Here is a 57,671-nt window from a genome sequence, read left to right on the forward strand (position 1 = left end):
TTAGCGGAATTGATAGTTCACCTCTGTTTTCCTTTGAATAAATTTAGTGTTTTTTATCTAATACAAAGTAAAGGCGGATGTGAACTAAATTTTCTAATCAACGGATAGCGTAGAATTGCTTTCTGTGCCCACAAAGTTGAGCAAGCAATACTAGATCCCCGCTCTAACTGGCTCTCGTTTGAAACGAGTGCCTAATTACCTTGTAAAAACAAGTCGAAGCGTTTGCAACGCGCCTAGCTATAAAAAGTGTAATAAAAAAAGAACTTGCTCAAGCTAAAATGGACTAGCAATAGAACGCCGTCATTTTGATGCTCGTCAGGGAACTTATTTATGGCCATTGGTTTGTCTTATGCGTTTTTAATTTATTATTTCAATTATTGGTATTTTAGAAAAGATGGTTTATATCTTAAGATTGAAAAAAGGTTTATAAATGAAAGTGAAAAGCAGAGAGTATTAGGAAATATATTTGTTTTTGTTTTTGGCTCGATTATTATTTTTATGCTTACAGGTTTTTTAGTTAATAAGTATTACGGTGGATTCAAGTAGCTAAATTTTAAATACCATCTGACTTATGCAGAAATTATTTCAAATGTTAGCATGATGTTTACCCTAGTGTAGAGAGCAGATATAATCAAATCGGTTAATATGATCATCCATATCAAAAATATCTTAAACTAAATAATTTTTTATATTGGGATTTTTCCAAAAGTCTTTCATAAAATTATTTGTGTAAAATTCAAAAGTAATGTTACATTTTAGTCGTTTTCCTAACACGACTTTCTAACGTGTTAAATTTTTTCAATTTTTCTAACACGTTTACATAACGTGGTAAGTTTTTAGCATTTTTCTAACACGTTGTTTTTATGCGGTAAATTTTCAATGGTTTTTTACCATATTTAACTATAGCAATCGATTCTGTAAAGTCTTTAGGCGGTAAGGATTGCAAAGTAAAATTTTCTGTCATTGTATGTGATTGATTCACAAAGTTAGAAAACTTATTTTGATATTGTAGTGATTTCAAAAAATACAATTTCTTGAAAAAAATTAAATTCATACCCCCACAAGAACCACCAAAAAGAAAAGTTACCGAGGTAAAATATTTTTTTTGAGGTACTCCCCATCTTTTATTTAAGAACGGAAACCACCATAATAAAGTGATTTACACAGAAAACGAAACAAAGACATTTATTTAAGGACAAAAAACCAAACTGCTAAACTTTTATTATTTCAAGTTAAGACTATAGAAACAGACAAAATAATGTTATAAAAATACTGTTTAACAGTTTTTAACTTATTGTATCAATCTAATTATATTACATAAAATAGATTCATTTTAGTTTCACAACACGAAACGGAGTTGTTATTAGGTCAAGTTTAAAAAACAAAAAACCCAAAACACTAATGATTAGTACTTTGGGTTTTAAAAGTGCGGATAATAGGACTCGAACCTACACGCCTTGCGGCACCAGATCCTAAGTCTGGCATGTCTACCAATTTCACCATATCCGCGAAATTCTGAGTGCAAATATAAGCATTACTTCTTAAGTTCAAAGGAATTTCTTAAAAAATTATTTACTCAGTTTTTTGTACTTTTGAGATTATAAAATAATTAAATAATGGAAAATATTAAAGCATACATTCAAGAACACAAAGACCGCTTTATCAACGAGTTAATCGAATTATTAAAAATGCCCTCCGTGAGCGCAAATCCTGCTTTCTCACTAGATATCATCAATACTGCTGCTGCCGTAAAAGCAAGTTTGGAAAAAGCAGGCTGCGATTTCGTTGAAATCTGTGATACCCCAGGCAACCCAATCGTGTATGGCGAAAAAATAATCGACCCAAGTTTACCAACCATTTTAGTGTATGGCCATTATGACGTACAACCCGCAGATCCTATTGAATTATGGACTTCGCCGCCATTTGAACCCGTAATTAAGAAAACCGAAACTCATCCCGACGGCGCTATTTTTGCCCGTGGATCCTGTGATGACAAAGGCCAAATGTACATGCACGTAAAAGCATTGGAATATATGGTTCAATCGAATACTTTGCCGTGTAATGTGAAGTTTATGATTGAAGGTGAAGAGGAAATTGGCTCCAAAAGCTTGAGTTGGTTCGTAGAACGCAATCAGAAAAAACTAAAAAATGACGTGATTTTAATTTCGGACACCGGAATGATTTCTAATCAACAACCGTCAATTACAACGGGATTACGTGGATTGAGTTATGTAGAAGTCGAAGTAACGGGGCCTAATCGAGATTTACATTCTGGATTATACGGTGGAGCGGTTGCCAACCCAATCAATATTTTAGCCAAAATGATTGCTTCGCTTCATGATGAAGACAACCACATTACCATTCCTGGTTTTTATGATAATGTAGCAGAATTATCCTTGGAAGAAAGAGCCGAAATGGCCAAAGCGCCTTTCAACTTAGACAATTACAAAAAAGCATTAGACTTAAATGACATTTACGGCGAAAAAGGCTATGTGACTAACGAAAGAAACTCCATACGTCCTACCCTAGACGTCAACGGAATTTGGGGTGGCTACACCGGTGAAGGTGCCAAAACCGTTATTGCGAGCAAAGCGTTCGCCAAAATCTCAATGCGTTTGGTTCCCAATCAAGACTGGGAGCATATTACTGAATTATTTACCAAACATTTTACCAGCATTGCCCCTGCAGGCGTTACCGTAGTGGTTAAACCACATCATGGCGGGCAAGGCTACGTAACCCCAATAGACAGCATTGGGTACAAAGCCGCAAACATGGCGTATACCGAAACCTTTGATGTGCCAGCCATTCCAGTACGCTCTGGAGGAAGCATTCCTATTGTAGCCTTATTCGAAAAAGAACTAAAAAGCAAGACTATTCTAATGGGATTTGGTCTGGACAGTGATGCCATTCACTCGCCAAACGAACACTTCGGGATCTTCAATTACCTAAAAGGAATTGAAACCATTCCGTTGTTTTACAAATATTTTGTAGAACTTTCTAAATAATAGTTAGCGATACCGTCCGTTCGAGTTTTTTTGTAAAGAGAAACGGAACAAAAAAGTATCGAGAACCTACATCCGCTCTAAACAGGGCGGATTTTTTTTGGGCGTTCCCACGCTTCCACTATCGTTCCAGCGTGGTCAGGCTGTCCGTTCTCAATCTTTTTATTTTTTGAAACAAAAAAATAAAAAGGATTTCCACTCCCATCCTTAACGCAAACCGCTGACTACCAAAATATTTTTCATAAAAATTTGTTTATTTCAATTTATATTCTACATTTGTAGAGCTAACTCTATTTTCGTAGAACAAAATCATTTTATGCGACAAACTGTTATTGTAATCGGCTTGTTATTTTTCCTCTTTAGTTGCAAAACCAATCAAATGAAAAATAAACTTAGAGAAGGACTTTGGATTGAACAATACTCACAGGATAGTTCCCATTATAAATCAATTGGAAAATACAGAAAAGGTGATCCCGTAAAAAAATGGAGTTATTTTTTAAATGGTAGAATCATAAAAAGAGAAAAATACAAAGACAACATCTGCAACACTACTTTTTATCATGAAAATGGAAAAATACAGTCCAAAGGAAAAACAAAAATGGAAACGAGCGATAAGTACGCACATTGGTTTTATTTTGGTGACTGGAAGTTCTTTAATGAACATGGAAAACTAATAACGATAAAGAAATACAAAAACGGAGAATCAGTTTCCGAAATAGAAATTAAATAACATGCAACAACTAACAAACGCCGAAGAACAACTTATGGAACACCTTTGGAAACTCGAGAAAGCCTTTATGAAAGACTTGCTGGAAGCCTATCCAAAACCAAAACCGGCAACCACAACCGTGGCTACTTTATTGAAAAGAATGATCGACAAGCAATTTGTAGCGTATACTGAATTTGGGAACTCCCGGGAATATTATCCATTGGTCAAAAAAACGGATTATTTCTCCAAACACGTCAACGGATTGATAAGTAGTTTTTTCAATAATTCGGCATCGCAATTTGCTTCTTTCTTTACCACCGAAACGAATTTGTCTCAAACGGAACTGGAAGAACTCAAGAAAATAATCGACAGTGAAATTCAAAAAAAGAAAAAATGAGCGACTTTCTAATCAAATCGACAATCACTTTATTTGTGCTACTGGCAGTGTATTATTTGTTTTTGGAAAAAGAAAAAACACACGTTTTCAATAGGTTTTACCTGTTGTTCAGCCTTGTTTTCTCAATGGTGATTCCCTTTATTACTATTGAAGTTATTCAGGAAATAGCACAGCCTGCAGTCAATCCAGGAAACATCCAAATACTGCAAGGAACCGCTGTAATACTTGAAGAAACTAACTATTTGGCAATAGGATTATGGAGTTTGTATGCGGTAGTAACACTCGTTTTGGCGATACGTTTTATCAGTAATATCATCAAGATTTCATCTAAAATGAAGTCGAATACAGCAATTGCCTATAAAAACGCAAAACTGGTTTTGGTTCCCGAAAAAACACTTCCGCACACGTTCCTGAATACTATTTTCATCAATAAAACGGAGTACAACAACCGTGAAATTGAAGCCGAATTGTACACACACGAGCTCACGCATGTAACTCAAAAACACACTTTGGATATTTTATTCATCGAACTATTGAAAACCGTTTTTTGGTTCAACCCTATTTTTATTTTTTACAAAAAAGCCATTCAACTCAATCACGAATTTCTTGCCGATGAGAAAGTAGTGATCTCCTATAACAATGTTCCCTACTACCAATCTTTATTACTATCGAAAGCAAACGAGAACCAAACTTTTTACTTGGCCAGTAATTTGAATTATTTAATAACTAAAAAACGATTACTTATGATGACAAAAACCACATCAAAAACAGAAGCTTTATTAAAAAAAGCAATGCTAATTCCTGTAGTAACTGCCTTATTGTTTTTATTGTGTACGAAAGTCGTTGCGCAGGAAACCAATGTTAAAAAAGAAACTACTCCTGTAAAACCTGGAAATTTATTTAAAACGTATTACGACAAAACCACTTTTAAAATCAAAGATGAAAAAGGGAAGATTACCAGCGAAAAAAAACACAATGAACTAACTCCTTTAGAAAAGAGAGCCATACCTTCTATCCTATCAAAACAAAAAAAATTACCTACAAACGAGGAACTTCTGGCGACTTTAAGCAAAGGAGCGCCTGAAGTAATTGAAATAGACACATTCAATTCTGAAAATCAGTTTGTCCAAAAAGGGGAAAATGAAGTCTACAATACTGCTGGAATAACCGAAAAACCAGATTTTCCCGGAGGAATATCAGAATTTTACAAATTTGTCGGCAATAATTTTAAAACTCCAGAACAACCTAACTTAAAAGGAAAAATATACATCACCTTTATAGTAGAAAAAGACGGCAGTTTAAGCGACATAAAAAACATACGAGATATTGGTTTTGGAACCGGTGAAGAAGCCATACGTGTTTTGAAAATATGCCCGAAATGGATTCCCGGGAAAATGAACGGCGTCCCTGTGAGAGTAATGTATAGCTTACCTATAACTATTCAATCTGGAAAGGCGTAATTATAAAAAAACAAAATCCGCTTCAAAAGAAGCGGATTTATTAGACTAAGGTTCCTTTTCTACAAGTAGTTTGGAATTAAATTAAGAGCTATTTTCGAATTTGCAAAACATCCCAAATACAAAACCATTTTCAAAGTAAGCCAATTGCCCAAATCACTAGTAACAAGGTTTGGCAGGTGGGCTTATTTCTATTCGTACATTTCGGGTTTTACAGCGTATTGAGTCACAAATTCTCCATTTTTATCGGAGTAATAATAATTTAATGTTACATTATTATCCCTGAAAAATTTCATTTGAGGATTAGTTTTTACGTTTTGCAAAACTCCTGGAAAAACATATTTTTTCACAGTATCAAGTTGCACTTCAGCTTTTATAATTCCAACTAAGATATAATTATACTGAACAGTTTTGTTAGGTAGGGCAACAACATTTTTTAAAGTTGTATATTCGTCAATATTCATTGGACAAGTTTTATTCATTACACTTGCCATTTCAGCGAGCTGTTTATCAATTGATGGTTGAAATAACGATTGAGTTACAAAAAGCCCTACGACAACTCCAACAACAACTCCTATTAAAGTTTTTAAATCAAGTTTCTTTTTCGGCTTCATTACTTTCAAATGTTCAATTTTGGTTTTCATGTTTTGGTTTTCTAAAATCGGTAATTTATAACCACAAACAGAACAATATTTTGAATTTATTTCGTTTTCAGCTTCACAATTTGAACAAATGGTTTTCATAAATTTCTGTTTTTATATATGTTTCTATTCCTACGTTACTTTTCGGAGTCTACCTGCCAACTTGTATGTAATCAAAACAAGCTATCGTACACACACCTAAATATTTTTAGATTAAAGAAGACCTATTTCGCTTTGCGTTTTTCAAATATATTTAAATTTTCTTACAATTTATTGAAAAAACACTTCATTGGAATGCGTTGCGTGAGGGATGGCAGAGAACAGCCCGACCTGAAGTTGCCAGGAGCAACGACGAAGCAATTTGCAGGGTCACTCCCAAAAATACGTATTCAACAAATGAAGTCTATAAAAAATAAACGGATTTATTAAACTAACGTGCCGGCGCTTTGAGATGTGGCAGATTAAGGAAGACTAGACTTTAAAATAAGCCTATACCCTTATTATTGCCAAACGACGGTCAACTGCCGTTTTTTTTTGTTATTTCTTTATTGCTGGTATTAAATATTCCTGCATAATCTTTTCAACCTGTTTTTCTCCGTACGGCGTATTATATGCTGTCGAAGTTATTATAATTACAATTGGTTGGTCTTTAAATATAAAAATTCTATTTCCACCATTTCCGCTAGAATAATAAACTTCATAATCTAAGCCATTTACTTTGTACGTTTTATTCCAAAATAAGTAACCATAAAATTCATCTTCTGATATTGCCACTTGGTGCGACAAACTTTTTACAATCCATTCTTGAGATAAGATTTGTTTGCCATTCCAAGTTCCTTGATTTTTGTATAATTGACCAAACTTCGCAAAGTCCAATGAACTCAATTGTAAACTACCTGCTGTATTTGCTACTTTTTGAGGTGTAAATTGCCATTTATATTTTTTAATGTTCAAAGGACGAAATAAATTCTTGTCCGCATATTTCTCTAAACCATTTGGTACAGATTTATCTATTATGTCGCCAAGAACTACAACTCCCGCTGTAAAGTAATCCCACTGCTTGTATGCTACTTTTGTTTTGTCAATAGAAAGATTTAATGTAAAGTTAACCCAATTTTTAGTAGGATACATATTTTCTTCGTTTCCGGGCGATTCAGAATAGATATCTGAACCTTCAAAAGTCGAACTCATTGTCAGCAAACTTTTTAAAGTAATGCTGTCTTTTGATGTAGAATAGTTTTGAAAAGATTTTAGATCGTAAAATTCTTTTAAGGTTTGTGTTTCACTTTTTATATATTTGTCTTTGATTGCGATACCCAAAAGAGTTGATGCAAATGATTTCCCCACAGAACGAGTGTCATGAAGTGTCTTTCTACTTGCTCCGTTAAAATATTCTTCTAATAAGATTTTTCTGTCTTTCACAACAATAATGCTCGTTATATTTTTAAAGGTTTGCTTAGCTATTTTTCGGTTTAGGTCTTCAATTTTAGCAATATCAATTTTATCTTTAGAAATCTGCCAATCTTTGATTGGTTTTATTGATTGAACTTTAACAAGTTTTTCGCTAATTTTTATTTCTGGAACGTTAATTTTTATTTGTCCTACTGCAATTATGTTACCCGTCAAAACTTTAGTCAGTTTTAAATACGGTCTTATTTCAATTTTAACCAGATGTTCTCCTTCAGAAAGTGCTTCTTGTCCACCATTGCCAAAAAATCTATTCCAAAGAAATTTACCCCAAGAATCTTCGTCGGTTGAACTTATCAATGGAACTCTGAAAATTGTTTTCTGATTTTTGTTTTCTGCACTTCCTGCTCCAATATTTAAATTTTCAACATATATTTTTTTGCCGTCAACAATAAATGTAAATTGATAATTCCCATTTTTAGTCAGTTCGTCAACAGTTGATTGAGGTGATAGAAAATGAAGATAATTTGTCAATGATTTGTCTAAAAAAACTCTGATATTTAAATCGGTTTTCTCTTTTAATTCAAATAATTTTAGAAAATCGGTTTCTTTAAAGTTTTCAATTGCAATTGCTTGTCCCATAAAAGTAATTTTACCAATGTTTGATTTGTGAATTGGATAAATTATGCTATCGCTTTTTACAAATTCGGTTTTTTGTCCAGACACATTCAAGTATGTCAGTAAACTTACTGCAAAAAAAGTGAATTTTGATTTCATTGATTTATGATTATTTTTTTTGTACTTTTTTTTGATCGACCATGACAGTCAACACATTAACCAAACAAACCTTCGCATACACGCCCTCATCTAAGCAGATTAGCTAAGACCTATTTCGCTTTGCGTTTTTCAAATATATTTAAATTTTCTTACAATTTATTGAAAAAACACTTCATTGGAATGCGTTGCGTGAGGGATGGCAGCGAAAATCCTTTATGTTTTTTCTTTAAAAACATAAAGATTGCAGCGAACAGCCCGACCCAAAGTGGCGAGGAGGAATGACGAAGCAATTTGCAGGGTCACGCCCAAAAATATTTCTCCAAAAAAAGAGGGCCCAAATCCTCTTCTTATTCTAGCTAACCTTTTTACGAAAACTCCATAGTGTTGACCAACATAAAATCAGTTTTTCTGCATATTAAAGCCAGGTTTGATTGTTCGTATTGCCTACGAGGCGAAAGTCTAGCTATTGTGCCAAGTATTAATTTATATCTGTTTCGCAATACTTATTTTATTGTCAATTGCGTCAAAATACTCAACATAGTCTGTCAAATCTGCATCAATCCAATTCAGCATTTCATATATTTCATTTTTGATATTTTCTGCATATGAAAAATCAATTGCATTTCCATAAAAGCAAACAGGTTCGTTATGATAAACTCTATTTCTAAATTCTCTTATTCTGTTTAGTTTCTGACTTATTGCACTTCTATTAATTCCGGCTGGTTTATTACTAAATGAATGTATAACAATTCCACCTATGAGCCGGTAATGGTGAGTATCGAATAAACTAGTCCAAAAGCCGAAAGATTGTTCAGCAACAACTTTTCCAGCTGTTACCAACCCGCCTTTGCGCCTAATGGTTCTTTCAGCATTTAAAATTGAATTTTTAAGAAAAAATCTAGAGGCTTGTAATGAATGGTCGTTCATAAAACCATTTTTCTCTGTAATAATCCAGTTTGGATTTGCGAAATGTGCAGATACTTGATTGTTGAAAATATTTCTCAGGAATATTTCAAATAAGTTTAAAACTGGATAAAAAGATTGTGCAACTCTTAAGTTTGCTCTGTATAATTTTTGCGCTTTTGTTTTTGAGTTACCTGAAGCTAATAAAAATCTGTTTAATCTAGGTTGAGAAAGATAGTATTCAAGCTTATTATATTCCATTAATTTTTTCCTAAAAAGATTGATTTTACAAATATATGCCATATCTTTACAACGTAATGCTTAATCAAGCCTCTTTTCTCCTAAAGAAAACGTAATTAAGTGAAAGATTTTACTTAAAGCTCTTTGGTTTTTCCGAGGAGCTTTTTTAATATTAACCACCACTGCTACACAAGTGGAAAAACCTTCATATATACTCCTAAATCTTTTTAGATTAAAGAAGGTCTATTTCGCTTTGCGTTTTTCAAATATATTAAAATTTTCTTACAATTAATTAAAAAAAAACGGCGTATCATTGGAATGCGTTGCGTGAGGGATGGCAGCGAAAATCCTTTATGTTTTTTCTTTAAAAACATAAAGATTGCAGCGAACAGCCCGACCCAAAGTGGCGAGGAGGAATGACGAAGCCAACTGCAGGGTCACGCCCATACTTCGGCTACGCTCAGCATAAATAAAGAATTTTAAAAAACAAATCCGCTTCAAAAGAAGCGGATTTATCAAACTAAAAATCTAAAAACAAACTACTAACTAAACTCTTTATCAGGATTGTATCCTAAATACGGCATGGATTGTTCCTTGAAAACTACACCGTATTCCTCTAATTCTTTCAAAATAGGCACATAAACTTCCTTACGAATCGGTAATTGAACTCCGGGAGTTGTAATCTTACCATTCAGTATTAATAAGGTTGCCATTGCAACAGGCAAGCCTACTGTTTTTGCCATGGCTGTATAGGTTTGATCATCCCCAATGCAAACCATTTTGGAATCTATTTGTTCTTTTTTGCCATTTAATTCGTATCCAAATTTGTGATACATGACAATCATATCTTTATCATCTTGCTGAAGCGTCCAACTATCAGTCAAGATCTTTTCCAGAATTTGTGCCGGTGTGGCATTCTTCAAGCCTACAATTTTGTTGCGATTGAACAAGTCCAATTCCAACAATTTGTCCCACATGATATCGTCCTGATCAATCTTAAGAATCAAACGAGTCTTGATTTCCACGGAATCCGTGGGATGATACGGCAAGAAAGAATTCACAAATTCCCTGTAACTCATGTTTTCAGAATCCTCCATTACGTAACTATCGTCTGTCATTCCTAATTGTACAAACATATTCCAAGCTTTAGAGAAACCGACTCTTCGGATCGTTCCTCGGTATAAAGTAAGTACATTATCCAAGCCATACACACTGCGGTATTTCAAGGAATCCCTGTTAGAGTACGCTTCAAAGCGACCATACCCTTCTACTTGTAAAAACTCGGTTCTGCGAAACAAATTACAATACGGAATGTATTTATACGTTCCTTCCTGAATAAATTTGGCAGCACCGCCCTGACCTGCTAGAACCACATTGCGTGGTGCCCAGGTAAATTTATAATTCCAAAGATTCGTGTCGGATTCCGGCGCTACGAGTCCACCACAAAAAGATTCAAAAAGAAGCATTTCTCCGCCTTTTTCTTTAATTTCATCAATCACTTTCATCGCACTCATGTGATCGATTCCAGGATCAAGCCCAATTTCATTCATGAAAATGAGATTGTTTTCTTTGGCGGCAGCATCTAATTCCTGCATGGCATCGCTCACATAAGAGGCGGTAACCAGATGCTTTTTATATATTATACAATCTTTAGCCACTTCGATGTGCAAATGAGCCGGCAACATCGAGATGACAATATCAGCATTTTCAATTGCTTTTTTTCGTTGCTCATTATCGTAAATATCTAAAGATATTGCAGTTGCGTTTTTATGATCATTGGTTTTACGCTGAGCTAAAGCCAATGATAAATCACCAATAACAAGGTGCAACCTCTCTTTTTCGGATTTGTCTAAAAGATATTGAATAAGAGATGAAGCTGATCTTCCCGCGCCGATGATTAAAATTGTTCTCATTTTTATTTATTTATAACACAAACATACAAAAATGTTGTATTTATAACAAACAACTCAAAATAATTTACTGAGAAAGCTTTTATTCTTTTCGTTCTTTCTTTTACGTTTTAAAAATAAAAAATTAGTCTGCTTAGTGTACCGTTAAATTAAGTTCATTTGAAAGTATCGTGCCAAATACTTTTAAAATTAGGAGATATGAAATACTTTTGCATCAAACATAATTATCATGGACAAAAAGATACTTACAACGGGAACTATTCTGGGAATGATTGCAATAATTCTTGGTGCTTTTGGCGCACATGCCCTAAAAAAAGTACTGTCTATTGAGCAATTAAATACTTTTGAAACAGGCGTACGCTATCAAATGTACCATGCACTGTTTTTATTGTTTCTTGGACTCCTGAAAGACCTCTCTCAAAAAACAAAAAAAACGCTCTATAATTTAGTGCTTTCAGGTGTAATTCTATTTTCTGGCTCCATTTATCTATTGGCAACAAACACCCTTACTTCGTTTGATTTTAGCATCATTGGATTTATAACTCCTATTGGCGGACTCCTATTAATACTGGCCTGGGGCGTTTTATTGACAAATATTTTAAATAAAAAGTCACAAATTTAGACGAAACAAATTCTATCTGAAATTTAATATCTACTTTTGCAGTCTATAAAAACAAACTACACAACAAAATATTTATGGACAATAACACACTTTTCACGCAATCGATTTCGTTAAAAGAATTAGGAATTGAAAATGCAAAAATTCATTACCAGTTATCTCCCGATGAATTACACGACATCACCATCAAATCTGGCCAAGGAATCGAAGTTTCAAGTGGATCACTAGCGGTCAACACTGGAGAATACACAGGCAGATCTCCGCAGGATCGTTTTATCGTAAAAGACAGCGTCACTGAAAACGAAGTGTGGTGGGGAAAAGTAAACATTCCTTTCTCGCCAGAAGCTTTTGAAAAATTATACAACAAGGTTACCGCTTATTTATCCGGCAAAGAAATTTTTGTGAGAGATTCTTATGTGTGTTCAGACCAAAATTACAGATTAAATGTCAGAGTAGTGACAGAAACCGCTTGGGCCAACTTATTTTGCTACAACATGTTTTTAAGACCTGAAACGGAGGAATTAGCAAACTTCGACCCCGAATGGACTTTACTTTGCGTACCTAGCTTTATGGCAGATCCAATTATAGACGGAACACGTCAAAGCAATTTCGCAATCCTGGACTTTACCAGAAAAGTAGTTTTAATAGGCGGAACTGGATATACAGGTGAAATGAAAAAAGGAATTTTCTCTGCCTTGAATTTCATTTTGCCAGTTTTCAAAAACACCTTACCAATGCATTGCAGTGCCAACGTTGGTAAAGATGGTGATACAGCTATCTTCTTTGGATTATCAGGAACCGGAAAAACAACTTTATCAGCTGATCCTAACAGAAAACTAATTGGCGACGATGAACATGGATGGACGAATGAAAATACCGTTTTCAATTTTGAAGGAGGGTGCTATGCAAAAGTCATCAACCTTTCTGAAGAAAATGAACCTGACATTTTTCGCGCTATAAAAAAAGGAGCAATTCTGGAAAATGTAATTATCAATAAAGATACGAATGACGTTGATTTTGAGGATATTTCCATTACACAAAACACTAGAGTAAGTTATCCTATTTTTCATATTGATAATATTCAGCAAGGTTCCATTGGAGAAAATCCTAAAAATATATTCTTTTTGACCGCGGATGCTTACGGGATTCTGCCTCCTATTGCACTACTAACTCCGGGACAAGCAGCCTACTATTTCATCTCCGGATACACAGCAAAAGTTGCCGGAACTGAAGCAGGAATCACAGAACCTCAACCCAATTTCTCGACGTGTTTTGGAGCGCCATTTATGCCATTACACCCAACAAGATACGCTGAAATGTTAACTAAAAAAATGAAAGATGCCAATGTAAAAGTCTGGCTTATCAATACAGGATGGACTGGTGGCCCTTACGGAATAGGAAACCGAATGAAATTAAAATACACCCGCGCCATGATTACCGCTGCATTAAATGGAGAATTGGATGATGTGGCCTATGAAAATCATAAAGTATTTGGAATTGCAAAACCTCAAACCTGTCCAAATGTTCCTAGTGAAATTCTAAATCCCAGAAATACATGGGAAGACCCAGAACTTTACGATAAAAAGGCAATAGAATTAGCTCAAAAATTTAAAGCCAACTTCACCAAATTTGAAGAATTTGCCAATGCCGAAATTATGGCAGGAGCACCATTAACATAAGGTATTATTAATTCAAAAACCAATAGAGCCGTTCGTAAAGAGCGGCTCTATTTTATTTAGGACAAACCGTAACAAAAAGCCATAAATGAATACCTATCAAGTATTTATACCACAATCCGTTTTTTGTCGTTAAATTTATATTCATCAGTCATCCGCGCCGGAATAGCAATCTGGTGAAGCAATCAAAAATCAATTATGTTAAAACAATTTTTCATTCTGTGTTCCGGCTCAGACAAAGACCTACTCGTAGGCAGTTCCGAAGGCGAACAAACCAAATATGTAGGTATTGGCGCCACTGTTTTCTTTACTGCGGTCATGGCTTTTCTTGCCAGTTCGTATGCAATGTTTACCGTCTTTGACAGTATGTATCCCGCAATCGCATTTGGTACCGTTTGGAGTTTACTCCTATTTAATTTGGATCGTTTTATTGTTTCCACTATTCGAAAAAGAGATCAATTTGGAAGTGAATTTCTGCAGGCAACTCCCCGAATTATTTTAGCGGTAATCATTGCGATCGTCATTTCGAAACCATTAGAAATTAAAATCTTCGAGAAAGAAATCAACACCGTTTTATTGAAATAGAAAAATGCGATGGCATTGAATAACAAAAAGGAAGTGGTACATTATTTTAAATCGGATTAAACAAAAAAGTTACCGAAACCCAACCTATTATTGATGGATTTGACGGTCTAATGGCACGAATCAATGCCTTGGATAAATTATCGTGGCTGCCTTCGTTCTTTATAATGTTACTATTTTTAGCCATTAAAACTTCTCCTATTATTGCTAAACTTTTATCTCCAAAAGGGGAATACGACTATAAATTAGAAGATATAGAAAAGCGTTGAAAGCAACAATCGAGCAAGACAAATACCAACGTTCTTTATTGGTAAAAACTAGTGCGATGATGCACGATAAAGTGTACGGAGACATTGCTCAAGACAAACAGTTGCATGATTTACAACGAAAAAACGCTGCCGATTTGCTCGAATTACAATCAAATAATTTTGTAGAAAAGCAGAAAAGAACACTTTAAGTCGAAAGTCGAAAGTCCTAAAGTCCTAAAGTCAAAAGGAAGTAAATATCTTTTGACTTTATGAATTTCCGCATTAAGGCTAATTACATAAAACTTAAAATTTCTTTTTTGAAAGCATCATATTCGCCTTGCAAAATCAATCCGTTATCTAGTAATTTTTTATAATTCTGCAATTTTTCAAAAAGTTCGTCTTGCGATAAATCGCTTAAAGATTTGTCTTTTGATATTACTGTAGACTCTTCAAAATCTTGGTTTTCAGCAGTGAAATTAGGTGGTGAAACAGGCATTAGTTCAGCAAAATTAGTCACTTCTTCCGTTTCCATTTCTTCAATAATTTCATCTTCTGCCATTGGTGAAAACGGAATTGCATCTACAAGTGTTGCATTTAATACTGCTCCTGTTTTCAATATATCCAATTGTTCTTTGGCATACGTAAAAATTTTACGCGCTTGGATTTTAGGAATATAATCAATAGAAACTTCCATATTTGTTTTGGTTGTAAATGAAAACTCAGAACCCAAAATATTTTCTTTTACAAAAGTTCCTTCAACCTCATCCCAAGTGTAATCAATAAAATTCATTGAAAGTCCCAGATTTTTAGGCTGACAAATGATAATTCTTTTATTCGTCATCACAATACTATCCGGCAAAACAGTAATCGCTGGTTTTTTTTGAACAGCAATATATCCGATTTCTTCATTTTTCATCAATAAATCACTCAGTTTTGAAGCGATTTTTTCAATGGCTTTTGGGTCTTGTTCTTCGTTTAAAAACTTTTTAAATTGTTCTTTCATGTGATATGCTGAATTTATTCCTTACGCATTTATAATTTTATTCGACTTTTCTTGGCAAAAGTAACACCTAATCTTCTAATTCTTGAATTTCACTCTGCAATTTCTTTGTTAAACTTTTGAAAACCAAATCATAGGAATGATCCACCAACTCTTTGAGTAATGCATCCGCAACTGATTCATTTACAGCAATTGTATTCCAATGGGTTTTACTCATGTGAAAACCCGGTTGAATGTCCTCATATTCAGCGCGCAATTCCTGAGCGCGTTCTGGATCACATTTTAAATTAACTGATGGCTGTCCTTTCTCCCACTGACTTAAAGAAGACAATGCAAACATTTTTCCACCCACTTTAAACACCAATGTATCTTCGTCAAAAGGAAAATGTTCTGTAACCCCTTTTTTTGAATGACAATATTCGTAATAGGTTTCTAAGTTCATCTTAAGAAATTGTTTTATTCACCATTTAAAAAAGCATATAAAACCGGCTTACTCGGACTCGCATCATTTTCAAAAGAGGCAATTTGTAAATTCAATAAATAACTTCCATCAGGAACAGCATCCGCAACAAAAATCATTTCAGTAATCGTGGCATTCAACCGAGCTTCAATATTCAAAATACTCACATCCGTAACATTCCAAAAGGCTTTGTGCGCTAAGAGTTTCCCTTGATCTTTTTCTTTATCCACACTAGGCAAATCAATCAATAAATGCTGAATTCCGTTTTCGCGAATAAACAAAGCGGCCGCTTCACTAAGATAGGGTGGATTTGTATGAGAATATTTTCTGGATTTTTTATCACTGCTGTTAGGTAGTGTTCGGATAACAAGTGCCTCTGGAGCCCTTCCTTGCAAAGCATGCGCTACCGCTTCTTTAGTAATTACCAAATCCCCTTTTTGATCTTCAAATTCAATTGAAATCAATTCTGAAACAAAGAAAAACTCCTTCAAAGATTCATTAACACTGTAAAATTCACGTGTAATATGTCCTAAACATTCCGTATGGGTGCCATGTGCGTGAGGATTGAACGAAATCGTATTGAAGTTCGTAGAGGACATTCCTACTGAAACCTTCCCTATCCATTCCTCAAATCGTACCGGTTCAATCACAGGCTTGCCAACATACCACGCAATAGGATTCTCATCCGTATTGGTCAGTGCTATTGAAATATCTATGGGCTTTGCCAAATCGACCTTGAAAGTTCTATTATTTTGTTGAATTGTTGCTAGCACACTTATTTATTTTATGCCACTAAAGTAGAAAGACAAAAAGATTCCCTGAAATTTCATGAATTTCTTTGTTTTTTCGCCTCTTTGTGACGGATTTAAACTACTCCAAATTTAAGTAAAATAAATCCGATGCGATTCCATCCGTCAAAAACTTTCCTTTTTTGGTTGGCTTTAAAATCCCATTTTCAATAAAAAGCAAATCATCATCAAGAAATTTTCGAGATTGATTGTTCAAATATTCCAAATATCCACTTCCGAATTCGCTTTCAATTCTATCCAAAGAAACACCCCAAATCGTTCGTAAACCCGTCATAACATATTCGTTGTATCGGTCCATAACCGAAAGGATTTCGATTTCATTGGGTAATTTATCCTCTTGAATGGATTTTAAATACAGCGCATTATTCGAAACATTCCAACTTCTCGAAACTCCATCATAACTGTGCGCCGAAGGACCGATACCAATGTATTTTTTTCCCAACCAATACGCTGAATTATTCTTCGAAAAATAGTTTTCCTTCCCAAAATTTGACAATTCGTAGTGAATAAAATCATTGGCTTCGAGCATTTCGATTAAAATAGCAAAGTGCTCTTGCGCGACATCATCTTTAGGCGCGGCTATTTTTCCAGTTTGTATCAGTTTATTCAACGCTGTTTTAGGCTCTACTGTCAAGGCGTAACTCGAGATATGTGGAATCCCAAAACTCAATGCTGTTTCAATGTTTTGTTTCCATTTCTCATTGCTCATTTGCTGCGCCTGTTCGCCATTTTGGCTCGAGTCCGGAATTCCGTATATTAGATCGAGAGAAATGTTGTCAAAATACTGAGTAGCAACTTCTAAACATTTTCTGGCTTCCCCCGAATTATGAGCTCGGTTCATCAATTGTAAATCGTCTTCAAAGAACGACTGAATCCCAATACTTAGCCGATTAATTTTACTGTTAGACAATTCAATGATTCGTTCGCTTGACAAATCATCCGGATTGGCTTCTAGTGTGATTTCAGGATTATCTGAAACAGAATAGTATTTGTACACTTCCGCAATCAGGAAATTAATTTCTGCTGAAGTTAAAACACTTGGCGTTCCTCCTCCAAAATAAATGGTTTCGACAATTTCGTTTTTAAATTCGCTTTTACGCATTTGAATTTCTTTGGCAATAGCCAAAACCATATCGTCTTTCTTCTTCATCGAAGTCGAAAAATGAAAATCGCAGTAATGACACGCCTGCTTGCAAAAAGGGATATGAATGTAGATTCCGCTCATTTAGTAGTGGTCAGTTTTAAGAAAGTGGTCAGTGGTCAGTTCTGTAAACTGAGCACTGAACACTAATCACTTTTTTATTCGTTCTTCGTTTTGTTTTACAAAAGCATCCCAACCCGTATAGCTTTTCTCTCCCACTACTTTCCCAGAATTGAAAAAATGACAAACCGCAGCTGCTAATCCATCTGTACTGTCAAGATTTTTAGGCAATTCTTTCATTCCTAATAATTGCTGTAGCATTTTGGCAACTTGCTCTTTACTGGCGTTTCCGTTACCGGTAATTGCCATTTTTATTTTCTTAGGTTCGTACTCCGTAATAGGAATGTCTCTCGAAAGTCCCGCTGCCATAGCCACACCTTGAGCACGTCCCAGCTTTAACATCGATTGCACGTTTTTACCAAAGAAAGGGGCTTCAATCGCAATTTCGTCTGGATTGTGGGTATCAATCAACTCAATCGTACGCTCAAAAATGATTTTCAATTTTTGATAATGATTATCGTATTTGGATAATTGCAATTCGTTCAGCTGCAAAAATTCCATTTTTTTATTGACAATTTTTATCAAACCGAAACCCATAATCGTGGTTCCGGGGTCAATTCCTAATATGATGCGTTCGTTTGCCAAAAGTTTTAGTTTTTTATTACACAAAGATACTCAAAGGGAACACAGAGGTACACAAAGATTAATTTTACAATCGACCAAACAAAAAACTTTGCACCGCTTAGTAATTTCTTTGTGAATCTTCGCAAAACAGCTTTATCACAATACTTTTCCTTTTCTTTGCACTAATGAATACAATTCCACACAAAACTAAGCAATTCCTCGTACTTCTGATCAAACTTTTGATTGTGGGCGGTGCGTTTTATTTTATTTACAATCAATTGGCTAATAATGACAAACTGGATTGGCAGAAATTCATCGTTTTATTCCAGAAAAATCAGTCTATTGGCGGAATCGCCTTTATTTTACTACTGAGTGTTTTGAATCGGTTTTTTGAAATTTTGAAATGGCAAAACTTAGTTGAATTCATTCATGAAATCTCAGTAGGAACAGCAACCAAACAAGTTCTTGGCGCATTAACCGCGGGACTTTTTACACCCAATGGAGTTGGAGAATATGCCGGGAAAGCGTTATTTTTTGATAAATTAAACACTAAAAAAGTCATATTCTTAAATCTGATCTGCAACGGAATCCAAATGATATTGACCGTTATTTTTGGAGTTTTCGGATTGCTATTTTTTAATGCGCAGTACCATGTGATTACCACAAAAACAGTAGCGTTACTTTTTGGATTTCTGATACTTCTCTTCATTGTTTTATTTTCGGCCAAAAAAATTACTATCAAAGGGTATTCGATCGAAAAACTGATCCATAAGATTAATGAAATTCCAAAACCCATTCATCAAAAAAATATCTTTTTGGGTATTTGTCGCTATCTTGTTTTCTCGCACCAATACTACTTTTTGTTTCTGGCTTTTGATGTTGATTTGCCTTATTTTACCCTAATTGCCTCCATTTCCTCTGTTTATTTCTTAGCTTCTTCCTTGCCTACTTTTCAATTTTTAGACTTTGCCGTAAAAGGAAGTGTTGCGGTTTATTTCTTTGGGATTTTAGGTGTAAATGAATGGATTGTTATTTTCATTTCGACTTTAATGTGGTTTTTGAATGTGGTTTTACCCGTAATAATTGGCACTTATTATGTGTTGAACTTTAAAATCCTCTCTCCTCCCGGAGCTTCGGGACTCCCTAAAGGTGAGGGAGATAAAACTTATTAAAATAATTATGATTACAAATATTTTATTTTTGGTGCTTTTGATTTATGCCGTTTTTATTGGACTTTTGATTTATGGTCTCATTAAAGTGAGTACAATTGATTATATTGGCTTACAGCCAAAAACAAAATTCTCAATTATCGTTCCTTTTCGGAATGAAGCTGAAAATTTACCCATTCTATTAGACAGTTTGTCGAAGCTGAATTATCCGATGGAATTGTTCGAAGTGATTTTGGTTGACGATGAATCGGAAGAAGTGTTCCGTGTTCCGTGCTCAGTGTTTCGTGTTCGGATAATAAAGAACATTCGGATTTCAAACTCACCCAAGAAAGATGCAATTGTAAATGCGATGCAAATTGTAAATGCAGACTGGATTATCACCACCGATGCCGATTGTGTAGTTGATAAAAACTGGTTATTGACCTTGGACAATTACATTCAGCTCCATGATGTGGCGATGATTGCCGGGGCAGTAACGTATGATTGTGGCAATTCATTTTTGCATCATTTTCAGCAATTGGATTTGGCGAGTTTACAAGGCGCAACCATTGGGAGTTTTGGTATTAACAAAGGATTTATGTGCAACGGCGCCAACTTTGCGTACACGAAATGCTTTTTCCAAGCGTTGAATGGCTTCGAAGGAAATGACAGCATTGCCAGTGGCGACGATGTGTTCCTGTTGCAAAAAGCGATTGCCAAATCCCCTGAAAAAGTGTGTTATCTAAAATCTAAAAGTAATATTGTCATCACAAAACCGCTGGATAATTGGAAATCACTATTCCATCAGCGCGTTCGCTGGGCCTCAAAAACAAGTTCCTATCAAAGTACTTTCGGGAAAGGATTGGGACTGTTAGTATTTGCGGGGAATTTGTGTTTGGTGATAGGCGCTGGGTGTTGGGTGTTGGGCGTTATTCCGTTTCTAAATATAGTTTTACTGTTCCTTTTAAAATTTCTTGTTGATGCTGTTTTGATATACGAAACCAACTCTTTTTTAACCAAAACCAAAATACGTTATTTGATTTTGAGCAGTTTGTTCTATCCTTTTTTTAGTACAGGCGTGGCTTTGTATTCTGTGTTTGGAAAATACGAATGGAAAGGCAGAAGATTTTAGAATCCTGATCCGAGCCAAAAAGTAAATACTAACGGAATCTGAAATCAAAAATAGCTACTCTTCATTCGAAAATCCTTTTAAGAACTACTCTACTTTGAGAATCACCGGAAGAATAAATTGTATTTTTACGGGAATACCGCGCTTGATAGCTGGGTTAATTTTTGGAAAATCAACTAAACGAACTTTAAGAATACTGTCAATTTTGATTTTGTCATAAGCCACGGAATCTTTGGGAAACTGCGGCTCAAATTGCATCGTTGCATTTGGAAAAACCGTGACCTTAACTTCGATCGTATCCAGTTCCGGATAAAGAATTGCAAGGGTATCCACACTCAATTTCTCCTGAATCAGCTGGGTTAAAACATCAAAAAAACACTGTTGGCGTTGCTTTTTATCTTCTATTTTTTCACATTCTACTACTGATGGGTATTCATCGACTTCTTTCCAGTTGATGGATTTCAGTTCCTTTTGCAACAATTCTTTTTCCGAGGGAATTTGCTTGTCTAAGTATTGACAGGAATTAAAAAATATAAATACTAAAAAAAGGTAATTCTGCTTCAAGGTTTTGTGTTTGAATTGGACTAATATTCTATAAAAATACAATTATTTTTTTTGAGATGCTTTCGAAAGCAAATAATCTTCGTAGTTTTCAGCAAACCATTTCTTTTTGATCGCAGCGGCAATTTCTTTTTGATCGGGATACGAAGCCACCAATCGATCTGAAAGAACAGCAGTTTGGATTGTATATTTATAAAATTCCTCCTAATTCAATACTGAGTTTGGGTCTGATTTTTTATCGAAAAAATCAAAAAAAGCGCATCAAACTCTTTCAAATAAAAATTCAATACTTTTGAGTGTTCAAAATTAGTAAAAATAAATTCATGGATGTACTGCTTTTGGTTCTTGGTTTTATGTGTATGATTTTAGGCGTTTTTGGTAGTTTTTTACCGGTTCTGCCCGGACCTGGCATCAGTTGGGTTGGATTGGCATTACTGTATTTCACAAATGCTGTTCCAGTAAATTATTGGATTTTAGGAATTACTTTATTGATCACCGTGATCCTATCGGTTTTAGATTACGTGATTCCGGCAAAGGGAACTAAGCGATTTGGCGGAAGCTCCTATGGTATTTGGGGCACTAACATCGGATTGATCGTGGGGATTCTTGCTCCTGTCCCTTTTGGATTCATTATCGGCCCTTTTGTTGGTGCGTTGATAGGTGAACTTATTTATGATTTTAAAGACCATAGTCGAGCTTTGAGAGCGGCTACAGGTTCCTTTATAGGGTTTCTGGCATCCAGCTTTATGAAATTTGTGGTTTGCGTGATGTATTTAGGTTTGTTTGTGTGGATTGTCTGGAATTATAAATCTGAGTTGTTTTAAGGGAAATACGAAATGAAAGGCATGTATGCTAACCCACTGAACTACCAAACCTGCTACATTTAAATCAAAAAAGCTATCCACAAAGTGGAAAGCTTTTCATTGGTCTAACTACTAAACCCGCTACGAGTTACAAATTCGCAGCAAACAACACAACTAACGTTAAAAACCTTTTAGGGGCAAAAAAGCCTTTCTGTTACGAAAGGCTTTCCCCAATATTGCGGTCTGGACGGGACTCGAACCCGCGACCCCATGCGTGACAGGCATGTATTCTAACCAACTGAACTACCAAACCTCTGCGTTATTGCGGTGGCAAAGATACAATAGATTTCCGTTTACGCAAGTGTTTTTTGAAAAAATAATTGATAAAAAACCGTACTATCACCCAAAGTTTTGTTTTTCAACCAAGTACGTCAGTACTATTTTTTCAAAACTTTCATTCACACTCACCGGAATGTACTTTATTCGGTTTTGAGAGCACGTTAAAGCCAACTTCTTGAAGTACATTTCTACTTGTTTTTCATATTCCTCCTTCACATTATCGGCAAAAACTGCTACTTCCTCTCCTGTTTCTATATCAATAAACTTTCGCGGGGCGTTATCAAAGTCAAAATTAAGCTCTGTTTTATTGTCAACAACATGAAACAAAACCACCTTATGCTTGTTGTGTTTCAAATGTTGTAAGGCATCAAACAGCGCCTTTTCATTACCGGATTGAAACATATCGGTAAATACAATAATCATCGAACGGCGGTGGATTTTCTCGGCTATTTGATGCAAGAAAGTAATTGTATCCGTACTTTTAGTAGTCGCAGATTTCTCTAAAAGTCCTTCAAGCGCATTCAAAATCATTCGATGGTGGCGATCACTGCCTTTTTCAGGCGCGTAGTACTCATAACTGTCCGAAAACACACTTAGTCCCACAGCATCACGTTGCTTCTTCAAGAGATTCATTAATACTGCCGAAGCCAAAACTGAAAAACCAATCTTATTCTCAAAAAAATTCTGATTCTCTTTCAATTTCGGATAATGCATCGATGAGGAATTATCAATGATAATATGACACCGCAAATTTGTCTCTTCTTCAAATCGCTTGACGTACAAGCGTTCCGTTTTGGCAAACAACTTCCAATCAATATGTTTGGTACTTTCGCCTTCGTTATACACTTTATGCTCCGCAAATTCAGCCGAAAATCCATGAAACGGACTTTTATGCATTCCAGAAATAAATCCTTCCACCACTTGATGCGCCAGCAATTCCAGATGCTGGAAACTAGAAATTTTCTCTATTTGCGATTCGATCTTCATATCCCAAATATATTAAAAGATTGAACGATTTAAAAATTAAACTATTACAGAAACTCAATTTAGGAACTGAAATAAATTCAGCTTAAACAAAAAAAAGGCTTGACTCTCGCCAAACCTTTTCTCTGAATCCAGTACAGATCCTATATAAATCATAATCTACTGATTACAACAATGCGTCTAAACTATCCGCGTAGGTTTGCTTTGGAGCAACTCCTACTTGCTTTCCTACTACTTCTCCGTTGTGAAAAACCAAAACAGTTGGTATATTTCTTACTCCGTATTTGGCAGCAAATTCTTGATTTGCATCCACATCTACTTTTCCTATAACTACTTTTCCTTCGTATTCCGTACTCAATTCATCAATGATTGGTCCTACCATTCTACAAGGTCCACACCAAGCAGCCCAAAAGTCCACCATTACCGGTTTGTCAGATTTCAAAACTAATTCTTCAAAATTCGCGTCTGTTATTGCTAATGCCATACTATTTTATTTAAAGTTTATCGTTTGAATTTTTAAAATTCAAAACTAGAATACAAATTTAGAAATTAAAAACTAATCAAACACTATTCCTGAATTAGTTTTACCTATTAATACATTGCCAATTCTTATTCAACACATTCAGTGTACCTCCATTTATTACTTATTTGGAGCTATTTCCTGCTGTACGCTGTATTCCCAATTAACAAAAACTACGGCTAAAAAAGCCTTGTTTTTCTAAATCGGGAGATGCCGCTCCCATCAGGGCTAGGGGTTTCCTGAAAACCAAAATATTTATTCCTAAAAAAAGGCCGTCACCTCAGACAGCCTTTTTAAAAAATCTAACTTTTTGTGTTTATAAACTGTATTTTACTCCAAGTGTTAATCCCAATCCACTGATTCCAACATAAGAACTCAACTCATCCGTAGGTCTGGAAGTATCCACAGTATTAAATTGCGCGTTATTAGAGTTACTGTCTAAACGGTCTGAATAATTCGAATGTATCTGAGCTGTTGTACGCGTATTCAATCGATCTAATCCATTTACCGTAAATTCCGTTGTTTCTTTATCTTTTCCATGAACAGTAAAGTTACGGTATTCCAATTCTGCAAAAGCCGAAAGGTTTTTGGCCAACTTATACGAAGTCCCTAACGCCGCTTGAAAACCTACTGTAGGATTTGGCTTGATGACATCCTTGCTAAATACATTTACACCAGCGCCAGCAACGGCATTTGTTTCAATCGTCAAATCCCCGTGAACAGGCACAATTACCCCAACTTTAGAGTAGGTTTCGAATCCTTTTACTTCTCCCAGAAAAAACACAATTGCAGGAGCTAAATCAAAAGCAGTAATTTGTCCAACGGATCGCAGTGTCGTGGCGCCATCATCTACTCTTTTGACCATTGTTTTATCCGTACTATTATAATAATTGATTCCCATTTCCAGACCCAAACGATCCGTAAAACGGTATCCAACACTACCAGATGTGCGGAAACCCTCTCCAAAAGATCCGGTAACACTCTCCTCTGAAACTAAATCGCCTCCTACATAAACTGTACTAAGTGCAGACTGACCTCCAACAGTGGGGAATTCAGTTGCGGCTGTCTGAAGAAAATAGGATCCTCCTAATTTAAAATACCAACTTTCCTTTTTTTCCGTTTGCCCTATCACAATCATAGAACAAAACATAAATCCAAATAAAAATAAATTCTTTTTCATGATTATTGTTGTTTAATTCACACAAACATAATGTAAATTTACCCAACGATTCCGGGCTTTTTAGGCCGTAAAAAGCGCAAACAACAGTTCTGTCAAACGCCAAGCTAAATTTTTACTGTGCGCGCATAATTTTAACAAAAACAACACTAAAAAAAATTAAATTTAACTGTTAAAAAATCAGTTTAACTTAAAATTAATTTGCATTTTTTCCAGTTCAACCAACAATTCATTTGAAATTTTCACTTTCAATTTTCTGCTTGGCATGGTCAGTTTAGTCACTACTTTTATTTCTTCTACTTCAGTTGCCGTACTAATTTCGGAATTTCCTGATTCTAGAGAATCGGTTTCCTCATTTTCGTCTACAAAAACGGCTTCTTCATTTTCCGGAAGTACCACCACATTTTCTACTAATCGCTTTATTTTTTCCAACTCCATAATTTCAAAAGCTACAGTATTATCGCCTTTGTTTTCTTGAAAAATATGATTTAACTTATGGATAAATTCCGCCTCTAGATCATTAATATTCAATAGTAAAATTAGCTTTTTAGCAAATGTAGTCAGGACATCCTGCAGGTATTGCACCAGCACAAATTGCAATCTTGGATCTCCTTTTTTTCCAGTATCCCGATCCGTCCAGCCTTCCTTGACCATTACTTTCATAAACGTAAAATTATTCTGAATCAGGAAATGGCGAAACTTCAAATACTCCTCCCCAAAAATCCGGAACTCATAACTTTCATCGTACCCTTCTAATGTAAATATGCCCCAGCCTTTTCCGTTTTTGGCAACACGATGTTGTACATTATTGATAATCCCCCCAAAAGTCAGATTTTTACTGACATGCAATTCCATGTTCTTGAGTGCTTCTAACTTGGCATTGCAAAAATATTTCATTTCAAATTTGTAATCGTCCAGCGGATGCCCAGAAATATAAATCCCCACCACTTCCTTTTCTTTGGCTAATTTTTCCATTGTGCTCCAATCCTCACAAGGCGGAACAACAGGTTCTTCAATTTGCACATCACTACTTTCGCCAAACAAACTTACTTGAGCTGAATTTTCATTTTCCTGAAATTTAGCACCGTACCGAATTGCTTTTTCGTAAAAGGTAATTCCATCGCCATCATCATGAAAATATTGTGCTCTCGTAGTTCCTAAAAACGAATCGAAACCACCCGCCAAAACCAGATTCTCCAATGCTTTTTTATTGGCCGCACGCAAATCAATTCGTTTGGTCAAATCAAAAATAGATTTGTATTTTCCGTCTTTTCTATTTTCCACAATCGTAGTCACAGCGCCAGAACCTACACCTTTTACAGCTCCCATCCCAAACCGAACCGCATAATCATCGTTTACCGTAAATTTATAAAACGATTCATTCACATCCGGTCCTAAAACCTGTAATCCCATGCGTTTGCATTCTTCCATAAAGAAAGAAACTTGCTTGATATCACTCATGTTATTGGACAAAACCGCAGCCATATATTCAGCCGGATAATTCGCCTTCAAAAATGCCGTTTGGTAGGCAATCCAGGCATAACAAGTCGAGTGTGATTTATTAAACGCATATTCTGCAAAGGCTTCCCAGTCTTTCCAGATTTTCTCCAGTTTATCTTCAGGATGCCCTTTGGCCGCAGCCTGACTGATAAATTTAGGTTTCATTTTATCCAAAACGTCCTTTTGTTTTTTTCCCATCGCTTTACGCAAAACATCCGCATCCCCCTTTGAGAAATCCGCTAGTTTCTGGGACAAAAGCATTACTTGTTCTTGGTAAACGGTAATTCCGTAGGTGTCTTTTAGTAATTCTTCGCAGGCGTCAAGGTCATAAATAATTTCCTCTTCACCGTTTTTTCGCTTGACGAAACTTGGAATATAGGCAATTGGCCCCGGACGATACAAGGCATTCATGGCAATCAAATCGGGAAATACTGTAGGCTTTAATTCCTTCATGTATTTTTGCATTCCCGGACTCTCATATTGAAAAATTCCTACAGTTTCTCCACGCTGGAAAAGCTCGTAGGTTTTCAAATCATCAATAGGAAACTCATCCGGGTTCAGGTCAATTCCAGTTCTGTATTTTACCAATTTAACCGTATCTTTTATCAGAGTAAGGGTTTTCAAACCCAAAAAGTCCATCTTTAACAAACCGGCACTTTCCACCACCGAGTTATCAAACTGGGTCACATACAAATCCGAATCTTTGGCGGTTGCTACAGGAACAAAATCAGTAATATCACTTGGCGTAATAATGACACCACAGGCGTGAATTCCTGTATTTCTAAGATTCCCTTCTAAAACTTTGGCTTGCTGAATGGTTTCTCCGCCCAAATCATCTTCATTAGCAAGTCCTATTAATTCCTTTATTTTATCATACTCTTCGGGACGAACGGCCTTCTTAATTACATCGTCCTTTTCATTTAAAAAACGAGCTAAATTCCACTTAGAAGGCATCATTCCCGGAATCAATTTGGCTATTTTATCGGCTTCAAACAAAGGTAAATCCAACACACGAGCGGTATCTCGAATCGCTGATTTGGTAGCCATTTTACCATACGTGATAATTTGCGCCACCTGTTTCGAACCGTATTTACGGATCACATAATCCATTACGCTACTGCGTCCTTCATCATCAAAATCGATATCAATATCGGGCAAAGACACCCGATCCGGATTCAGGAAACGCTCAAAAAGCAGGTTGTACATCAAGGGGTCAATATTGGTAATCTTCAAACAATACGCCACCACCGATCCCGCCGCAGAACCCCTTCCCGGCCCTACAGAAACACCCATGCTTCTCGCCTCAGCAATTAAATCCTGCACAATCAGGAAATATCCTGGATATCCTGAATTAGATATCGTCAACAATTCAAAATCAAGTCGTTCTTGAATTTCTTCGGTCATTACGGGATATCGTCTTGTTGCTCCTTCAAAAGTAAGGTGCCTCAAATACGCATTCTCTCCTCGCACCCCACCATCAACAGCATCTTCCGGATTATTAAATTCAACCGGAATTTCAAATTTTGGCAATAAAACTTCCCGTGCCAAATCGAAAATTTCAATTTTATCCACAATCTCCGAAATATTTGAAATTGCTTCGGGCAAATTTGCAAAAAGTTGTTTCATTTCGTCTCCCGACTTGAAATAATATTCCTGATTGGGCAATCCGTACCGATACCCGCGACCGCGACCAATAGGCGTGGTTTGTTTTTCGCCATCACGCACACAAAGCAAAATATCGTGCGCATTCGAATTTTCCTTATCTATATAAAAGGTATTGTTTGTCGCTATAATCTTGACATCATGCTTTCTGGCCAATGAAATCAAAGACGCATTCACCCGATTTTCATCTTCCTGATTGTGACGCATCACCTCAATATAAAAATCTTCCTGAAATTCATTTTTCCACCAGACTAAGGCTTCCTCGGCTTGGTTTTCACCAAGATTCAAAATCTTATTTGGGATTTCACCATAAAGATTTCCAGACAAAACAATAATATCTTCTTTGAATTGCTGAATGACTTTCCTGTCAATTCTTGGCACATAATAAAATCCTTCGGTATACGCGATAGAAGACATTTTAGCCAAATTATGGTACCCTTTTTTGGTCTTAGCCAAAAGTACTATCTGGTAACCATTGTCTTTAATTTTTTTATTTTTATGGTCCTCACACACAAAAAATTCGCAACCTACAATAGGTTTCATCGGAACTTCAGTAGGTTCATCCCCGTTTTCAATCGCCTCTTTATTCTTGGCTTCAGCCACTTTATTATGGTATAAAATATCGCGGACAAAATGAAAAGCACCCATCAAATTCGCATGATCGGTCATGGCAACTGCCGGCATTTTTTGTTGTGCCGCCGCTTTTACCAATGCTGCAATACTGATCGTCGATTGCAATACCGAAAACTGCGTATGATTATGCAAATGCACGAAAGGCGCATCAATAAGTACTTTTTTATTCTCTGAAAGTTCTGCTTTCGAAACTGTCGGCGCTTGTTTTTCGCCAAACTGCTGACGAATTTTATCGGACGCTTCCTTTAGATTAATATGTTTTAAACCTATGAGTTTAATCTCACTTGGATTCTTGCTTTGAAAATCTTGAAAATAACTGCCCGGAACGTCGAGTTCCTCTTTTGTAAAAACATCACGACGAACTAACTCTAAGAAACAACGCGTAGTTGCCTCCACATCGGCAGTGGCGTTGTGCGCTTCACCGAAAGGTTTATTAAAAAGATACGAATGCAATTCCGTTAGCGTAGGCAGTTTAAATTTACCGCCACGGCCACCTGGTAATTTTAATAACGAAGCCGTAACTTCTGTACAAGTATCCAGAATTGGCATCAAGCTCATTTGGCTCTCCACTCCCATTCTGTAAAATTCGCACCCCATAATATTGATATCAAAACCTAAATTCTGACCCACTATAAATTTAGCTTTGCCTAAAACAGCATTGAACTTTTCTAGCACTTCTGCCAACGAAATCCCATCGGCTTCCGCCAATTCTGTAGAAATACCGTGAATTCGTTCGGCATCAAACGGAATATTAAACCCTTCGGGCTTGATCAAATAATCCTGATGCTCAATCAGTTTACCCATATCGTCGTGCAACTGCCACGCGATTTGAATACATCGTGGCCAGTTATCCGTATCTGAAATGGGTGCGCCCCAACGTTTTGGTAATCCTGTGGTTTCGGTATCGAATATTAAGTACATAGCTGGATTTGAAGAGTTTGTGATTTTAAAAAATCGCGAAAAATGAATTTCAAATTTAGTTTTTTTAGAGTAGAATAGAAGTAAATTATCAACAAAAAACAAAATTATTTTCCAAGGCTATTCTCCTATTAAAACTACAATCACTTACAACAAATCAACTTGATTGCATCGTATTAAAAGATAAAAAGACGACATATTGCTTTTTTGGATGTCGTAGTATTTCATCAAAAAAAAACAATGAAATACCGCTAAAAAAAAATGTTGTTTACTACGAAAACCATTTTGAAAAACAACTGTCACAAAAGTGAATTAGTGAATTTAAAATTAAAAAAAAGTTGCTTTTCATACCATTTAATTAAATATTCGTAAATATAACTGCATTTAAGAAGCCTAATTTAACGATTCAACAAACATCAAAAAACTCAACAAATTGATTTTTTATTAGATCTAAATAAAAAACTACCGTACAAAAAAAAAGTAAAAAGACAAAAATCAACAAAGAAATATCCGAATGGGATTTTGGGTATCGTATATAATGGAATATTGATACGTAAAGCCTTGATTGTTTTTTTAGCTTTGTCTTTATTGTTATCATCGTAGCCTTTTGGGCTATAAACAAAACACATTAAAACATATTAAAATGAGTACTACATTATTTGACAAAGTATGGGATTCGCACGTGGTGCGCAAAATTAAAGACGGACCAGACGTATTTTTTATTGACCGTCATTTCATCCATGAAGTTACTAGTCCTGTAGCTTTTTTAGGTTTAAAAGAACGAGGCATTTCAGTATTATACCCAGAGCGCACTTTTGCTACTGCAGATCACAACACACCAACTATAAATCAACATTTACCGGTTGAAGACGCATTGTCTGCCAATCAACTCAAAGCATTAGAAGAAAACGCTGCTGAATACGGCATTAGCCATTGGGGTTTAGGAAATCAAAAAAATGGAATTGTTCATGTGGTGGGTCCTGAAAACGGAATTACCTTACCCGGAGCAACCATTGTTTGTGGTGATTCACATACATCAACTCACGGAGCTTTTGGCGCCATCGCTTTCGGAATTGGGACGTCTGAGGTTGAGATGGTACTTTCTACCCAATGCATTATGCAACCTAAACCTAAAAAAATGCGCATTAATGTTGCCGGTAATCTTCAATTTGGGGTTACTCCCAAAGATGTGGCACTTTATATTATATCTAAATTATCGACTTCAGGGGCTACCGGCTATTTTGTGGAATATGCAGGTGAAGTTTTTGAAAACATGACCATGGAAGGCCGTATGACCGTTTGTAATTTAAGTATCGAAATGGGTGCTCGTGGCGGAATGATCGCTCCGGACCAAACTACTTTTGATTATTTAGAAGGACGTTTGTATTCTCCAAAAGGGGATGATTGGAATAAAGCAGTAGCTTATTGGAAAACATTGAAAACAGATACTGATGCCAAATTTGATGAAGAAATCAACTTTGAAGCATCGGATATTGAACCTATGATTACCTACGGAACAAACCCAGGAATGGGATTGGGAATTTCTAAAAGCATTCCAAACTCAAAAGACGTTGCCGAAGGAGAAGAAACATATGCAAAATCTTTAGGATACATGGGATTTCATCAAGGAGAAGCCATGATTGGAAAACAAATTGATTATGTTTTCTTAGGAAGTTGTACCAATGGTCGAATTGAAGATTTCAGAGCTTTTGCCTCCATTGTAAAAGGACGCCAAAAAGCGGATAATGTTACCGCTTGGCTGGTTCCAGGATCACATGTCGTAGAAGCACAAATTAAAGAAGAAGGAATTCTTGAGGTATTAACCCAAGCTGGTTTTGTTTTGCGTCAGCCAGGATGTTCCGCTTGTTTAGCAATGAATGACGACAAAGTTCCTGCCGGAAAATATGCGGTAAGTACTTCCAACAGAAACTTTGAAGGACGTCAAGGACCTGGCTCGAGAACGTTGTTAGCAAGTCCGTTTATGGCTGCTGCTGCCGCTGTAACTGGAGTTTTGACAGATCCTAGAGAACTTCTTTAAAAGAATTCAGATTGAAGATTAACGATTTTTGATTGCAGATTTCGTTAGTGTCAAAATCCAATTTGAATTTTTAAAATCAAGATTAAAATAGTAAAAAAATAAAAACAGTAGCGATTAAAGATTTATTTTCAAAACAGGAAATCAAAAATCTAAAATCGTTAATCAAAAATCAAAAATCAAATGGCTTACGATAAATTTAATATTCTTACCAGTAGCGCAGTTCCGCTTTCTATCGAAAATGTAGATACGGATCAAATTATTCCTGCTCGATTTCTAAAAGCAACCGAACGTGTTGGTTTTGGCGACAACCTTTTCCGTGACTGGAGATACAATAATGACGGAACTCCGAAAGCTGACTTTGTACTGAATAATCCAATCTACAGCGGAAAAATTCTTATTGGAGGCAGAAATTTTGGTTCGGGTTCCTCAAGAGAACACGCTGCTTGGGCGGTTTACGATTATGGTTTTAGATGTGTGGTTTCTAGTTTTTTTGCTGATATTTTTAGAAATAACTGCCTGAATGTTGGTGTCTTACCAGTTCAGGTTAGTGCTGGATTTGCAGAAAAAATATTTAAAACTATCGAAGAAGATCCAAAAACGGAACTAGAAATTAATCTTCCAGAACAAACCATTACCATTAAAGCAACTGGCGAAAAAGAATTTTTTGATATTTCGGGTTATAAAAAAGACAATATGATCAATGGTTTTGATGATATTGATTATTTGCAAAATATAAAATCAGAAGTGGTGGAATTTGCCAATCAACTTCCTTACTAAACATAATCCGAAAAGGTATTGGCTAAAGATTTTCTTTGGGTTCTCCCCGAAGCAACTGTTTTTAGTTTTTGATAAAAACAAGATATCCCGATTTCTGATTCATGAAATCGAAATCGAATCCCATCTATAATGAAAAAAAGAAAAATTGAAATAATGGATACGACGCTTCGTGATGGTGAACAAACCTCCGGAGTATCCTTTTCTGCTGCAGAAAAATTAACCATTGCACAATTATTACTGGAAGAGCTTCATATTGACCGAATCGAAGTTGCTTCGGCTCGTGTAAGCGAGGGTGAATTTCAAGGAGTGAAAGGAATTATGGCTTGGGCCGAAACAAAGGGATACAGCAGCCGAATTGAAGTTTTAACTTTTGTAGACGGGGGACTTTCTATTGAATGGATGAAAAATACCGGAGCTAAAGTTCAGAACTTACTAACCAAAGGATCGCTCAACCACTTAACCCACCAGTTAAAAAAAACACCCGAACAACATTTTTCTGAAATTGCGCAAGCCATAGCCTTAGCTCAGGAAAATAATATTGAAACTAATGTATATCTGGAAGACTGGAGTAACGGAATGCGTAATTCCCCTGAATATGTATTTCAATATTTAGACTTTCTAACTAAACAACCGGTCAAAAGAATCTTATTACCGGACACTTTAGGGGTTTTAATCCCTTCTGAAACTTTTGAATTTATTGCAAAAATTATAACGAAATACCCTGATACTCATTTTGATTTTCATGCTCACAACGACTACGATTTAAGTATCGCCAATGTAATGGAAGCCGTAAAAGCTGGTATTCAAGGGCTTCATGTAACTGTTAACGGGATGGGAGAACGGGCTGGAAATGCACCCCTTGAAAGCACTGTTGCGGTAATCAATGATTTCTTACCCGAAATAGAAATTGGCGTAAAAGAATCTTCGTTATATTCTGTTAGCAAATTAGTAGAAACGTTTACCGGATACAGAATCCCTGCAAACAAACCTATTGTGGGCGACAATGTATTTACACAAACTGCTGGTATTCATGCCGATGGTGACAATAAAAACAACCTGTATTTTAACGATTTACTACCGGAGCGTTTTGGCAGAAAAAGAAAGTATGCCCTTGGTAAAACCTCTGGAAAAGCCAATATCGAGAAAAATCTTCAAGAATTAGGCCTTCAATTAAACCCCGAGGATTTAAAGTTAGTTACCCAAAGAATCATTGAATTAGGAGATAAAAAAGAAACCGTTACTAAAGAAGACTTACCCTATATTATCTCTGATGTTTTGGACAGCCAAACCTATCAGGAAAAAATTGTTGTTGAGTCCTATATATTATCTCATGCAAAAGGCATGCGTCCATCGACTACTTTATCTTTAAAAATAGATGGTGAAATCATTGAAGAGCATGCACAAGGAGACGGACAATTTGATGCTTTCATGAATGCATTGGCAAAAATATATAAAAGCAAAAACTTAGAATTGCCAAAACTGATTGATTATGCCGTACGAATTCCACCAGGAAGCAGTTCTGACGCCTTATGCGAAACCATAATCACCTGGACAAATAATGAAAAAGAATTCAAAACCAGAGGGCTGGACTCTGACCAAACAGTTGCCGCAATTATAGCAACCCAAAAAATGCTGAACGTAATCCCAGCCCCAGCCCTCTACGAAGACGAGGGAGCCAAGCCGAAATTGGAGCTTGAAAATTTGAAATAAAATTAAAGAAATACAACACAAACAACAAACCCAATCCTTCAACACCCAATCTCCCTTTACATTGGAGGGAGCTGGGAGGAGGAAAACACAATTAATATGAAATTAAAAATAGCCCTTTTAGCCGGAGACGGAATTGGACCAGAAGTAATCCATGAAGCCGTAAAAGTTTCGGATGCGATCGCTAAAAAATTCAACCATGAAATCATCTGGACTCCTGCACTTACAGGAGCTTGTGCCATTGACGCCGTAGGAGTTCCTTATCCTGATGAGACTCACGAAATTTGTATGGCTGCTGATGCTGTTTTATTTGGAGCCATTGGCCATCCAAAATACGATAATGATCCAAGCGCTCCGGTTCGTCCAGAACAAGGTTTGTTATTAATGCGTAAGAAACTAGGGCTGTTTGCTAATGTTCGCCCAACATTTACATTCCCCTCTTTGATTGACAATTCTCCTTTAAAAAGAGAGCGTATTGAAGGAACTGATTTAATCTTTTTAAGGGAACTTACCGGCGGAATTTATTTTGGAGAAAAGGGAAGAAAAGACGGTGGTGAAACAGCGTTTGACACTTGTACCTATACCAGATCAGAGGTAAAACGTTTAGCTAAAAAAGGTTTTGAACTAGCAATGACTCGTACTAAAAAACTATGTTGTGTAGACAAAGCCAACGTAATGGAAACTTCTCGTTTGTGGAGAGAAACCGTACAAGCAATGGAAAAAGACTATCCTGAAGTTACGGTAAGTTATGAATTTGTGGATGCCGTAGCGATGCGTTTAGTACAATGGCCAAATTCATATGATGTCTTGATTACAGAAAATTTATTTGGAGATATTTTGACCGATGAAGCTTCAGTGATATCCGGATCAATGGGATTAATGCCTTCTGCATCCGTTGGAGAACATACTTCATTGTACGAACCCATTCACGGATCCTATCCACAGGCCACAGGCCTAAATATTGCCAATCCATTAGCGACCGTATTATCTGCTGCAATGATGTTTGAAGATGCCTTCGGCTTAAAAGAAGAAGCGGCTGCGATTAGAGCTGTAGTCAACAAATCACTCGAACAAGGAATTGTAACTGAAGATTTAGTTGCTAAAGGGGCTAAGGCATACAAAACTAGCGAAGTAGGTGACTGGTTAGTTGCTAATTTGTAAAATCCAACCCCCTTTCCTCTGGGAGAGGGCTGGGGTGAGGAAACAAAAAAGGTGTCAATTTACATTGACACCTTTTTTTATAGTTGTAGAGAAAAATATTAATATCCACCTCTGTTTCCACCACCACGGTTTTCTCCACCACGGCTGTTTCCACCACCATAACCACCGCGAGATTCTCCACCACGACTGTTATTGTTAAAACTTCTTCTTTCACCTTCTGGTTTAGGCTCCGATTTGTTTACAACGATTGCACGACCTTGAACAGTAGCACCATTCAATTCATCAATAGCCTTTTGAGCTTCTTCATCATTTGGCATTTCAACAAAACCAAATCCTTTACTTCTTCCAGTGAATTTATCAGTAATAATTTTAACTGAATCAACTGCTCCATAAGCCTCGAAAGACTCTCTTAAATCTGCTTCCTCAATACTGAATGGAAGACTTCCAACAAAAATATTCATATGTTCTTATTTAAATAATAAAACAAATGTACTGCTATTTTTTTGTAATATACTATAGATTAGCTTATTTATGTTTTTATTTTAAATTCAAAAAGAAAATGAAGCTACTGAATACCCTCCTCCTGCAATTTAAGAATCTGAACTATGCTAATTTACGGAACCTGTACACTTACTGGAACCTTATAAAATACGCCTTGCTGAAAATTTAAAGCAGTGCCTGTTGACGGATTGCTACTTGTATTTTCGGCTCTAAATTTAAAAGTACCTGTAACCGTAAGACCCTTCTCATCATAATCAGTAATTACTATTTGCCCGTTACCCATGTCAATACCTGTTGCAAATGAAACATCGCTTCCTCCGGTCAATACGAAAACAGCTGTCTTGGAATTACTGGTTCCCAAAGGATACACTTGAGGTGATATGGAGGTTGTCTTCAAAGTCAAAACCTCATTTCCAGTAAACCCTTCAATTACTAGTGAACCATCAGAAGCTAAAGTCGCTTTGGAAGCTGTCGCTCTCCAAAACACATTGTCTTTCCTTCCTTGTAAAGAAGGAGTATTAAAACTCACCTCTTCCGCACATGAAATCATTAAAAAAAGTACCCCTAGAAATATCAAATATTTTTTCATAAAACCTTCTTTTACTAACAAAAATAGGGCATTAATGCTAAAAAAAAACATAATAGGACAAAAAAATACGAATCAAAACCACCTACAGTGCACTGCCACAGATTAAAACCACAATCCAATTAGTATTTATCAATAAAAAAGGTATCTTTGCACCCTTAATTAACAGAGGTCGAGTACCTCAAAATTTAATCACAAGATTATGTCAGTAAAAATTAGATTACAAAGACACGGTAAAAAAGGAAAACCTTTTTACTGGGTTGTAGCTGCAGATGCACGCTCAAAAAGAGATGGTAAATACCTAGAAAAAATTGGTACTTACAATCCAAACACAAACCCAGCAACTATCGACTTAAACCTTGATAGTGCAGTAAAATGGTTGCACAATGGTGCTCAACCAACAGATACTGCTAAAGCGATTCTTTCTTACAAAGGAGCTTTATTGAAACATCACCTTGACGGTGGTATCCGTAAAGGAGCCTTAACTCAAGAACAAGCTGATGCTAAATTAAATGCTTGGTTAGAGGCAAAAACTGGAAAAGTAGATGCTAAAAAAGACGGCTTAACAAAAGTGCAAGCGGATGCTAAAGCTAAAGCTTTCAAAGCAGAACAAGATGTTAATGCAAAACGTTTAGCTGCAGCTGCTCAAGCAGAAGCTGACGCTATCGCTGCTGCAACTCCAGCTGTTGAAGAAGAAGTTGCTGAAGCTGAAGAAGCTCCTGCCGCAGAAGAAAATAACGAAACAACTGAAGCATAATTTTAGAAGGCGACTATGCGTAAAGAAGATTGTTTCTATTTAGGTAAAATCGCTAAAAAATTTAGTTTCAAAGGGGAAATTCTAGCCTATTTAGACACGGACGAACCTGAGTTATATGAAAACTTGGAATCAGTGTTTGTTGAATGTAACAAACACTTGGTTCCTTTTTTTATTGAAAGTAGTTCGCTGCACAAAAACGATTTACTTAGAATTCGTTTTGAAGACATGACTACCGAAGAAGAGGCAGACGCCATTATAGGCAATGCCATCTACCTTCCTTTGAAGATGTTGCCGAAACTTAGCGGCAATAAATTCTATTTCCACGAAGTAATTGGTTTTGAAGTTGAAGACAAACGTCTTGGTGTTGTTGGAAAGATCGAATCCATTAATGATACCACTGCCCAACCCCTTTTTGAAGTCCTCAACGGTGATGTTGAGATTCTTATCCCCATGATTGATCTTTTCTTGGTTAAAATTGACCGTGAAAACAAAAAAGTTGTCATGGACTTGCCTGAAGGACTTATTGAAATGTACCTTTAAATTAGTGTTCAGTATTCAGTTTTTAGTGTTCAGTTCCTCAAAAATCGTTAATCTACAATCTGAAATCAAAATTTCCTATGTTTAGTTTCAAGCAATTCTCAATCCAGCAAGATCGTTGCGCCATGAAAATTGGAACTGATGGCGTTTTACTTGGTGCATGGACTCCTATTGAAAACAATCCTATTAGTATTTTAGATATTGGAGCCGGAACAGGCGTAATCGCACTAATGCTGGCACAAAGAAGTAACGCGGAACAAATTGACGCTTTGGAAATAGACGAAGAAGCGTATGAACAATCCGTAGATAATTTTGAAAACTCCCCTTGGAGTGATCGCTTATTTTGTTTTCATGCCGGTTTAGATGAATTCGTCGAAGAACCGGAAGACGAGTATGATTTAATTGTTTCCAATCCTCCATTTTATACTGATGATTACAAATCTGATAACGAACAACGTGATTTAGCCCGTTTTGCTGACGCGATGCCTTTTGAGGATTTAATCGAGGCTGCTGATTTATTGCTTTCAGAAAACGGAATATTCACAGTTATAATTCCTTTCAAAGAAGAAGAAAATTTCTTGGCTCTTGCCAAAGAATACGAATTGTATCCAATTAAAATTACACACGTAAAAGGAACTCCAACTACCGAAATTAAACGCAGTTTATTGGCCTTTAGCCGAGAAGAAAGCTCGAACTATCCCGTTGACGAATTGATTATCGAAACTGCAAGACACATTTATACTCCCGAATACATTGCATTGACTAAAGAGTTTTATATGAAGATGTAAGTCCAAAATGATTCTAAATAACACCTAAATCATTCCGTAATCTTATTTAAAACACCTTTGATCTCTGCTAAAGTTAATTTTTATTGTAATTTAGAGGATAATACCTTTTTTAATAAAATCCCGTACATAAAAGGACTTATTTGTTAAAAAATAGGCTAAGTAATAACCATGGTATAATGTCGTATTTTAAAATCAGGATAAAATCATGTAAAAATCTGATTTAAAGCTGTTTTACTTAAAGTTAATTTTTTTGACTTTACGACTTTTAAACTTTCGACTTACTTATTTCTATTTCAAATAAAAAAATATAACATTTGTTAATGCTTTTGTTATATTTCTTTATGTAAATTTGTTCCATAAAAATTATCAACCATGAGACCAGACTTATTTCAAGCTCCAGATTACTACAACCTTGACGATTTACTAACAGAAGAACACAAACTAGTACGTGACTCTGCTCGTGCTTGGGTAAAACGTGAAGTATCACCTATTATAGAAGAATATGCTCAAAAAGCCGAATTCCCAAAACAAATCATTAAAGGTTTGGGCGAAATAGGCGGTTTTGGTCCTTACATTCCAGAAGAATACGGCGGTGCGGGTCTAGACCAAATATCTTATGGTTTGATCATGCAAGAAATAGAACGCGGTGATTCTGGCGTTCGTTCCACTTCATCTGTACAATCTTCTTTGGTAATGTATCCTATTTGGAAATACGGAAACGAAGAACAACGCATAAAATATTTACCTAAGTTAGCCACTGGAGAATACATGGGCTGTTTTGGTTTAACGGAACCTAACTATGGTTCAGATCCAGGAAGTATGATTACCAACTTCAAAGATATGGGCGACCATTATTTATTGAATGGTGCCAAAATGTGGATTTCAAATGCTCCGTTTGCAGACATCGCCATTGTTTGGGCAAAAAATGAAGAAGGAAGAATTCACGGTTTAATTGTAGAACGTGGAATGGAAGGTTTTACCACTCCGGAAACGCACAACAAATGGTCGCTTCGTGCCTCATCAACTGGAGAACTGATTTTTGACAATGTCAAAGTACCAAAAGAAAACTTATTGCCCAATAAATCTGGATTGGGAGCACCGCTTGGTTGTCTGGATTCAGCACGTTACGGAATTGCCTGGGGCGCTATTGGCGCAGCCATGGATTGTTACGATACGGCTTTGCGTTACGCCAAAGAAAGAATTCAGTTTGACAAACCAATTGCAGGAACCCAATTACAACAAAAGAAATTAGCCGAAATGATTACCGAAATCACAAAAGCACAATTATTGACTTGGAGACTGGGAGTTTTAAAAAATGAAGGAAGGGCTACAACAGCTCAAATCTCAATGGCTAAAAGAAACAATGTGAACATGGCTATTAATATTGCGCGCGAAGCCAGACAAATGCTAGGTGGAATGGGAATTACCGGAGAATATTCGATCATGCGTCATATGATGAACCTGGAATCAGTAATCACCTATGAAGGGACGCACGATATTCATTTGTTAATTACCGGTATGGACATCACTGGAATTCCTGCTTTCAAGTAGTGGCAAACAGTTATTAAACTATTAATAAAATTGATAACAAAAGCTTCTTGATACCAAGAAGCTTTTTTATCTTTACATAAAAATACTCTTTATGAATATCCAAACCATCAACAATAGTATTCAGCCTCAAAAAGAACTGTTGTTACACCATCCTTTATATAAGAAAGTAAAAACTATTGAGGATTTACAGTGTTTTCTAGAAAATCATATTTATGCTGTTTGGGATTTCATGTCTTTGTTAAAAGCACTACAATCCAAATTAACTTGTACAACAACTCCTTGGTTTGCAACGCAAAATCCACAAACCCGATATTTAATAAACGAAATTGTCCTTGCTGAAGAATCTGACTTAACAATAGATGGACGTCGTTTGAGTCATTATGAAATGTATATTGAAGCCATGCAATCCTGTGGAGCAAATACTGAAGGTATTGAACATTTTTTAACTGAAGTAGATTCCCTTCAAAACATATTTGTCGCTATAAAAACCAGCACTTTACACCCCAATATCAAAGCATTCCTGGATTTCACATTCAGGGTTATTGAGGAAGGGAAATCCCATGAAATTGCAGCGGCTTTTACTTTTGGAAGAGAAGATTTGATACCGAGTATGTTTACCGCTATTTTGAAAAACTTTCAGGAGAATTTTCCTGAAACGGATTTGAGCAAACTGATTTATTATTTTGAAAGACACATCGAATTGGATGCGGATGAACATGGGCCAATGGCGATGAAAATGATAACAGAACTTTGCGGTACCGATGCTCAAAAATGGTCTGACGTTGAGGAAGTTTCAAAATTAGCTTTAGAGAAACGCATTGGTCTTTGGGATGCCATCGAAGAAACTATCCTAATGAATGTTGAATTGGCATAAAACTAATACTTTCAAATAACGCAACACTTCTTTAGAAAATACCCTTAAAAAAAGCATCTTGTTTTAGTAACAAGATGCTTTTTTATTAATTTTCAGGAGCCAATTCGAGTTCTAATCCCTCGAGGCTTTCGGTAATTGGGATCTGGCAGCCCAAACGACTGTTTGCTTTTACATAAAAGGCTTCTGAAAGCATTGCTTCTTCATCATCGCCCATTTCTGGCAAGGCAACATCGTTAAGAACATAACATTGACAGGAAGCACACATGGCCATACCGCCGCAGGTTCCTTCTACAGGAAGCTCATAGGCTTTGCATAATTCCATGATATTCATGGCCATATCCGTGGGAGCCTGTAACTCATGCACGATTCCATCTCGATCTTTTATTTTTATTAATACATCCATATGATTGTGGGTGTTTGGTTTTAGGCAATCGGTGTTGGTTATTAAATACGGACTGCGTGAGGGATAGAAGCTGGCTACCGAAGTAGCGCGGATAGCCCGACCGTTTTAAGAAAAAAGGCCTATACCCGTTAAAACAAGTAGCCTTTTTTCTTAAAAGGGGGCACGCCCTGTTAATTTATAGGATATTTACAACAGTTTCTATTTGTGGTGCAAACTTTTTGATGGTTGTTTCTACTCCGGCACGCAATGTCATTTGATTTACGCTGCAACTGGTACAGGCTCCTTCGAGACGCACTTTTACGTGTTTCCCGTCCTCTATGGAAATAAGGGTAATGTCACCACCATCTGAATTCAAAAAAGGTCTTATTTCTTCTAGCGCTTTTTGAACTTCTAGGGTTAATTGTTCTGTTGTCATTGTCTTTGTTTAAAGATTCAAAAGATTAGAAAATTGAATGATTGAAAATTATTTTCATGTGTTCTAATTTTTTATTTTTTTACTGCGGAACAACCTGCCATAGTTGTAATTTTCACAGCTTCGGTAGCAGGTAAATTTTTATTTCTGTTGACGGTTTCCTGCACTACATTTTTTGTGATTTCCTCAAAAACTGTTTCGATAACTGAACCGGTTTGCATGGCTGCGGGACGACCGTAATCACCTGCTTCCCGGATCGATTGTACGATGGGCACTTCACCAAGGAATGGAACATCTAAGTCTTCAGCAAGATTTCTGGCCCCTTCTTTTCCAAAGATATAGTATTTGTTTTCAGGCAATTCTTCCGGTGTAAAATACGCCATGTTTTCTATAATTCCTAAAACTGGTACATTTATAGCTTCTGAGAGGAACATTGAAACTCCTTTTTTGGCATCGGCCAAAGCTACGGCCTGAGGAGTACTTACGATGACAACTCCTGTAATTGGCAAGGATTGCACGATAGAAAGGTGAATATCTCCTGTTCCTGGTGGCAAATCGACTAACATAAAATCTAATTCCCCCCAATCTGCATCAAATATCATTTGGTTCAAGGCTTTAGAAGCCATGGGCCCTCGCCATATTACTGCTTGACTTGGTGCTGTAAAAAATCCTATCGAAAGAATTTTTACCTCATAACTTTCTACGGGCTTCATTTTTGATTTTCCGTCAACCATGACAGAAATGGGCTTTTCACTTTCTACGTCGAACATAATCGGCATGGACGGACCATAAATATCCGCATCGAGAATCCCTACTGAAAATCCCATTTTAGCTAATGATACTGCAAGATTTGCAGTAACGGTAGATTTACCTACACCGCCTTTACCAGAGGCTACTCCGATAATATTTTTTATACCTGGAATTTGTTTTCCTTTGATTTCCGGTTTGTCCGGCACTTCCACTTTACTATTAATTTTGATTTTAGCCTCCGGAGATACTAATTCAAGAATTGTTTTTCTGATGTCGTCTTCCGCACGTTTTTTGATGTGCATTGCTGGGGTATGTAATACTAGATCTACCACTACTTCATCGCCAAAAGTGACTACGTTTGCAATTGCTCCGCTTTCAACCATATTTTTCCCTTCTCCGGCTATAGTAATTGTTTCTAAGGCTTTAAGAATTTCTTTTCTTTCTAATTTCATTTTTAGTTTACTGTTTCTATTGGCTTATACCACCAGAATATTATCTTTATTTAAACTGATTTCAGATTACAAAGATACTATGAAAAGTTCTTATTATAAAGGATTTGCATCGCATTTATTGATGCACAGATTGCTGGTCGTTATTGAATATTTGTTGAGATTAGAACCCCGGAATCTCAACTATTATAAATCATTCTGTCCTGACTTCCGGTTGCCAAAAATATTTTTCTAAATCTACAATTTGATTGTTGGTCACGATTATTCCCTCGCTTTCCAATAATTGCTGCATCAGATTGGTGCCGTCAAAATGTAATTTCCCCGTGAGCAAACCGTTCCTGTTGACTACACGGTGTGCCGGAACATCCACAAAACCATGGGAGGCATTCATTGCCCAGCCTACCATTCTGGCAGAGCGTGCCGTTCCTAAAGCCTTTGCAATAGCGCCATACGAAGTAACCTTACCGTATGGAATTTGCCTGACGATGTCATACACGCGTTCAAAAAAAGTATCGTTTGACATGATTTTAAATCTAGTGAAAAAAGGTTTTATGGGAGACCCGGTGAGCCAATTACCCCATATAATAACGGACAATGTTAATCAAAGTAACTAATGATATAAACCCGGTTATGCTACCAATGATTGTATTCATGTTTCGCATAATATAATCCGACTTCTCTTGTATTTTTTGAAAAAAAGTAATGTACAAATAAAACCCCAAAAAAGAGCCCAACACCACGCCTGTCACAAAAACAAAAACATTTGAAAAATCAAACAGAAACAAATTATAAGAAGCCAATGTAATGCTTACAAAAACATAATAAGGGATCGGGAAAAAGTTAAGAGAGGAGAGCAAAACTCCTAAGAAAAAACGAGTGGAAGTACTCTTCTTTTTTATTTTGCCTTTTTTAATTTTGGGGGTTTTAGCAACCAACAAAAAAAAAATAGTCAACGCAGTAAAAATGACAAATCCTACTTCTCGCAATAAAACAATCACATCCGGGCGCACTTCGATAAATTGTGCAAATAAAATAGCGAGATAGGCTTGTACAAAAATTACGATTACTGCTCCCAAAACAAACCAAAAAGCGCTTTTCTTCCCTTCTTTCAGATTTACTTTAGCAGCTGTCATATTGAGAAGTCCCGGAGGAGTAATCCCCACAAAGGCAGTAACAAAACCCAAAAACAAGGAAGTAATTAAATTCATAAGCAAACGGTACCAGTATTCAAAAAAACAATCCCAAATATAAAACTATTCTTTAATTTTAAATCGAATATACGTAATTGCTTTATTAACTTCCAAATATTGTTTTTCATAAAATGTCTGAAAAGCCGTTACTTCCTCTGGACTTCCTTCATTTACATACACATTATGATTGGCATATAATACTTCATGCCCTTCGCCATGCAGTAAACCTAAGGTATATCCATGCATGAATTCACTGTCTGTTTTAAGGTTCACAACACCGTCTTTTTTAAGTACTTTTTTATACAATTGCAAAAATTCAGAATTGGTCATTCGATGTTTCGTGCGTTTGTATTTTATTTGGGGATCGGGAAAAGTAATCCAGATTTCGTCTACTTCATTTTCATCAAAAATATGATTGATCAATTCGATCTGAGTTCTAATGAAAGCCACATTATGCAATCCGGTATCCACAGCCGTTTTAGCACCACGCCAGAAACGCGCGCCTTTGATATCAATTCCGATAAAGTTTTTATTGGGATACCTTTCTGCCAGTCCTACTGAATATTCTCCTTTCCCACAGCCTAGTTCCAGCACCAATGGATTTTCATTTTTGAAAAATTCTGTATTCCATTTCCCTTTCAACGGAAATAAATCACCTACTACTTCTTCCCTCGTTGGTTGAAAAACGTTGTTGAATGTCTCGTTTTCCTTGAATCTTTTTAATTTGTTTTTGCTTCCCACTTTTTTAGAATATTTCGGCAAAATTAAGGAAATATATAAGACGGAGCGAACTAGGGACCAAAAAATGAAAAACGTTTTAAAAACAACATTTAATGCACCCTTTAAACTATTATTTAATTAAAGATGGCTTTTAAACAACAGTACATTTTATTAAGAAATTTTAAACTAAGTAATGACTAAAATTTAATGTCATATTTTAATAAAGCACTAAATTTCTTTGCCACAGATTAGCACAGATTAATTCGTTATGTAATTTTAAAAATCTTTTTAATCCTTACAATCTGTGGCAAAAACTCTTTTTAATAATTGCGACAATATATCTTTCTTGCTACTTAAGAATAAAACAAGAGCTAAAAATTTTATTGCTTTGCTTGTAATTTTTTGATCATCGCATCTTCGATAAAAGTTTTAACTTTAATAACTTCACCTGAATTATCATTTGGGATTGTCATAGACAAAACGTATTGCTTTATTTTCCATTCTTGCCCTATTTTGACTAACACCCCTGAGCCGCGACAAATTTTCATTTGAGTATTCAGTAATTCATCAAACCAAGCTATTTTACCCGTTTTGTCAAAATGAATATGACGTTCTAAAGCCGTAAAACTCCACGCTTTTCCTTTATCGAAATGTGGTTTTGCATAGGCCTGAAAAGCTGTTTTATTCCAATTCTCTGTTGCATCAGTCCCTATAAAAACTGCATCATCTGACATCAAGCCGAAGTATGCGTTATAATTAGCATCTGCTGCAGCTTTATGCCAAGTATCTAATGTAACATTGATTTCGTTTTTCGAATCGCTTTGTTTTACCATCACACTTTTACAACCAGACACGGTTATTACTATCAAAAAAGCTAGTAGTTTTTTCATTTTATTCGGTATTTATTTATGGTTTTTTATTCCATCTTATTTTTATTTTTCGATCAACAGCTACTGGTCTCCTCGTAGTCCTTTTCTGTTTGAATTACAAGGTAGCATAAAAACATCCGTTATAGCAATGAATCGCTCGAAACTAATTATTCAAACAACTGAAAATCATTTGAGATCCAAACCACAAAGTCCAAAATACGTAAAGCAATAGCTCTATTTTTTGTAAAGTGGCTGTGTTGATTCATAGAACGCAGCCGAAAGAAATAATTTTTGGATTTTGACAATCCTATTTGATTTCAAATTTAGTTTTAGAAACAAAAAAAATACCGTAACCAATTGATCAAAAGATTATTAAATATAATTTATTTTTAATCTAGACACTTCAATTACAAATCTGATTTCAAACTAAAAAGAACCGCCCAACCCAAGGCGGTATTACACATCTAGTTTTGACGTATTTTTGTATTGTTTAGACAGTAAAATGTAAGATTTAAAGTTACGATTATGAGAAAGTTAAGCACCTCCATACTACTTATTATTTTTGCACTACTATTTACCCTCGTTTCCTGTAAAAAGAAAGATGTAAATGACACTAAAAAGGAAACGAGTTTAAATACCGTTGCAGTTGCTTTTGACAGTACAAAAATCAAAACGTTTTTTGAAAAATATCCAAAACTGCAGCCTTACCAAACAGAAGTAGAAAAGTTATACCGCAAGCATCAGTTTCATTACATCTGGTTTGACAAGGATGGCCTAAATGAATTTGCAGGTTTATTATACAACAAAGTGAATAATCTGACGCAGGAAGGAATTGAAACTGCGATTCCGTACAAGGAAAAACTAGATGACATTTATGACAATCCGGAAGACAATCAAAAAGCAAGTATCAATACTGAGTTGTTGAGTTCTGCGTTATACTTCTTTTATGCGGATAAAGTATATGATGGGATCGACACTCAAAAATCGAAGGATTTAGAGTGGTTTTTGCCTCGAAAAAAACAATCGTATGGCGATTATCTGGATTCACTATTGATCAATCCATCGTTAATTCACAAAGACGAAAAAGGCGTATTGAAACAGTATTACCTCCTTAAAGCTGTACTACAGGAATACCGCAAAATAGAAACTAAAGGTGGATGGAAAACCACTGAATTAGACCCAAGTGTAAAATCCTATAAACCCGGAGACAGTGCCACTGCCATTGCGCAAATCAGAACACGTTTGTTTGTCACGGATGATCTTGCCAGAGATTCTAAAAGTGCCGTATATGATGCTGAATTAGCGGCTGGAGTATTGAAATTCAAAAAGAGAAGTGGCAATCTACTGAACAAAACGATACTGCCGGAACACATCCGCTACATGAATGTATCTGTTGCAGACCGCATCAAAACTGTGATGGTCAATATGGAACGCTGCCGATGGATTTCGAATGATATTACCAAATCCAAGGAATTAATCGTGGTGAATATTCCGGCCTATGAACTGACTTTTTTAAGAGATGGGAAACCAGAATTACGCTCCAAGGTTGTCGTAGGAAAAGCCATGCATAAAACCGTAATTTTTAGTGCGCCAATGCAATACATTGTATTCAGACCGTATTGGAACGTGCCGGCAAGTATTCTCAAAAAAGAGATTCTTCCTGCCATTGAAAACAATCCCAATTACTTGGCCGAGCACGACATGGAATGGAAAGACAATTACGTGAGACAAAGACCCGGACCGGAGAACTCCTTGGGATTAGTCAAGTTTTTATTTCCCAATTCGAATGCGATATATTTGCACGATACGCCGGCAAAAAGTTTATTTGGGAAGGAAGATCGCGCTTTTAGCCACGGATGTATTCGAGTAGCCAAGCCAAAAGAACTTGCTGCGATGATTATGAAAGAAGACAAAAAATGGAATCCTGCAAAGATAGAAACCGCCATGAACGGCGAAGAGGAATACTGGTACACGCTTAAAAACAAAATCCCCGTATACATTGGTTATTTCACCGCTTGGGTTGATGCGGAAGGTGTGGTTCATTTTTATGAAGATGTGTATAAAAGAGACGAAGCTTTAGCAAACTTACTGTTTGATAAGTAAAATTTATTTTGTTTAAATAATCATAAAAACTGCAAATTCGCAAATTAAAACATGCAACACATATCTATTATTTACGAATTTGCGGTCAATATTATTAAAACAGAAACCGAAACACAACAAAAATATCGATTTAAAGTAAATTTGAGACAACTCTAAAGCTAGTTGTTCATCCTGTTTATTGTTTATACTATTATTTTAATTTATTCTTATCTTCTTTTAAAACTTTAGCATTTTGTGGGTTAACAATTTTTTTACCCGTTTGTTCTTCAATTTGCTTTCTGGTATCGCCAGCAATTTCACCGCCTTTTCGGGCAATTTTTTTATTATCTGCAAATGTTTTAGGATTGTTTTCTTTGCTAATTTCTGTTGTGGTTGCTTCTGCTAACATATTTAATACCAATTCTAAATTGGTCATATTATCTCTTAGATTTTCTTTTTTCAAACCTTTTAAATCCCTGTATTGTTTTACCGTGTTCCCACTCCAAGCTTGGGTAATTATATCGGTAAGTGAAGCAAATTGCTGTCCTTTCTTAACACCTCTATTTTCCCATTCATCGGTGAGTTCTTTTCTAACTTCTATGCTTTTTAACCGCTGATTAATCCAGGCTGTGGAGTATCCTAATTTCAAATAATTTTCCATAGCACGATCAATAGCCTTTTCAGGATCTTGACTTTCTTCTATTCTTTCATAGCCTATTTTGGCTAACCATTGTTTAAAAGGCTCTGCTTTTGGCGATGGAATGGATTGGATCAAACGGAATAGTTGCTCCGTATCTGCCACATCCGTTTGTCTCATTTTACCATCATCAGCCATCATTTTCAACTGTCCCATATTATGGGACAGTTCACTTCCTTCATTTTTTAGTTTTGTTTTCAGCGCACTCCAATATTTCCTTGGTCTTGGACTATCCGTCAAAACTTGTATAATATCTACAATCGAAAAAAACCACTTCTCTTGTTCGTTATCCCATGAGGAACGGATTTTTTGGCTTTCAAATAATTTTATGTTTTCCATTAATTTATTCTATAAATTTCATTTTCTCAAATTGCAACTTTTCAACGCTTTTCGGAATTAAATTGAAAGTACTAATTTACTGCTAAAATTATTAAAACCACTATCCAAATTCTAAAGAATCTCAACCAAAAAAAAGGACACTATCCTATAGAGACAGTGTCCTTTTTTTGTTTGCCAAATGGCAACTATTTAATGAGTTTTCTTTTTTTCGAAAGTTGTTTCCAACACTTTTTTAATTTTGTCTAAGGCACCATGAAATGCTTTTTCGGTAGTATCGGCATGATTGGTAACCGCTACAGGCTGCATATTTATAGGTCGGGCTTCAATCAAGCATCGTTTGTCGTTGACACCGCTTTTATTATCACTGTTCTCGTCACCAAGGTGTACTTCTAAACGGGTTACTTTATCTTCAAAACGCACCAAAGCCGTTCCCAATTCCTCGGTAATATACGCTTTCAAACGTGCGTGTCCTTCTACATTGTTGTCTGTGTTGATTTGTACTGTCATGTTTTTATTAATTTAATGTTGTCTTTCAAATTTACCCATTGCAGTATGAAAAAACGAACCAATTAATAAAACATTGTGAAAAGAAAAAAGTGAAATTGTGGAGTTAAGGAAGGGAATGGATTGTGGTTTACGGTTTAAGATTCGCTTTCTTGATTTTGTCCCGAATTAATTTCAGATTAGATTTTAGTGATGCAACGTTCCAGATTTTTAATATAATTACAGCAGTTCTTGTTTTGTCATTCCGACAAAGGAGGAATCTCATTATCCTTTTTAAAATAGTGGTTCAAAAATTCAAAATTGTAATTGAACGAACGTATTAAACCTAATTTCTTATCTCTTCGCCAACCCTTGATTTCTTTTTCTCTGGCAATGGCGAGTTGAACCCAAGTAAACTTTTCATAATAAACTAGAAACTCAATATTATATTTTGATGCAAAAGTTTTTTTCCCATTAATAATATTTTGCTCATGTTGTTGTAATCTCACTTTAAGATTATTAGTCATTCCAATGTAAAACGTTGTCCGATACTTATTAGTAATAATGTAAACATAATAGGTGTGATAGCCCTCTGTAAATTCAATCATAAATCTTGTTGTTTACGTTTATCTTTAGGTTTCATAGACTAAGATGGAGCTATAAATCATTATAATTAATCCATGAAATTCATTCTTTTCTACATTTTCAAGATCAAAAAGCGCACTCCTATTATGTGATTCCTCCTGCGTCGGAATGACAAAAAGTACGTGTTACGCCTGTTTTATCCAGCACCTTTATCATCTCGACGAAGGAAAGTTCACATAAGTAACTAGACAATAGTAGTTAAATTTTTATAATTTCAAGTTTGATTCTGTGGTCACAATTATCACATTTTATAAAACTATTGTTATCTACAATCATATCAATCTCATAATCACAAACAGGACAATTATAAATAATATCTTTAAGTATAATAGGTGGATTAAGAACAGTGGGAATATTTAATATTGAATAGTCTATCATGTGTTTTTTTTAATAATTTCAACATATTTCTTTGATTAAATGGTATTCTTTAGTTTCTTTTGAATTCACAATTCTTTCAACAAAATTTAGATTTTTTATTGGATTTTCAATTGTTTTGAAAGTTGGTAAATCGTTCAGGTTTAGCACTAAGGTAATGATATAATCATTTTTATACTCTATCGCTTTAAGATATTCTTTTTCAGTCAATCTGAATTTACCTTTTTTCTCTCTAATGCCTTTAACTTCGGATAAATAATAACTTTCATTTACCTTTACTTGAAAATCATAGCCGTCACCAAATAATCTTGCGTCTTCAATTATTCCGTTTTTAAAGGTTTCTATTAAATTATAATTATTTAAAAAATATAATTCGGCTTCAAGACCCGTTTCCTGTAATTGTTTAAATCTAGATTTAACTATCGGATTAACGGAAACAGATATACTTTTAATATTTAGATTTTCTCTTAAATATAATTTTACAATATTGGAAAATCCAACTACATTTTCAGTTCCAAATAAAGAATCAATTAGTAGTTTCCTATGTATGTAAGCATCTCCTTTTTGCCACCATCCTTTTCTCCCGTTTTCTGGATAAAACTGATCAAATAAATCCATCCTATTTTTTACTGTTCCCGTTGTATCTGCAATTCCCAAATCAACAAAATATTGATAAAAAGAAGTCTTTGTTTTGAAACCAAATTCCTGAATAAAACCATCATTAAATTTAGAAAGACCAAAACCAATTAAATTTAAGATTTCATAGTTTTTATGTTTGTTAGAGTTCTTGTCCATTACTAAGTGATTTTGATTCCCAACAAATATAAATATTTAAAATTATCCTTTAGAGAGAAAATATAATTCCTGTCAACATTCGAAATATTAGCCAGTTGCTCAATAGAAAAGCCTTTTTGCTCTCTTAATTCTTTTACTTTTAGGCCAAATTTTTCTTTAATCTCCATATTTGATAAAATTAGCTTTACGCCTACAATTGACCCGCCTACAATTGACCTCATTAATTTTTAATTTTCAACTTGATTTTTTGATAAGTAAATTCATTCCACAAAAAAAACGCTACTCTTTCGAATAGCGTTTTTGAACTTCTTATCAATTTGTGATGTGATTGCTTTGCCGCGTGCCTCGCAACTCCTCATTATGACAATTATCTAAGGAATCGAATGCCCTAGCCCTGATAGAAGTGAAAATCCTTTATTTCCGCCTTTTCGGCGGATATAAAGATTGTAACGAATAGCAGGAAATAGCTCCTAAAGATAAATCTTATTTAGGTGATTTTTGCAATTCGGTTACGCCCATATTGTACAAGGTAAAGGCCTGAAGATCTACATTTTCCTGGATGGTTGCTGCTACGGATTTTCCGGCACCGTGTCCTGCATTGATGTCAATACGGATTAGTGTGGGGTTTGTTCCGGTTTGTTTTTCTTGTAATTCGGCTGCAAACTTGAAACTGTGTGCTGGCACTACTCTATCATCGTGATCCCCTGTAGTGACCATGGTTGCTGGATATTGAATCCCTTTTTGTATGTTGTGTACTGGAGAATAGCCTTTGATGTAGCTGAACATTTCCTTACTGTCCTGCGCCGTTCCGTAATCATACGCCCAACCTGCTCCTGCGGTAAAGGTGTGGTAGCGCAACATGTCCATTACGCCCACTGCTGGCAATGCAACTCGCATCAAGTCAGGACGTTGTGTCATGGTGGCTCCCACTAGCAATCCTCCGTTTGACCCACCACGAATGGCAAGATATTGTGAAGATGTATATTTTTGAGCAATCAGATATTCTGCCGCTGCGATGAAATCATCAAATACGTTTTGCTTTTGCATTTTGGTTCCCGCATCGTGCCATTTTTTCCCGTACTCGCCACCACCACGTAAATTGGGCACGGCATAAACGCCTCCGTTTTCCATCCAAACGGCATTGGCAATACTGAAACTTGGTGTCAAACTCACGTTAAATCCTCCGTAACCGTAAAGCATTGTTGGATTTGTCCCGTCAAGTTTCAATCCTTTTTTGTGGGTGATAATCATCGGGATTTTGGTTCCGTCTTTGGAAGTGTAAAACACTTGTTTGGACTCGTATTGCTCACTGTTGAAATCTACTTTTGGTTTTTCATACACCGCAGAAGTTCCGGTTGCTGGCTCGAATGAAAAAGTAGAACCCGGAGTAATATAATTCGTAAAGGAATAATACACCGTTTTTTCTTTTTTCTTTCCGCCAAAACCACCGGCAGTTCCTACGCCCGGCAATTTAATTTCACGAACTAGTTTTCCGGAATAATTATATTGTTTCACCACCGAAACGGCATCTTTCATATAATTAGCAAAGAAATACCCGCCACCTGTGGATGGAGATAACACATTCTCCGTCTCAGCAATAAAATCTTTCCAGTTTTCTGGTTTTGGATTATTCACATCAACAGTAACGATGCGTTTGTTGGGCGCATTTAAGTCGGTTTCTATGAATAATTTTCCGCCTTCGTTTTCAATAATGTTGTTGTCGCTCTTGAAATTATCCACTATAGTCACAATAAGACTGTTGGGTTTTGTCAAATCTTTGATGTACAATTCGTTTCCGTAGGTAGAATTAGACGCTGTGATTACCAGATAATGGTCATCTTCCGTAACTCCACCGCCTACATAACGGCGCTTTTGGTCGGCACCAAAAATCACTTGATCCTGTTTTTGTGCAGTCCCTAATTTATGGAAATACAGTTTATGCTGGTCAGTTTTTGCTGATAATTCGCTTCCTTTTGGTTTGTCATAACTGGAATAGTAAAATCCTTCATTTGCTCTCCAAGACACACCGCTAAATTTTACATCGACAATAGTATCTTCGATTATTTTTTGAGAAATGGCGTCCATGATAATGACTTTTCTCCAGTCGCTTCCGCCCTCTGAAATAGAATAGGCTACTTTAGAACCGTCTTTAGAGAAATCTAATCCGCCCAACGAAGTTGTTCCGTCTTTAGAAAACGTATTGGGATCCAAAAATACGGTTTCAGTTCCTTTGGCGTCTTTTCTGTACAACACTGATTGGTTTTGTAAGCCGTTATTTTTATAGTAATACGTGAAATTTCCTTCTTTGAAGGGCGCTCCTATTTTTTCGTAATTCCACAGTTTTTCCATTCTTGATTTCAAGACATCGCGAAACGGAATTTGCGCCAAATACCCGTAGGTCACTTCGTTTTGGGCTTTTACCCAGGCACCCGTTTCAGCAGATTTGTCATCTTCGAGCCAGCGGTATGGATCCGGAAGTTTGGTGTCGAAGTACACATCCACGGTTTCCCCTTTACTTGTAGTGGGATAGGTTAGCGGTTTTGGATTTGGGTTTTGGCCGAAAGTCGCCATTGCAGAAGTTACAGCCATTATTAAAAAAGTGTTTTTCATTAGATTCTGTTTTAGGTTATTACAAAAATAAGAAATTAGTTAGTTTACTAGTAGTGGGGAAGTCTTAAATAAAACCAAAAAAACGCTACTCTTTCGATTAGAATTTACTTTCAATAAGAAAACCACTGCTTCTTATATGTTGATAAAATTAAACATATAAGTCATGTAAGTTAAAAAAGCTTGATTAATAAATAATTGGTTTTAAAAACAATACAACAACTACTTATATGACTTATATGTTGAGAAAATTTAATATGTAAGTCATGCAAGTTAAAAACCAAAAAAACGCTACTCTTTCGAATAGCGTTTTCTAGAATGGTTGACATCAGAATGAGGTGCTTATTTGACCTGAACTGGGTATGTAATCTGTGCATCTGTTGCACCTCCTGCATTTGCAATGTTACCGGATGCAACACCTTCAGCATTTTTAATTGGCTCATGTCTCAAGATGACCACTATATTTCCTGTTGTTGCTGTAGTACCTGTCTTTAATGTAAAAGTCAACCCAATAGGCTTCCCATTAACATCGGCATCAGTATATGTAAATGCTCCAATGGCTGTTGGTGCCTGAAAGAATAGTTGGTGTTCATCCCCTTCTTCTTTTATTTCCAATGTAATGTCATCAACTGGTGACACGGACTCGTTTTGGAAACTAACAGCCCCTGTATAGGTTGTATTTACCACTAAATCCCCGGACACTGTTATCACTGGCGCGTTTGGTCCGTCGCCGTCAAGATCTCTCGAAATCATCGTAACTGTCTGGCTTCCTGATGTCAGAGTTGTAGTCACCGTTGTGATTACTTCTTCCTCATTTACTGCAATTGGATCATCATTGCTACAAGATGAAAAGATGGATATTGATATTAATGCGATTGCTAGAATTTTTGAATTTTTCATTTTATTGTTTTTTGTTTACTTTTTAATAATTGAATTTTAATTGAATTTGAAAGTTTCTACCCATTTCATCGGCAAAAAAACGTTGCCTGTTAAGATAGTCCCTGTACTTAGTGTTTAAAATATTTTGAATGGAAAACGCAATCGTTGCATTGGTTTTTCCAAAAGTCTTGAAGTTCATTTCCGAATAAAAATGCAACAATTGATACCCTGGCGGAGGTGTACTGATGTCTACCAGAACCGGAGCCAACTCATTATCTACCACAATGTTTGTTGTGAAATTATTGTTAGGAAACTGATTTTGATGCAGTACGATTTCACTTTTTAACTCGAGTTTCAAATCATGCCATTCTCTCTTTGAAAACTGAATTTTGTTACTCAGATTCAAGGGCGGAATATCGATTAAAGATTCCTTGTTCGTGATATCTTTACCATTGACATAGGCCAAGGTGAAATCATGTTGCCATTGTTTGCTTATTTTCCAATGGGTTTGCACGTCAACTCCTGCCAATCTCGCATTGGTCTGCTGGTATTCCCACACAGGAAAAGCACCGCGAATGGTCGTCTCAAAACCAACAGGACGCAAAAACATAAAATTATGGATACTATTGATAAAAGGATTCACCTCAACCGAGAAAGCAGTCCATTTTTTCTGTAATGTTGTCGATAGTTTGATTGCCTGTTCTTTGTCTAACGCTAAATCACCCAACTCGATAACCCCGGTGGAATGATGCAAACCGTCACTGAAAAACTCGGATGGATTTGGGTTTCTTGTCGCAAGGCTGATATTGGTATACCAATCCAGGTCTGCCTCAAATTCCTTGTGAAACCCTGCACTGGCTGAAATATTATGAAAAGTAAAACTAGGCTTTGTCAACCATTGATTGCCTTGTTCTCCCACTATAAAATTATCAAATTCAGGAGTGTAGCCTCTTTCCTCCCATCGTGATTTCAAATAAAACTTGGTGGCATCCACACGGGAATAATCATATCGCAATCCTGAATCTACCGAAAAACTATCCGCTAAATCATAACTGACAATACCATAGCCCCCAAATTCAACCCGATCAAAATTAGGAATCAGCGGCTTTATTCCTGTAGCCGGATTTGCAAAATTATTCTGAATAGAAGAACTAAATCCAGTTTTCAAGCCCCAGTCATGCAATGATTTTTTATAATCAACATTAACGGCATGCGTGGTCAAATCCAAGTCTAAAGCGGCTACATCATTAAAATCTCCCCTGCGCACATCAAACTCCAATCTTTTATTAAACTGAAAAGAGTACTGTACCGCTAAAGAGGCCGTTTCATCGAAATAGTAATTGTAGTTCATTTTAGCCAAATGATGCTGCACTTTTTGCTTTGGATTTTTGATGGTGTACGTGAAATCATTTACAACCGAAGGAATTTTATTGGTAATGGAATTGTACAAATCGTTTACATTACCCGTATGTGATGCGCTTAAAATACCAATAGTCGTATTGTAAAAACTGTAGTACCCGGAAATATCATATTTTTTTCCTGTAAATTTTACATCGCCGGAAAAATTAGCTTCCCGATTCCCAGAATTAGACAACACATAATCCGGTGCTTCTCTGTCGCCTGAATACTTGAATGTTCCCAGTGCATTCCAACTCCATCCTTTATCATTTCCTTTGTGCAGACTCGAACTAATAGAACCGCCCCTGCCATTAGACGCCAAATTCAGAATAGTTTTGCCAAACAGCGTATCTTTTTTGACTGAAACTGGCTCTATAACCACTAAACCACCGACGGCATCACCGCCAAATTGAAGTCCAGAAGCCCCTTTGATCACCGTGATTTTCCCTGCAGCGTTTATATCAAAATTAGGCGCATGTTCCGTTCCCCATTCTTGATCTTCCATGCGGACATTGTTATTGATTACCGGAACTCTACTTCCAAACAAACCATTAATAACTGGTTTCACCACAGAACTTCCTGTCTTTAGACTGGAAACACCTACTATTTCTTTCAAAATATCTCCAAGCGTCTGATTGCTGAATTTTTCAATCGTTTCCGTTTTGATCTTTTGTTCCAAAATCGATTTATTCAGCGTATTGGCTTTTTGTCTGATGACTACTTCCTGCAGTTGGGCAGTGTTTTGTTTTAGAGCAAATTTCAAAATTTGGTCACCCGCTAAATTTACCAGCGTATCAACAGACTGAAAACCAACATATGACACAAATACCTTGACGTTCCCGGAAGGCAATCTCTTTATAAGATAATTACCTGAAACATCCGAAGATACCGTTTTTGTCCCAATGTGTACGTGGCTCCCGGAAAGCGGCATGCCCTCCTGAGTAGTAATTTTTCCACTAACTGTATTTTGCGAAAAACCTACGGTGCAAAACAAACAGAAGCAGAAAACAATATAAATTTTTGTTTGCATTTTCCTCGTTCAAAATATATAAACATATGAATCACTTCCAATATTTGAAATGATGTATTGATGTGGATATTATTTTAAACCTGAGGAGGAGCTCGAAGCGCAAAAAGGCTTCCTTTAAAGAATTGTGTAATTTGTTTTGAGATAGCCGAAGAATTACTTGAATTCATCTCTATTTTATATAACTCAAAAGACTTTACATCCGAAGATGTGAAACTGCTAATTGTAAAATTACATA

General features: G+C 36.0%; 51 protein-coding genes, 2 tRNA genes and 1 pseudogene (1 of these 54 running past the window's edge). 20 read left to right on the forward strand and 34 right to left on the reverse strand.

Features of this window, described 5'->3' with window-relative positions; genetic code table 11:
* Positions 1-1,427: 1,427 nt before the first annotated feature.
* A tRNA-Leu gene (locus tag EKM02_RS08690) sits at positions 1,428-1,509 on the reverse strand.
* 107 nt (positions 1,510-1,616) lie between these two features.
* Between EKM02_RS08690 and EKM02_RS08695 the strand changes: the two genes are divergently transcribed.
* The 4 genes from EKM02_RS08695 to EKM02_RS08710 all read left to right on the forward strand — a co-directional run bounded on the left by EKM02_RS08695 (position 1,617) and on the right by EKM02_RS08710 (position 5,568).
* Positions 1,617-3,005: a dipeptidase gene (locus EKM02_RS08695; protein WP_126454245.1), complete on the forward strand. Its 1,389-nt coding sequence runs from the start codon at positions 1,617-1,619 to the stop codon at positions 3,003-3,005.
* A 376-nt stretch (positions 3,006-3,381) separates the two neighbouring features.
* Entirely contained in the window at positions 3,382-3,732 is a 351-nt protein-coding gene (locus EKM02_RS08700) for a hypothetical protein (RefSeq protein ID WP_233579243.1), read from the forward strand.
* Between the two features lies 1 nt (position 3,733).
* Entirely contained in the window at positions 3,734-4,108 is a 375-nt protein-coding gene (locus tag EKM02_RS08705; protein ID WP_126454249.1) for a BlaI/MecI/CopY family transcriptional regulator, read from the forward strand.
* Positions 4,105-5,568, forward strand: a complete 1,464-nt coding sequence (locus EKM02_RS08710) for an energy transducer TonB (protein WP_126454251.1) — start codon at positions 4,105-4,107, stop codon at positions 5,566-5,568. Before EKM02_RS08705 ends, EKM02_RS08710 begins: the two co-directional genes overlap by 4 nt.
* A gap of 188 nt (positions 5,569-5,756) precedes the next feature.
* Here the strand turns inward: EKM02_RS08710 and EKM02_RS08715 are convergent, their stop codons facing one another.
* From EKM02_RS08715 to EKM02_RS08730, 4 genes are all read right to left on the reverse strand, one after another.
* Positions 5,757-6,308: a zinc ribbon domain-containing protein gene (locus EKM02_RS08715; RefSeq protein ID WP_126454253.1), complete on the reverse strand. Its 552-nt coding sequence runs from the start codon at positions 6,306-6,308 to the stop codon at positions 5,757-5,759.
* 435 nt (positions 6,309-6,743) lie between these two features.
* A complete protein-coding gene (locus tag EKM02_RS08720; protein WP_126454255.1) occupies positions 6,744-8,390 on the reverse strand; it encodes a serine hydrolase domain-containing protein in 1,647 nt (548 codons plus the stop codon).
* A 483-nt stretch (positions 8,391-8,873) separates the two neighbouring features.
* Positions 8,874-9,596, reverse strand: coding sequence for an Abi family protein (locus EKM02_RS08725; protein ID WP_126454257.1), 723 nt, complete (start codon positions 9,594-9,596; stop codon positions 8,874-8,876).
* Between the two features lie 479 nt (positions 9,597-10,075).
* Positions 10,076-11,446 (reverse strand): saccharopine dehydrogenase family protein, encoded by a 1,371-nt coding sequence (locus EKM02_RS08730; RefSeq protein WP_126454259.1) that lies wholly within the window; start codon positions 11,444-11,446, stop codon positions 10,076-10,078.
* Between the two features lie 226 nt (positions 11,447-11,672).
* On the opposite strand from EKM02_RS08730, the gene EKM02_RS08735 reads away from it, so the two are divergent.
* The 3 genes and pseudogenes from EKM02_RS08735 (at position 11,673) to EKM02_RS08745 (ending at position 14,777) form a co-directional block, all read left to right on the forward strand.
* On the forward strand, positions 11,673-12,065 hold the full coding sequence (locus tag EKM02_RS08735) for a DUF423 domain-containing protein (RefSeq protein WP_126454261.1): 393 nt from the start codon (positions 11,673-11,675) through the stop codon (positions 12,063-12,065).
* A 74-nt stretch (positions 12,066-12,139) separates the two neighbouring features.
* A complete protein-coding gene (pckA, locus tag EKM02_RS08740; RefSeq protein WP_126454263.1) occupies positions 12,140-13,741 on the forward strand; it encodes a phosphoenolpyruvate carboxykinase (ATP) in 1,602 nt (533 codons plus the stop codon).
* A 195-nt stretch (positions 13,742-13,936) separates the two neighbouring features.
* Positions 13,937-14,777, forward strand: a pseudogene (locus EKM02_RS08745) (DUF4407 domain-containing protein).
* An 83-nt stretch (positions 14,778-14,860) separates the two neighbouring features.
* On the opposite strand, the gene EKM02_RS08750 reads toward EKM02_RS08745, so the two are convergent.
* The 5 genes from EKM02_RS08750 to ruvC form a co-directional block, all read right to left on the reverse strand.
* Positions 14,861-15,571, reverse strand: coding sequence for a PH domain-containing protein (locus tag EKM02_RS08750; RefSeq protein ID WP_126454265.1), 711 nt, complete (start codon positions 15,569-15,571; stop codon positions 14,861-14,863).
* Positions 15,572-15,638: 67 nt separating this feature from the next.
* The gene (locus tag EKM02_RS08755; protein WP_126454267.1) at positions 15,639-16,010 is read right to left on the reverse strand and encodes an MmcQ/YjbR family DNA-binding protein; all 372 of its coding nucleotides are present in this window, start codon (positions 16,008-16,010) and stop codon (positions 15,639-15,641) included.
* Positions 16,011-16,024: 14 nt separating this feature from the next.
* The gene (locus EKM02_RS08760) at positions 16,025-16,801 is read right to left on the reverse strand and encodes a cyclase family protein (protein ID WP_126454269.1); all 777 of its coding nucleotides are present in this window, start codon (positions 16,799-16,801) and stop codon (positions 16,025-16,027) included.
* Positions 16,802-16,898: 97 nt separating this feature from the next.
* Complete coding sequence (gene hemW / locus EKM02_RS08765) at positions 16,899-18,062, reverse strand: radical SAM family heme chaperone HemW (protein ID WP_126454271.1); 1,164 nt, start codon at positions 18,060-18,062, stop codon at positions 16,899-16,901.
* A 66-nt stretch (positions 18,063-18,128) separates the two neighbouring features.
* The gene (gene ruvC, locus EKM02_RS08770; RefSeq protein WP_126454273.1) at positions 18,129-18,683 is read right to left on the reverse strand and encodes a crossover junction endodeoxyribonuclease RuvC; all 555 of its coding nucleotides are present in this window, start codon (positions 18,681-18,683) and stop codon (positions 18,129-18,131) included.
* Between the two features lie 164 nt (positions 18,684-18,847).
* On the opposite strand from ruvC, the gene EKM02_RS08775 reads away from it, so the two are divergent.
* Positions 18,848-19,834, forward strand: a complete 987-nt coding sequence (locus EKM02_RS08775) for a lysylphosphatidylglycerol synthase domain-containing protein (RefSeq protein WP_126454275.1) — start codon at positions 18,848-18,850, stop codon at positions 19,832-19,834.
* Positions 19,835-19,841: 7 nt separating this feature from the next.
* Positions 19,842-20,942, forward strand: coding sequence for a glycosyltransferase family 2 protein (locus tag EKM02_RS08780; RefSeq protein WP_126454277.1), 1,101 nt, complete (start codon positions 19,842-19,844; stop codon positions 20,940-20,942).
* An 84-nt stretch (positions 20,943-21,026) separates the two neighbouring features.
* Here the strand turns inward: EKM02_RS08780 and EKM02_RS08785 are convergent, their stop codons facing one another.
* Positions 21,027-21,503, reverse strand: coding sequence for a hypothetical protein (locus EKM02_RS08785; RefSeq protein ID WP_126454279.1), 477 nt, complete (start codon positions 21,501-21,503; stop codon positions 21,027-21,029).
* A 320-nt stretch (positions 21,504-21,823) separates the two neighbouring features.
* Here EKM02_RS08785 and EKM02_RS08790 point away from each other — a divergent pair, with 320 nt between their 5' ends.
* On the forward strand, positions 21,824-22,324 hold the full coding sequence (locus EKM02_RS08790) for a DUF456 domain-containing protein (RefSeq protein WP_126454281.1): 501 nt from the start codon (positions 21,824-21,826) through the stop codon (positions 22,322-22,324).
* Between the two features lie 218 nt (positions 22,325-22,542).
* On the opposite strand, the gene EKM02_RS08795 is transcribed toward EKM02_RS08790, so the two are convergent.
* The 5 genes from EKM02_RS08795 to dnaE form a co-directional block, all read right to left on the reverse strand.
* A tRNA-Asp gene (locus EKM02_RS08795) sits at positions 22,543-22,616 on the reverse strand.
* Between the two features lie 86 nt (positions 22,617-22,702).
* The gene (locus EKM02_RS08800) at positions 22,703-23,629 is read right to left on the reverse strand and encodes a DUF58 domain-containing protein (protein ID WP_126454283.1); all 927 of its coding nucleotides are present in this window, start codon (positions 23,627-23,629) and stop codon (positions 22,703-22,705) included.
* 163 nt (positions 23,630-23,792) lie between these two features.
* Positions 23,793-24,110 carry a thioredoxin gene (trxA, locus tag EKM02_RS08805; RefSeq protein WP_126454285.1) on the reverse strand — a complete coding sequence of 106 codons (318 nt, stop codon included), beginning with the start codon at positions 24,108-24,110 and terminating at the stop codon, positions 23,793-23,795.
* Between the two features lie 352 nt (positions 24,111-24,462).
* Complete coding sequence (locus EKM02_RS08810) at positions 24,463-25,326, reverse strand: outer membrane beta-barrel protein (RefSeq protein WP_126454287.1); 864 nt, start codon at positions 25,324-25,326, stop codon at positions 24,463-24,465.
* A gap of 177 nt (positions 25,327-25,503) precedes the next feature.
* Positions 25,504-30,039 (reverse strand): DNA polymerase III subunit alpha, encoded by a 4,536-nt coding sequence (gene dnaE / locus EKM02_RS08815; protein WP_126454289.1) that lies wholly within the window; start codon positions 30,037-30,039, stop codon positions 25,504-25,506.
* Between the two features lie 640 nt (positions 30,040-30,679).
* On the opposite strand from dnaE, the gene leuC reads away from it, so the two are divergent.
* The 4 genes from leuC (at position 30,680) to leuB (ending at position 35,719) form a co-directional block, all read left to right on the forward strand.
* On the forward strand, positions 30,680-32,074 hold the full coding sequence (leuC, locus tag EKM02_RS08820; protein ID WP_126454291.1) for a 3-isopropylmalate dehydratase large subunit: 1,395 nt from the start codon (positions 30,680-30,682) through the stop codon (positions 32,072-32,074).
* 180 nt (positions 32,075-32,254) lie between these two features.
* Entirely contained in the window at positions 32,255-32,851 is a 597-nt protein-coding gene (gene leuD, locus EKM02_RS08825) for a 3-isopropylmalate dehydratase small subunit (protein ID WP_126454293.1), read from the forward strand.
* A 129-nt stretch (positions 32,852-32,980) separates the two neighbouring features.
* Positions 32,981-34,561, forward strand: a complete 1,581-nt coding sequence (locus EKM02_RS08830; RefSeq protein WP_234423168.1) for an alpha-isopropylmalate synthase regulatory domain-containing protein — start codon at positions 32,981-32,983, stop codon at positions 34,559-34,561.
* A 96-nt stretch (positions 34,562-34,657) separates the two neighbouring features.
* Complete coding sequence (leuB, locus tag EKM02_RS08835; RefSeq protein WP_126454295.1) at positions 34,658-35,719, forward strand: 3-isopropylmalate dehydrogenase; 1,062 nt, start codon at positions 34,658-34,660, stop codon at positions 35,717-35,719.
* A 98-nt stretch (positions 35,720-35,817) separates the two neighbouring features.
* Here leuB and EKM02_RS08840 read toward each other — a convergent pair whose 3' ends face one another.
* Together EKM02_RS08840 and EKM02_RS08845 are read right to left on the reverse strand one after the other, a co-directional pair.
* Positions 35,818-36,180, reverse strand: coding sequence for an RNA recognition motif domain-containing protein (locus EKM02_RS08840; RefSeq protein WP_126454296.1), 363 nt, complete (start codon positions 36,178-36,180; stop codon positions 35,818-35,820).
* Between the two features lie 152 nt (positions 36,181-36,332).
* Positions 36,333-36,809 carry a DUF6252 family protein gene (locus EKM02_RS08845; protein ID WP_126454298.1) on the reverse strand — a complete coding sequence of 159 codons (477 nt, stop codon included), beginning with the start codon at positions 36,807-36,809 and terminating at the stop codon, positions 36,333-36,335.
* A gap of 199 nt (positions 36,810-37,008) precedes the next feature.
* Between EKM02_RS08845 and EKM02_RS08850 the strand changes: the two genes are divergently transcribed.
* The 5 genes from EKM02_RS08850 to EKM02_RS08870 all read left to right on the forward strand — a co-directional run bounded on the left by EKM02_RS08850 (position 37,009) and on the right by EKM02_RS08870 (position 41,313).
* Positions 37,009-37,563, forward strand: coding sequence for a 30S ribosomal protein S16 (locus EKM02_RS08850; RefSeq protein WP_126454300.1), 555 nt, complete (start codon positions 37,009-37,011; stop codon positions 37,561-37,563).
* Positions 37,564-37,578: 15 nt separating this feature from the next.
* Positions 37,579-38,103 (forward strand): ribosome maturation factor RimM, encoded by a 525-nt coding sequence (gene rimM / locus EKM02_RS08855; protein WP_126454302.1) that lies wholly within the window; start codon positions 37,579-37,581, stop codon positions 38,101-38,103.
* A gap of 77 nt (positions 38,104-38,180) precedes the next feature.
* Positions 38,181-38,888, forward strand: coding sequence for a tRNA1(Val) (adenine(37)-N6)-methyltransferase (locus EKM02_RS08860; protein ID WP_126454304.1), 708 nt, complete (start codon positions 38,181-38,183; stop codon positions 38,886-38,888).
* Between the two features lie 372 nt (positions 38,889-39,260).
* Positions 39,261-40,439, forward strand: a complete 1,179-nt coding sequence (locus EKM02_RS08865; RefSeq protein WP_126454306.1) for an acyl-CoA dehydrogenase family protein — start codon at positions 39,261-39,263, stop codon at positions 40,437-40,439.
* Between the two features lie 91 nt (positions 40,440-40,530).
* On the forward strand, positions 40,531-41,313 hold the full coding sequence (locus EKM02_RS08870; RefSeq protein ID WP_126454308.1) for a DUF3050 domain-containing protein: 783 nt from the start codon (positions 40,531-40,533) through the stop codon (positions 41,311-41,313).
* A gap of 85 nt (positions 41,314-41,398) precedes the next feature.
* On the opposite strand, the gene EKM02_RS08875 is transcribed toward EKM02_RS08870, so the two are convergent.
* The 7 genes from EKM02_RS08875 to EKM02_RS08905 all read right to left on the reverse strand — a co-directional run bounded on the left by EKM02_RS08875 (position 41,399) and on the right by EKM02_RS08905 (position 46,127).
* Entirely contained in the window at positions 41,399-41,716 is a 318-nt protein-coding gene (locus tag EKM02_RS08875) for a 2Fe-2S iron-sulfur cluster-binding protein (RefSeq protein WP_126454310.1), read from the reverse strand.
* Between the two features lie 175 nt (positions 41,717-41,891).
* Positions 41,892-42,131: a NifU family protein gene (locus tag EKM02_RS08880; RefSeq protein ID WP_126454312.1), complete on the reverse strand. Its 240-nt coding sequence runs from the start codon at positions 42,129-42,131 to the stop codon at positions 41,892-41,894.
* 71 nt (positions 42,132-42,202) lie between these two features.
* On the reverse strand, positions 42,203-43,330 hold the full coding sequence (locus tag EKM02_RS08885) for an Mrp/NBP35 family ATP-binding protein (RefSeq protein WP_126454314.1): 1,128 nt from the start codon (positions 43,328-43,330) through the stop codon (positions 42,203-42,205).
* A 190-nt stretch (positions 43,331-43,520) separates the two neighbouring features.
* On the reverse strand, positions 43,521-43,850 hold the full coding sequence (locus tag EKM02_RS08890) for an MGMT family protein (RefSeq protein ID WP_126454316.1): 330 nt from the start codon (positions 43,848-43,850) through the stop codon (positions 43,521-43,523).
* A gap of 49 nt (positions 43,851-43,899) precedes the next feature.
* Positions 43,900-44,535: a LysE family transporter gene (locus tag EKM02_RS08895; RefSeq protein ID WP_126454318.1), complete on the reverse strand. Its 636-nt coding sequence runs from the start codon at positions 44,533-44,535 to the stop codon at positions 43,900-43,902.
* 45 nt (positions 44,536-44,580) lie between these two features.
* Positions 44,581-45,258 carry a tRNA (guanosine(46)-N7)-methyltransferase TrmB gene (gene trmB, locus EKM02_RS08900; protein WP_126454320.1) on the reverse strand — a complete coding sequence of 226 codons (678 nt, stop codon included), beginning with the start codon at positions 45,256-45,258 and terminating at the stop codon, positions 44,581-44,583.
* 359 nt (positions 45,259-45,617) lie between these two features.
* Positions 45,618-46,127, reverse strand: coding sequence for a nuclear transport factor 2 family protein (locus EKM02_RS08905; protein ID WP_126454322.1), 510 nt, complete (start codon positions 46,125-46,127; stop codon positions 45,618-45,620).
* A gap of 504 nt (positions 46,128-46,631) precedes the next feature.
* Here EKM02_RS08905 and EKM02_RS08910 point away from each other — a divergent pair.
* Positions 46,632-48,209 (forward strand): murein L,D-transpeptidase, encoded by a 1,578-nt coding sequence (locus EKM02_RS08910; RefSeq protein WP_126454324.1) that lies wholly within the window; start codon positions 46,632-46,634, stop codon positions 48,207-48,209.
* Between the two features lie 190 nt (positions 48,210-48,399).
* On the opposite strand, the gene EKM02_RS08915 is transcribed toward EKM02_RS08910, so the two are convergent.
* The 9 genes from EKM02_RS08915 to EKM02_RS08955 all read right to left on the reverse strand — a co-directional run.
* A complete protein-coding gene (locus EKM02_RS08915) occupies positions 48,400-49,224 on the reverse strand; it encodes a Bro-N domain-containing protein (protein ID WP_126454327.1) in 825 nt (274 codons plus the stop codon).
* Positions 49,225-49,413: 189 nt separating this feature from the next.
* Positions 49,414-49,731: an HPF/RaiA family ribosome-associated protein gene (locus EKM02_RS08920; protein ID WP_126454329.1), complete on the reverse strand. Its 318-nt coding sequence runs from the start codon at positions 49,729-49,731 to the stop codon at positions 49,414-49,416.
* A gap of 236 nt (positions 49,732-49,967) precedes the next feature.
* Positions 49,968-50,315, reverse strand: coding sequence for a GIY-YIG nuclease family protein (locus EKM02_RS08925; protein ID WP_126454331.1), 348 nt, complete (start codon positions 50,313-50,315; stop codon positions 49,968-49,970).
* 433 nt (positions 50,316-50,748) lie between these two features.
* Positions 50,749-51,522 (reverse strand): DUF3883 domain-containing protein, encoded by a 774-nt coding sequence (locus tag EKM02_RS08930; protein ID WP_126454333.1) that lies wholly within the window; start codon positions 51,520-51,522, stop codon positions 50,749-50,751.
* A 2-nt stretch (positions 51,523-51,524) separates the two neighbouring features.
* Positions 51,525-51,743, reverse strand: a complete 219-nt coding sequence (locus EKM02_RS08935; RefSeq protein WP_126454335.1) for a helix-turn-helix domain-containing protein — start codon at positions 51,741-51,743, stop codon at positions 51,525-51,527.
* A 262-nt stretch (positions 51,744-52,005) separates the two neighbouring features.
* A complete protein-coding gene (locus EKM02_RS08940; RefSeq protein WP_234423169.1) occupies positions 52,006-54,111 on the reverse strand; it encodes a prolyl oligopeptidase family serine peptidase in 2,106 nt (701 codons plus the stop codon).
* Between the two features lie 360 nt (positions 54,112-54,471).
* Positions 54,472-55,029 carry a type 1 periplasmic binding fold superfamily protein gene (locus tag EKM02_RS08945; RefSeq protein ID WP_126454339.1) on the reverse strand — a complete coding sequence of 186 codons (558 nt, stop codon included), beginning with the start codon at positions 55,027-55,029 and terminating at the stop codon, positions 54,472-54,474.
* A gap of 22 nt (positions 55,030-55,051) precedes the next feature.
* Positions 55,052-57,436 (reverse strand): TonB-dependent receptor, encoded by a 2,385-nt coding sequence (locus tag EKM02_RS08950; protein ID WP_126454341.1) that lies wholly within the window; start codon positions 57,434-57,436, stop codon positions 55,052-55,054.
* Positions 57,437-57,510: 74 nt separating this feature from the next.
* Positions 57,511-57,671 carry the end of a hypothetical protein gene (locus EKM02_RS08955; protein WP_126454343.1) on the reverse strand. 184 nt of this gene lie beyond the right edge of the window, so the window shows 161 of its 345 coding nt (coding positions 185-345); the start codon falls outside the window, past its right edge; its stop codon occupies positions 57,511-57,513.

The organism is Flavobacterium sp. RSP49 (assembly GCF_003968735.1).
Taxonomy (GTDB): domain Bacteria; phylum Bacteroidota; class Bacteroidia; order Flavobacteriales; family Flavobacteriaceae; genus Flavobacterium.

What these genes read in the sequence shown, in the direction of transcription:
- EKM02_RS08870 (WP_126454308.1), top strand. Translation starts at nt 40,531, where the DNA reads ATGAATATCCAAACCATCAACAATAGTATTCAGCCTCAAAAAGAACTG.
- rimM (WP_126454302.1), top strand. Translation starts at nt 37,579, where the DNA reads ATGCGTAAAGAAGATTGTTTCTATTTAGGTAAAATCGCTAAAAAATTT.
- EKM02_RS08780 (WP_126454277.1), top strand. Translation starts at nt 19,842, where the DNA reads ATGATTACAAATATTTTATTTTTGGTGCTTTTGATTTATGCCGTTTTT.
- EKM02_RS08865 (WP_126454306.1), top strand. Translation starts at nt 39,261, where the DNA reads ATGAGACCAGACTTATTTCAAGCTCCAGATTACTACAACCTTGACGAT.
- EKM02_RS08720 (WP_126454255.1), bottom strand. Translation starts at nt 8,390, where the DNA reads ATGAAATCAAAATTCACTTTTTTTGCAGTAAGTTTACTGACATACTTG.
- leuD (WP_126454293.1), top strand. Translation starts at nt 32,255, where the DNA reads ATGGCTTACGATAAATTTAATATTCTTACCAGTAGCGCAGTTCCGCTT.
- EKM02_RS08850 (WP_126454300.1), top strand. Translation starts at nt 37,009, where the DNA reads ATGTCAGTAAAAATTAGATTACAAAGACACGGTAAAAAAGGAAAACCT.
- EKM02_RS08845 (WP_126454298.1), bottom strand. Translation starts at nt 36,809, where the DNA reads ATGAAAAAATATTTGATATTTCTAGGGGTACTTTTTTTAATGATTTCA.
- EKM02_RS08930 (WP_126454333.1), bottom strand. Translation starts at nt 51,522, where the DNA reads ATGGACAAGAACTCTAACAAACATAAAAACTATGAAATCTTAAATTTA.
- EKM02_RS08895 (WP_126454318.1), bottom strand. Translation starts at nt 44,535, where the DNA reads ATGAATTTAATTACTTCCTTGTTTTTGGGTTTTGTTACTGCCTTTGTG.
- EKM02_RS08940 (WP_234423169.1), bottom strand. Translation starts at nt 54,111, where the DNA reads ATGGCTGTAACTTCTGCAATGGCGACTTTCGGCCAAAACCCAAATCCA.
- EKM02_RS08705 (WP_126454249.1), top strand. Translation starts at nt 3,734, where the DNA reads ATGCAACAACTAACAAACGCCGAAGAACAACTTATGGAACACCTTTGG.
- EKM02_RS08730 (WP_126454259.1), bottom strand. Translation starts at nt 11,446, where the DNA reads ATGAGAACAATTTTAATCATCGGCGCGGGAAGATCAGCTTCATCTCTT.
- EKM02_RS08935 (WP_126454335.1), bottom strand. Translation starts at nt 51,743, where the DNA reads ATGAGGTCAATTGTAGGCGGGTCAATTGTAGGCGTAAAGCTAATTTTA.
- EKM02_RS08880 (WP_126454312.1), bottom strand. Translation starts at nt 42,131, where the DNA reads ATGACAACAGAACAATTAACCCTAGAAGTTCAAAAAGCGCTAGAAGAA.
- EKM02_RS08755 (WP_126454267.1), bottom strand. Translation starts at nt 16,010, where the DNA reads ATGAACTTAGAAACCTATTACGAATATTGTCATTCAAAAAAAGGGGTT.
- EKM02_RS08920 (WP_126454329.1), bottom strand. Translation starts at nt 49,731, where the DNA reads ATGACAGTACAAATCAACACAGACAACAATGTAGAAGGACACGCACGT.
- EKM02_RS08840 (WP_126454296.1), bottom strand. Translation starts at nt 36,180, where the DNA reads ATGAATATTTTTGTTGGAAGTCTTCCATTCAGTATTGAGGAAGCAGAT.
- EKM02_RS08950 (WP_126454341.1), bottom strand. Translation starts at nt 57,436, where the DNA reads ATGCAAACAAAAATTTATATTGTTTTCTGCTTCTGTTTGTTTTGCACC.
- EKM02_RS08735 (WP_126454261.1), top strand. Translation starts at nt 11,673, where the DNA reads ATGGACAAAAAGATACTTACAACGGGAACTATTCTGGGAATGATTGCA.
- EKM02_RS08790 (WP_126454281.1), top strand. Translation starts at nt 21,824, where the DNA reads ATGGATGTACTGCTTTTGGTTCTTGGTTTTATGTGTATGATTTTAGGC.
- EKM02_RS08830 (WP_234423168.1), top strand. Translation starts at nt 32,981, where the DNA reads ATGAAAAAAAGAAAAATTGAAATAATGGATACGACGCTTCGTGATGGT.
- leuC (WP_126454291.1), top strand. Translation starts at nt 30,680, where the DNA reads ATGAGTACTACATTATTTGACAAAGTATGGGATTCGCACGTGGTGCGC.
- EKM02_RS08710 (WP_126454251.1), top strand. Translation starts at nt 4,105, where the DNA reads ATGAGCGACTTTCTAATCAAATCGACAATCACTTTATTTGTGCTACTG.
- EKM02_RS08910 (WP_126454324.1), top strand. Translation starts at nt 46,632, where the DNA reads ATGAGAAAGTTAAGCACCTCCATACTACTTATTATTTTTGCACTACTA.
- EKM02_RS08905 (WP_126454322.1), bottom strand. Translation starts at nt 46,127, where the DNA reads ATGAAAAAACTACTAGCTTTTTTGATAGTAATAACCGTGTCTGGTTGT.
- trxA (WP_126454285.1), bottom strand. Translation starts at nt 24,110, where the DNA reads ATGGCATTAGCAATAACAGACGCGAATTTTGAAGAATTAGTTTTGAAA.
- EKM02_RS08810 (WP_126454287.1), bottom strand. Translation starts at nt 25,326, where the DNA reads ATGAAAAAGAATTTATTTTTATTTGGATTTATGTTTTGTTCTATGATT.
- EKM02_RS08945 (WP_126454339.1), bottom strand. Translation starts at nt 55,029, where the DNA reads ATGAAAAATTCAAAAATTCTAGCAATCGCATTAATATCAATATCCATC.
- EKM02_RS08885 (WP_126454314.1), bottom strand. Translation starts at nt 43,330, where the DNA reads ATGAAATTAGAAAGAAAAGAAATTCTTAAAGCCTTAGAAACAATTACT.
- EKM02_RS08915 (WP_126454327.1), bottom strand. Translation starts at nt 49,224, where the DNA reads ATGGAAAACATAAAATTATTTGAAAGCCAAAAAATCCGTTCCTCATGG.
- EKM02_RS08860 (WP_126454304.1), top strand. Translation starts at nt 38,181, where the DNA reads ATGTTTAGTTTCAAGCAATTCTCAATCCAGCAAGATCGTTGCGCCATG.
- EKM02_RS08890 (WP_126454316.1), bottom strand. Translation starts at nt 43,850, where the DNA reads ATGTCAAACGATACTTTTTTTGAACGCGTGTATGACATCGTCAGGCAA.
- EKM02_RS08775 (WP_126454275.1), top strand. Translation starts at nt 18,848, where the DNA reads ATGAATACAATTCCACACAAAACTAAGCAATTCCTCGTACTTCTGATC.
- dnaE (WP_126454289.1), bottom strand. Translation starts at nt 30,039, where the DNA reads ATGTACTTAATATTCGATACCGAAACCACAGGATTACCAAAACGTTGG.
- pckA (WP_126454263.1), top strand. Translation starts at nt 12,140, where the DNA reads ATGGACAATAACACACTTTTCACGCAATCGATTTCGTTAAAAGAATTA.
- EKM02_RS08715 (WP_126454253.1), bottom strand. Translation starts at nt 6,308, where the DNA reads ATGAAAACCATTTGTTCAAATTGTGAAGCTGAAAACGAAATAAATTCA.
- EKM02_RS08725 (WP_126454257.1), bottom strand. Translation starts at nt 9,596, where the DNA reads ATGGCATATATTTGTAAAATCAATCTTTTTAGGAAAAAATTAATGGAA.
- hemW (WP_126454271.1), bottom strand. Translation starts at nt 18,062, where the DNA reads ATGAGCGGAATCTACATTCATATCCCTTTTTGCAAGCAGGCGTGTCAT.
- EKM02_RS08700 (WP_233579243.1), top strand. Translation starts at nt 3,382, where the DNA reads ATGAAAAATAAACTTAGAGAAGGACTTTGGATTGAACAATACTCACAG.
- EKM02_RS08875 (WP_126454310.1), bottom strand. Translation starts at nt 41,716, where the DNA reads ATGGATGTATTAATAAAAATAAAAGATCGAGATGGAATCGTGCATGAG.
- leuB (WP_126454295.1), top strand. Translation starts at nt 34,658, where the DNA reads ATGAAATTAAAAATAGCCCTTTTAGCCGGAGACGGAATTGGACCAGAA.
- EKM02_RS08750 (WP_126454265.1), bottom strand. Translation starts at nt 15,571, where the DNA reads ATGAAAGAACAATTTAAAAAGTTTTTAAACGAAGAACAAGACCCAAAA.
- EKM02_RS08695 (WP_126454245.1), top strand. Translation starts at nt 1,617, where the DNA reads ATGGAAAATATTAAAGCATACATTCAAGAACACAAAGACCGCTTTATC.
- EKM02_RS08925 (WP_126454331.1), bottom strand. Translation starts at nt 50,315, where the DNA reads ATGATTGAATTTACAGAGGGCTATCACACCTATTATGTTTACATTATT.
- EKM02_RS08800 (WP_126454283.1), bottom strand. Translation starts at nt 23,629, where the DNA reads ATGAAGATCGAATCGCAAATAGAGAAAATTTCTAGTTTCCAGCATCTG.